This is a genomic window from Pseudoalteromonas sp. c7(2019) (assembly GCF_011378625.1).
Classification (GTDB): Bacteria; Pseudomonadota; Gammaproteobacteria; order Enterobacterales; family Alteromonadaceae; genus Pseudoalteromonas; species Pseudoalteromonas arctica.
The window spans coordinates 115,344-173,014 of record NZ_WTKS01000005.1 but is presented as its reverse complement, the minus strand read 5'-3'; the positions used below and the strand labels follow the sequence as shown (position 1 = coordinate 173,014).

The following is a 57,671-nucleotide window of genomic DNA, read 5'->3' as shown; positions in this document are numbered from 1 at the left end:
ACTGTGTCGCCTAATCCAGGTTTACCTTTAATTTTTTTGATGGCTTTTGAAAATAACCAAGGGTGTTTTCTTTTTAATGATTTATCGCGACCAGCTTGTAGGTAAACGGCAGATGACATAAGGCTTCTCAGTAGTAATAAATAAGCGCTGTATTTTAGTCAAGCAAGGAGCAACATACAATGAATGTTTTGCAAGGGGGGCATAAAGCACGGTAAAGTACGGATAATTTACCGATTCATTAGCTTTTGGAACCTAATAGTGCCTGACGCCGTTTTAAGCCCCGATTTAAAAATACTTAATTCACAATGTAGAGAATTTATAACTTCTTTAGTGCATGCCGATGTAGCTCACGATATTACCCACATAGAACGCGTGGTACGTGTTGCGATACAGCTATGTAATGCAGAGCAGGCAAACATGTCGGTGGTATTACCTGCAGCGTGGATGCACGATTGCGTGGCAGTTGCTAAAAATCACCCTGATCGCGCAAAAGCCTCTACTATGGCAGCCGATAAGGCATTGGAATTTTTAAAATCTATTAATTATGACGAGTCACTTTTTGATGAGATTCATCATGCCATTGCCGCTCATAGTTTCAGCGCAAATATAAAAATTAAAACAGTTGAAGCGCAAATAGTACAAGATGCTGACAGAATGGATGCATTGGGCGCTATTGGAGTGAGTCGATGCATGAAAGTAGGCGGATCAATTTCTCGGTTATTGTATAACCCAGAAGACCCTTTTTGTATTGAACGCGAGGCTGATGATAAAACATACACGCTTGATCACTTTTTTATAAAGTTATTACATATTGCCGATAGTATGAATACGCCATCTGCTAAAGCAGAAGCGAATAGACGTACAAGGTATATGCATGACTTTTTAGAGCAATTAAAGTCAGAAATAGGTGAGTAACGTGAATAATACAAGCATACCTAAATTATCTGGGATTGATCATTGCCATTTAAATGTTGATAACTTGGTTGATGCCGTTAAGTGGTATGAGCGTGTTTTAGGTTTTAGTGTAGTACCCGAGCTTGCCTTTTGGGATGAGGACGGACGCGGCCCTTTAACACTTGAAGATACTAGTTCAACAACTCGTTTAGCACTTTTTGAAGGTGAGGGGCGTAGTAAAGGGATTGCATTTTTGGCCTCAGGGGATCAATTTATTCAATGGCGTAATCATCTTGAGGGTTTAAATATAAAAGTAGTTTTAGCAGATCATGGTGTAACGTTTTCTATGTACTTTAAAGATGAAAGCGGTAATAGCCATGAAATTACGTCACATGACTATCGTTATATAAAGTCTTACTATCCAAATGTTGAGCTTGGCTCTCACAGCGCTAAAAAGAATTAGCTTTCTTGATTTGAATTTTTTATAGCAAGAATATCGTCTAATTTTTTCACAAATAGTTCGATTAGAGCGGGATCAAAATGAGCTCCTGCTTGCTCTTGCATATGCAAAACTGTTTTCTCTACACTCCATGCCTCTTTATAAGGGCGTTTTGAAGTCAGAGCATCAAAAACGTCAGCAACGGCAACAATTCTACCTTCAATTGATATTTCTTCGCCTTTGATCCCGTTAGGATAGCCTGAACCATCCCATTTTTCGTGGTGTTCAATAGCAAGTTTATGAGCGAGTTGTAATAATGGCGATGAAGAATTTGCTAATATTTGTGCACCAATTATGGCGTGTTTCTTCATATGTTCAAACTCTTCAGAAGTTAACTTTCCTGGCTTGAGTAATATAGCATCAGGGATACCTATTTTCCCAACATCGTGCATTGGGGCGGCTTGGCGTAAAAGCTCTGCACTTTGCTCATCCATACCTAGCGCTAATGCTAATACTTTGCTGTATTGGCTCATACGCACTATATGTTCGCCAGTGTCAGTATCTTTATATTCAGCAGCACGGCCTAGACGTTGTACTAAATCTACATGTGCTTGTTTTAATTGCTCAGCTTGCACTAGCGATAAGTGAGTTTTAACTCTAGCTCTTACAATAGCAGGGCTTATTGGCTTAGTAATATAATCTACGGCACCAAGTTCAAAACCTTTAAATTCATCATTTTCGTCCCCCAAAGCTGTCACAAAAATAATGGGGATATGAGACGTTTTAGGATTGTTTTTTACCCGCTGGCAGACTTCAAACCCATTCATATCTGGCATCATTATGTCGAGCAAAATTAGCTTTGGTAGTTCTTTTTCAAGTAGTGCCAATGCGGCATCACCCGATTTAGCAAACGACATACGATATTGATTACCTAACACTTCGCGCATTACTTTTAGATTTGCAGGCTCATCGTCAACAATTAATACTCGTGGCCTATCTGTTGTAAAATCCATTAATTAATACTCATTGTTTGTTAGTTTTTCAAGTAAGGTTTCTAGTATTACGTGTGCTTTATCAAAATCAAATTCATCAAAGGCCTCGGCTATAGCATCAACATCATCTTGACAGTTAGCAGGTGCGCCGCGTTGCAGCTTTGCTAATAGCTCATCATTTAGCTCTGCGTTTTGTGCATCTTGATAAAGCGTCTTACACAGTGACTTAATTTCATCAATTGATAGCGTGTCAGAACTATTATCTTCAGGCTTACTACTTGGCTTATCGCAAGTATTAGATGACAGCAGTTGTGAGATGACAAGTAGCTCGTTTTTTATATCGTCTAAAGTACTAATAACTTTAGCGTCACTTTGTTTTTGCTCTAAATCGGTTAATAACTTCATTAATGTTATTAGGCCTAAGTTACCAGCAACACCTTTAAGTGTGTGAATGGTGCTATCGACATCTTTTATATTTGATAATTTATCACTGAATAATGTTTCGAACCGTTTATTACTGTCACTAATAAATTTAGTAATCTCTGTAAGTTGCTTACATTTAGAACCCCAAAGGGCTAACCCTTTTTCAAAATCTATATGCTGCGCTTTAGGATCGCTTTGCGATATAACCATTTCTTTTGCAATACCAAGACCAAGCACTTGTGCTATTTCTTGGTTTAGCTGATTTATATCGACGGGTTTATTTGCAAAGCCATTCATGCCTGCTTTTTTAGCCGTAAGCTTATCTTGTTGTAATACACTGGCTGTGAGCGCGATAATTGGCGTGTATTTAATTTGTCTTTGATTTTCTATTGCTCTTATTTTTTGTGTTGCCTCTATGCCATCACACAATGGCATATGTATATCCATTAAAATGACATCAAAGTCTTGTTCTTCAAATACTTTAATCGCTTCAAGTCCGTTAGATGCCTTGGTAACTGCATGTTGATCGCGTGACAGGAGTAAAGAAAGTAGTTCTGTATTTTGCTCTATATCGTCAACTACTAACACCCTAAGTGCAGGCAGTTGTGTGTGTAGACCATCAAAATGATCTATTTTAGTTTCGTCACCTAAAGTAAGCGGCAATGAAAAGTAAAAGCAGGTGCCTTTACCTAGCTCACTTACTAAGTTTATTGTTCCGCCCATAAGCTCTACAAGTTGTTTGCTTATGGTAGTACCAAGACCTGTACCACCAAAACGGCGAGTAGTAGTACCATCGGCTTGTTCGAAAGGTTGAAACACTGCTTGAATACGATCTTTTGCAATACCAATACCGGTATCTTGCACTTCAAAAAACAGATGCTGATTTTGTGTTATAGCAACAGTTACGGTAACAGAGCCTTTTTCGGTAAACTTAATAGCATTACCAATTAAATTAGTAAGTACTTGCCTGAGTCGATCTGGGTCACCGTAATAAGTAGCACTTACTGATTCTTTAATATGAAGTTTAAGTTCTAAATCTTTCTTTTTAGCTTCTAACCAAAAAGTAGAAATAATACTGTCTATTACTGGCTTTAAACTAAAGTGTATTGGCTCAATAGTGAGCTTACCGCGCTCTAGTTTTGCGGAATCGAGAATTTCATTTAATAATCTAAGTAATGAACGCGCTGCATTATTTACGGTAACTAAATGCTTTTGTTGTTCTTGATCAAGTGGGGTATCCATTAATAGATCGCTAAAACCTATTATAGAATTCATTGGGGTGCGTATTTCATGGCTCATATTAGCCATAAAAGATTGCTTTGCATAAGCAGCTTCTTCAGCTTTGAATTTAGCTTGCTCTAGTTTTTCTTCATATTCTTTGCGTTCTGTAATATCAACTAAAACACCATCAATCCACTTTGCTTGGCCTTGGGTATCAAAGTCGATGCTGCCTTTATCTAAAAGCCATAAGATTTTACCGCTTCTGTGGCGAATTCTGTATTCGATTGAATACTGACGTTTCTCTTCTACGGCTTTTGTGACGGCATCTACAATAGGTTGCTGGTCTGATTTTAAAACTAGATCGTTAAATTCAATGCAATGTTCAGTAAATTCATTAGGGTTATAACCCGTTAACTCGTTGATGCTCGGGCTGATAAAAAGCATGGTCCAGTTATCATCAAATTTACACCTAAAAGCCACACCTGGCATGTTATCCATTAAAGAGCGATACTTTTGCTCTTTTTCTTCAAGGCTTTTTTGTAAAGCTCGTTGCTCTGATAAGTCTGTTATGAAGCCTACGTATAGAGGATTTTGCCCTGGCTGATTAACTTCTCCAATCCCCAAACGAATCGGGAATAAGTGGCCATTTTTATGCTTTGCAAAAATTTCACGGTTAACACCGATTACTTTACCTAAATCAATATTTTTAGCTTTAGAAAGGTAGCTATCGTGATGCATCGCGATAGCATCATCCATTAGCATTTTAATATTATGATTTTGTACTTCATTTTCGTGCCAGCCAAAAATTTTACTGGCTGATTCGTTAAAACTTAAAATAATGCCGGTGTGATCAATCGTTACGATTCCATCAATGGCTGTGCCTAAAATTGCGTTTAAGCGAGACTCGTCGGCTGACTTTTCTTCAAGTAACATTTTATATCTGACCATGCCATTAAGTACCGCTACTACGCTTGTAATAGCAATCGTTGCAGTTGCAACCGCGATGGCTACAAAAGTGAGCCCAGCAGAAGCATTTGCGTCGTCATATAAAAGAGGAGATGTTGCAACAAAGCGTGTAGATGCCATGCCCATATAATGCATAGCAGCAACAGCAAAGCCTAATATTATAGCGCTGATGGCTCTATTTTGTAGGTATGATAGTTTTGGAAAAAATTTTTCAAGATTAAAGCGGCTATATAACGCTATAAACGAAAGAGCGACGGCAACTAAAATTGAAAGGCCAAAGGTCAGTGGGTCATAGCGCAACATTGGGGAAAGCTCCATTGCAGCCATACCGCTATAATGCATTGTACCAATACCAGCCCCTAGTAAGATGGAGCAAATGCTGAGCACTCTAAAGTTTCCATCACTATTTACAAGTATTGATACCGCATACTGACATGCTAATAAAGCAGGAAGAAAAGAGAGTAGTGTGATTGTTGGATCGTAGCTTATATTAGTACATAGCGAAAAAGCTAACATACCTATAAAGTGCATACTCCAAATACCAGAAGAAAATACAGTTGCTGCGGTTATATTTGCTAAACGTTGATAACGAGGGAATTTAGTCTCTTTTGCTAAATCAATGAGCTTTGTAGTAAAAAAAGCAGCAAAAATAGCTATTAATACAGACATTGAGACTAGAAGAGGGTCGTAAACCCCATTAAGTATTAGACTTGGATCTTGGTCTGTAATGAAGAAAGCTGATAGCATAACGGCTCGAAATATAATCTTTATTTTACAAGTTTAATCTAATTTACTAATAAATGAACCGTTATTTCTAATCGCGCTATAAAGTGACGAATTTTAACCAAGTTTATTTATTTTTTGTTATTGAAGTAAATAAAATATTTTAACTTTCAATTCAAATAAAACAGACGGCTCAATCTATAGCTTATTATAATAAAGTGGATTAGGAGTTAGGTGCGACTGTATGCCTAAGAGTTTAAAATTGATGGTAATATGGATTATATAAACGGATGCTATATTTAGAGTTTAAGTCGTGTTTGAATATCAACTAAAAAAGAGTACTAGACGCAAAACAGTCGCAATAAAAGTGCATAGTCAAAAGGTAACTGTGTATGCGCCACATTTTGTCGCAAAAAAACACATTGATACTTGGTTATTTGACAAACAAGAGTGGGTTGCAGAACAATTAAAAAAACAATTGTCAATTGATGACACTAAACAGTACCCTTTTGAATCTAAAAAAATAAGTGTTTTTTCAGAAACTATTTATTTGAAACTAGACTCAGGCCAAGATTCCAAAGTAACCCCGTATGATGACCACTTACTTATTACAATATCTCCTCGAGTTAAAAACACTAATCAAAAGTATCGACAGCTATTAGAGACTTATTTAAAAGAGCAGCTTATTGCTTACATAGAAATGCGTTTAGCGTATTTCTGTACTCAAATGGGTGAAGAGTTGCCAAATGATTTAAAAATAGGTGTTTATAAACGAAAGTGGGGGAGTTGTAATAGCAAGCGAGAACTCACTTTTAATTTACATCTTATAGGTGCTCCTTACCACGCTATAGATTATGTGATTGTTCATGAGCTTGCCCATTTAAAGTATTTAAATCATAGCAAAGCTTTTTGGCAGCGAGTAGAGGCGTTTTTCCCCGATTACAAAACATCATCTAATTGGTTAAAACAAAATGGTATGAGTTTACAGTGGGTGTTTTGATGTTACTGAATATAGGAATATAGGAATATAGGAATATAGGAATATAGGAATATAGGAATATAGGAATATAGGAATATAGGAATATAGGAATATAGGAATATAGGAATATAGGAATATAGGAATATAGGAATATAGGAATATAGGAATATAGGAATATAGGAATATAGGAATATAGGAATATAGGAATATAGGAATATAGGAATATAGGAATATAGGAATATAGGAATATAGGAATAGTAGAGAAGTGGTGGAGGGAGCTGGATTCGAACCAGCGAAGGCTGAGCCGTCAGATTTACAGTCTGATCCCTTTGGCCGCTCGGGAACCCCTCCACACTAATTTTATTGCATTTGGCCCCACTTAACTTAGCGGTAAGAAAAGTGGTGGAGGGAGCTGGATTCGAACCAGCGAAGGCTGAGCCGTCAGATTTACAGTCTGATCCCTTTGGCCGCTCGGGAACCCCTCCACACTAATTTTATTGCATTTGGCCCCACTTAACTTAGCGGTAAGAAAAGTGGTGGAGGGAGCTGGATTCGAACCAGCGAAGGCTGAGCCGTCAGATTTACAGTCTGATCCCTTTGGCCGCTCGGGAACCCCTCCACACTAATTTTATTGCATTTGGCCCCACTTAACTTAGCGGTAAGAAAAGTGGTGGAGGGAGCTGGATTCGAACCAGCGAAGGCTGAGCCGTCAGATTTACAGTCTGATCCCTTTGGCCGCTCGGGAACCCCTCCAATGCAACGGCGCTGATAATAGCAAATTGCGTATTTAAGTAAAGAAAAAAGCTAAAGAAAATTGAAATAAAGCCGATAAATATCTATCAGTTACCACAATCGGCTAAAGACTATGCAAATAGATGATTTGTTAATCACAGAGAGTCAGTTAAACAGTAGACTCAATAATAGTGTGCATGAAAATCGCCGTGGCGAATTTGCACTATTATTAGCGATGCTGTCACATGACGCACTCGACTTTAGTCAATTTCATTTACCAAAAACTGAAATAGATAATTTAGTTATAGAAGAAGAGGCGTTAAGAAAGCAATTTGGCGCAGGTCCAAAGCAACTTTTAGCTCCTGATGAATATAATATGTTGGTTGGACAATTTAATGCATCATTAATATCTCAAGAAGGAGCGCGCTGTGGTATGACAAGTATTAAGTTAAGACAATGCTTAAGCCCTGAACCACTTGCGATTAGAAATGATGATAAGCATATTCCACTTAATATAATAGATAACTGTGAGCTTGCCGTCAGAAGAAGAATTAAAAGCGAACAAACCCAACTAGCCAATCCCCCTATAGATGCAGCTGCTTTTTACGACAGCCTTAATAATGATGCAATACATCAACCACTTCAGCTCATTGCGGTGTGATATATGATTGTAATAATCACCAGTTAATATATGCTTTATAACGGGTCTGCTTTATATATTTGCTAATAATTGATTTAATGAAAAAAAAGCATCCAAAAATTAAATGCAATTGCTATAATGGCGTCAAATGGTATGACATGAAATGCCATTATCATTAAACCAAGGTAATTAGGAACGTAATGAAGAAAACATTCACGCTAAATCACGAGAAAATCAAATACCCTCGTATGGTTGATGCTGCAAAGCACGAAGTGAAAAAATATTTGAAAAGAGAGCGTAATAAAACGCTACCTGAAGATGCTGACTATTGGGCATTTGACTGTAAGTTTGGTAACACAGCTGAAGATGCGCAAGTTGTGCACGTTGCTGAATTAAGTAACCAAATTGGCGAAATTGAAAAGCAAGGTTTGACCTCTTTCTATGTAGAGATTTTAGCTCGACCTGCTCAACGTCAACAGTTAGATTTAGATGATGACGAATAACACTTAATTTAATTAAGTGTTCGAAGTTTTAAAATGAGCCCAAGTGGCTCATTTTTTGTTTTTATGCATTAAAGATTCACCATAAATCATTTTTATTAGTAACTAATAAGTAGAATTTTAATTTATTAACATTTGCATAACAAAATATAGTGATATAGGGTGTGTTTAATTAAAAAAACAAAACAGTTGTACCATGCCTATAAATTACTCTGACCACCAATTGAAATTAAGCTTAAAGAGCTCTAAGGTACTTGTCGTTGACGATCAGCTATTAAGCTTAATTGTATTAAAAAAAATATTATCAGAGCATTTTAGTGTAACAACAACGAGCTGTGGTGAGGATGCGATTGAAATTTGTAAACATAATCCGCCAGATATAATACTACTCGATATTAATATGGAAGGAATGAGTGGTATTGAAACATGTCTAAAATTAAAAAATATATCTGAAACACAAGATATCCCCGTTATTTTTGTAACCTCATCTGAAAATCAAGAAGAAGAGTGCTGGGAAGCCGGAGCTGTAGATTTTATAAAGAAACCAACTAACTCGGAAACTTTATATAGAAGAGTGCGCGCCCATATTACGATGAAACTTCAACATGACTTACTCAATCAAAAAGTATTTCTAGATGATTTAACAAAGGTATTCAATCGTCGTTATTTTGATGCGCATTTTTCTAAAATGGAACGAAGCGCCTTACGAGAAAAAGTCGACTACGCACTATTACTCATCGATATAGACTACTTTAAGCAATACAACGATCTTTATGGTCATGTGCAAGGCGATACGGTTTTAAACCTTGTTGCACAAACTATTACTAATAGTTTGCAAAGGCCAACCGATTTTGTTGCGCGTTACGGCGGCGAAGAGTTTGTAGTTGTTCTACCGCATACAAGCACTGAAGGTGCAATTTGTGTTGCTGATAAAATTAAACAAAATGTGGTCGATTTAGGAATATTACACAGATATTCAGAATATGACTTTGTGACTATTAGTATTGGCGGTGCAACCCTACAACCGTACGTAAATAACAAAAACACCTTGCAGATCGCAGATGAAAAAATGTATGAGTCCAAAATGCAAGGTCGTAACCAAGTGTGTTTTTAAGTTTAGCTAGCTAATAAATCACTTTGCCACTTAAAAACACCTTGTAGGTGATAAATATTAAATAAGATTATTTATTACACGCTATGACATTTTTTGTACTTTTTATTGCTACCACATGGGCAGTCATCATTTCTGCCCACTTTAATATCTTCAACAGGATATATAGTGCCATCTAAATAACACCATTGAGTATTTTCTTTAATAAACTGCGATTTTTCGTGAAGCTCACAAAATAAGTTTTGATAAAAATATTGGGCTTTAAATTCTACAGTGCCGGTATCTCCATCATGGCTTGACCCAATTACATCAAGATTTATAAATCGACAGCTGTTAGCAAAATCATTGATTTCTTTAACCGGATTTTCAGCTTGTTTTTCTTTTGCGTAGGTTTGATAAACATATTCTGCATTTTTAATAACATAAGCACTGAATCGTGAGCGCATAAGTTGTTCAGGAGAATCAGCTTGCTTAACAGATAAGTGAAGCGGCTCACAGCAATCGGCATAATTGTGCCCACTGCTGCAAAAACATAATGTGGTATTGAGTGAAGTCATAATAATAATACAAAGTCTAAAACATTAGTTTAACAAGCTTATTGGGCGAGTGATATCTCTGTTGTTTGAGACTTTTTAGTAAAACAGTATAGTTTTGTATTCGTTTTACTTAAATCGAACGATAGATTCGTAAGTAGTTGGTTATTAACTATATCGGTCCAGGTAATTACCGCTGCAAAGTTTCCGTTATGTAATGCAGAATTTAATACATACTCTAAATTTACTAGGTGCTTTTGTCTAATAACAAGTAATTTACTTGTATCAATAGAGCATGAGTCAAGTAAAGCTTTGCTAGGTACATGATCTGGAGCAATTAGTAACGTCCATGCATTAGAGCTATTGTATTGGTGTAATACTTTTAAAAGCTCAAAGGTCGCTGAAATTTCATCTTCAATTTGAATCAAATTCACGCAATCGCTTTGCTCATCTTGTTGGTAACTTTTAACTGTTCTTACGGTAATAGGCTGTAACATAATTTCACTCACTGGGTTTTTATACAGTATTCATATACAGTAGTTTATACAGTGCTTTCGTGCAAGCCTTTTATGCTATTTATTTGTACAGTTATTCAGCTTTTGATCATTGTTTTTATTTTTTTAATTTATAATTCTTTATTAATCAGTTTGTTATAGGGTTGTTTTTGAGAAGGTATTCTAAAAATAAATTTTTGAGTAGTGTCTTCATTTTGGGGTTTTATACTGTATAGGATTATCTTTATAACCATATACAGTATTTTTTTACACTGCATACAGTACTTCTATCATAGTTAGCTTATGTGTTTTCACTCGTGCGAGGGATCATATGAGAAAACTGGAGTTGGTGGATTTGTTCGTACAAACTTGCCGCATAACATTGAGCATCTTTAAATCGCTTAGTTTCGATATGTTTGCGTATATCTGTAACCGCTGCAGTGGCAGGGGCGTACCCTTGGCTACTTGCTAAGCTTAACCAAGCTACAGCATGAAATACACTTTGTGGCACGCCTTCACCTTTCACAAAAAATAAACCTAAATAAAACTGTGCTCTATGGTTTCCCGCCATTGCAGCAAGTCGCATCCATTTTGCAGCCAATGGAGCTTGATTATTTTTTAAATAATATAGGGCTTTATTTAACGTACTTTGCTCATCTTTTTTATTATTAACGGGCACAGAGGTGTTTTCGGGTTGAGTAACAAAACCTAAAATATTATCTAGCTGTTGCTCTAAGTCTTGCTCACAAGGTGTTGTTTTAAGCATATTGGTTCATTTATTATTTTAACTACTTTAACAGTTTAGTATATAGCAAGGTAAAATGTCCTGTAAAAGATAATTTTTATGTTAAAATCTCGCCACTTTTTACTATCACAAGTTTATTATGTTCGAAGCCTTATTTAAACTGAGCGAAAATAATTCAACAGTTAAACGCGAATGCGTTGCTGGCCTAACTACCTTTATAACTATGGTATACATTGTATTTGTAAACCCGGCTATGCTCGCAGAGGCTGGGATGGATCAAGGGGCTGCATTTGTAGCGACATGTATAGCAGCTGCGATAGGCTGTTTTATAATGGGTTTATGGGCTAATTATCCATTAGCATTAGCGCCTGGTATGGGGCTAAATGCCTTTTTTACGTATGGTGTCGTATTAGGAATGGGTTATACCTGGCAAGCCGCCTTAGGGGCTGTATTTATGTCGGGTTGTATATTTTTGTTTTTAAGCTTATTTAAAGTCAGAGAGTGGATTATTAATGCCATACCTCTGGTGCTCAAGCGAGCAATCGCAACGGGTATAGGTGCTTTTTTAGCATTAATTGCCCTTAAAAATGCAGGCATTATTGTCTCAAGCCCGGCAACATTAGTGCAGTTGGGCGACATTACTTCTCCAGGACCGTTATTGGCTATATTAAGCTTTTTTGTAATTGCAGCGCTTTTATACCGCGATTTTAAAAGTGGCGTGCTTATTAGTATTTTATTAGTGACTGGCATTGCTTTAAGTTTGGGGCTTGTTGAATATCACGGTGTTATGGCTATGCCACCATCAATAATGCCTACTTTTATGCAGCTAGATTTTGCAGCCGCTTTTGATATATCAATGATGAGTGTTATTTTTGCTTTCTTGTTTGTCGATCTTTTTGATACTTCGGGTACATTAGTTGCGGTAACTCAAAAAGCAGGTTTAGCTGATGAAAAAGGTAACATGCCTCGTTTAGGGCGCGCATTAAGTGCTGACAGCTCAGCAACAATTGCAGGTGCGATGCTAGGTACGTCTACGACTACATCGTATATAGAATCGGTTGCTGGTGTATCTGTTGGCGGACGTACTGGCTTAACAGCTGTAGTTGTAGGTATTTGCTTTTTACTAATGATGTTTTTTGCACCGCTTGCACAAATGGTACCGGCTTATGCTACGGCAGGCGCTATTTTATATGTCGCTGTTCTGATGCTGCAAAATTTAAAGTTTGTAAACTGGGATGATATGACCGATGCAATTCCTGTTACTGTGGTATTACTAATGACACCATTAACGTTTTCGATTGCGCACGGTATTGCACTTGGTTTTATATCTTATACGGCGGTTAAAGTCTTGTGCGGTAAGCAAGACCAAGTCAGTATTAGTGTTTGGATATTAACAGCCTTGTTTGTTTTCAAGTTTGCATTTTTGTCTTAATAGCTAACAAAAAATACAAAAAAGCCTGCACAAATTTTAATTTGTGCAGGCTTTTTTAATGCTTTTATAAAAGCACTACCATTTCTTTTTAGGAGCAAACAGTATATCTAAGTCGTCTTGCTCTTCTTCTGTTTTCTTTTTAAGTGCGCTTGCATTAGAAGCTCTCAGTTCAACACTAATTGCCTCTAAGTAACCCTCAACTTCTAGCCGTTTTGTTGTTACATATTCATCAGAGTAGGTAACTGCGCTGAGTGTTGCCTGCGCTTTTTCAAAGTACTGTCTTGCAGAGCCAACCATACTGGCTGAGCGGGCAGACAAGCCACGTTTTATTTGGCTTTCAATATTAATACGCAGTTGTAGTTTTTCGAGACGTTTATCTTCTAAAACAAAAACTTGGCTATCAATACGACCTTTGCTGTGTTCAGAGCGTAAAATTGAGCGTAATTTTTTAATGCCCTGAATTAGGCCTACAAGTTGTTTGTCATTACTCGGTAGCGTTAAAGCTTCATTGCTATTATCTTGAACTGGATTAGATAAGTGCGTTTTTGCTTCACTTAAGCGGCTTTTAAGTGCTTTAGATGTTTGCGAGTTAGTAACCATTGTATTTAAGGCTTCGTAAATACGGCGCTGTAATGTACGAATTAGATTTTCAGAAAGGGGGATGTTAGCACTATTCATTAGTGCCTCTTCTGTTTCTTCTATTATAGCTTTTTGTTTTGTAAGCTCTTTACGGCGTTCTGCCTCTTGTTTTTCTTTGTGTTGTTGTACAGCACTTACCCAAAGTGCAATCACAATCAATGCAACTATAAGCACTATTATAATAGAAACGATCATGGTGTAATTCTCGGATATATAACCTAATTATTTAATCTTACATTAAATATACGTTAACAGGGTAGCTTTGCGCCGATTAACTTAAAAAATATACCAAAAAATTGATAGGTTGAGCTCTTTATAAACTGCAGTAAGCCTAAGGGCTTATAAACTAAAGCTGAATAATCATCGCTACCTGAAGCATATTTATTATGCTAGCCTTGAGCTCTAATCAGATAATTGCACACCTAAAGACCTAAAGTGCTATTTTACGTAAATAACACTTGGTTTTAAGCGGTATTGCCTTTATAAATAATATGAATAATAACGTTAAAATTTGCAGCCATGAAATTACAACAACTCAGATACATCGTAGAAGTACAAAATCATAAATTAAATGTTTCAGCGACTGCTGAGAGTTTATTTACCTCGCAGCCAGGAATTTCTAAACAAGTACGCATGTTAGAAGATGAGTTGGGTGTGCAAATTTTTGGTCGCAGTGGTAAGCATTTAACGCATGTAACCGGTGCCGGCGAAGATATTATTAATATTTCTCGTGAAATACTCTCTAAAGTAGAAGGTATTAAAGCCGTTGCTAATGAGCATACGCTACCTGATCAAGGTAAGTTAAATATTGCTACAACACATACCCAAGCTCGTTATGCTTTGCCTAACGTAATTCAAGGGTTTATGAAAAAATACCCTGCGGTATCGCTTCATATGCACCAAGGTACTCCACAGCAAATATCGGATGCTGCAGCACGCGGTGATGCCGATTTTGCTATTGCAACAGAAGCACTGCATTTGTATTCAGATTTAGTTATGCTGCCTTGCTACCATTGGAATCGCAGTATTGTTGTCGCTAAAGACCATCCGTTGGCTAAAAAGGCAAATAGTTTAACCGTTGCTGATATTGCTCAATATCCACTCATTACATATGTATTTGGTTTTACGGGCCGCTCAGAGTTAGATAAAGCGTTTAGCGCACACGGGCTTGAACCACACATTGTATTTACCGCAACCGATGCTGATGTTATAAAAACATACGTACGACTGGGTTTAGGAGTTGGTGTTGTTGCTTCAATGGCGATAGATCAAGTGAGCGATACCGATTTAGTGTGTATTGATGCAAGCCACTTATTTGAAGCTAGTACGACCAAAATTGGTTTTAGAAAGGGCAGCTTTTTACGTACTTATATGTATGATTTTATCGAACGTTTTGCACCGCACTTAACTAAAGAGCGAGTAGAGCGAGCAAGCTTATTACGTAACCAAGATGACGTAGATAAGTTATTTGCAGATATAGAGTTACCCGTTAAATAATGTCACTACATTAAATGAATAATAAAAAAGCCGCCTATTTTAAAAATAGGCGGCTTTTTCTTTTTATAGCGAGCTGATTAACATTCGATAATATTAACAGCCAATCCACCGCGAGCGGTTTCTTTATATTTAGTTTTCATATCGTTACCAGTTTCAAGCATGGTTTTAATCACTTTATCAAGCGATACCTTTTGCTCGCCACTGCCACGTATAGCTAAACGTGAAGCGTTAATTGCTTTAATAGCGCCCATTGCATTACGTTCAATACACGGTACTTGTACTAAGCCACCAACAGGGTCGCACGTTAGGCCTAAATTATGTTCCATACCAATTTCTGCTGCGTTTTCTACTTGCACAACATTGCCACCAACAATTTCTGTTAATGCGCCTGCAGCCATAGAGCACGCAACGCCGACTTCACCTTGGCAACCTACTTCGGCACCCGATATAGAGGCATTCTTTTTATATAAAATACCAATAGCAGCAGCGGTTAATAAATAACGCGTGGCTATATCGCGGTCTACTTCTTTCACAAATGTGTGATAGTACATAAGCACAGCCGGTAAAATACCCGCAGCACCATTAGTTGGTGCGGTAACTACACGGCCACCTGCAGCGTTTTCTTCGTTTACGGCAAGGGCAAATAAATCAACCCAGTCCATTGCACGAAGCGGGTCGTTACTGACCTCTATATTTAGTTTTAAGTATAAGCTGGGCGCACGGCGTTTTACTTTTAAGCCGCCAGGTAAAATACCTTCGGTGCGCATACCACGGTCAATACAAGCCATCATTACTTTCCAAATATGGAACAATGTGTCTTTTACTTCGTCTTCAGTGCGCAGTGTTTTTTCGTTTTTCATCATCAAGGTAGAAACACTAAACCCAGACTCTTTACACATCTCTAGTAGTTCTTTTGCGCTACCAAATGGGAAGGGGGCTGGATTTTCTTCTCTAATATCGAGGGCCGCCTGTTTTTCGTTTTCAAACTCTTCGTCGGTAACAATGAAGCCACCGCCAATAGAGTAATATACTTTGCTGTAAACTTTTTCGCCGTTGTTTGAGGCGATAATTTCCATTGCATTAGAATGCTTAGGCAGTGTTTTACGACGATGAAAAACAATAGCACCTTGTTTTGGAAACTTAGCTTTGTGTGTTTTGTTTAGATAAATAACCTGATCTTTTTCAATGGTTGCTAAAATGTCGTCGACTAAATCGGCATCAATTGTTTCAGGATCGTAACCGGCTAAACCAAGAATTACGGCTTTACCCGAGCCATGGCCAACACCTGTTTGACCAAGAGAGCCATAAAGCTCTACTTTAATATCGGTAACATTTGCTAATAATTGTTGTTCTTGTAGGTCATTAACAAATAAGCGTGATGCGCGCATTGGGCCAACGGTGTGTGATGACGAAGGGCCAATACCAATACTAAACATATCAAATGCACTGATCATAATGTGTGTGTCTCTACTTTGTTTTATCAGCACGAAGCTGCTCTTTGAACGGTCGAGCATGATAACGTGGAATTGTGATTGTGTAACTACTAATAACGAAGATTTAAACTGGTAAGGCGAGTTGTTTTGTAAAGTTTTTTATAATGCTTGCCGTCGCACCCCAAAGTAAACCATGCGGCGTTTTAAAACCTTGCAAAATAACCGTTTTCCCAAATCGTTGAAAAGGTAAGGGTTGCCAGTTAGCTTCGTTATTTAATTCAGTGACAGAGAGCAAAAAGCTCGCTTGTACTTCATTATAGTCATTTTCCCAGGTGGTGTTTTTTTTGAGTAAACCCACATAGGGGCTAATACTAAAACCCGTTAAGGTTGAATACTCAGGTAAGTGACCTAATACATTAACGTTGCTTTGGGCAATATTTAGCTCTTCTTTTAGTTCGCGAAGTGCTGTGGTGCGAAGGGTAATGTCGCTTACTTCAAACTTGCCTCCGGGCAAACAAATCTCCCCAGGGTGATGGTGTAAATAAGTAGGGCGTTTACACAGTAAAATATGTGCATGGTTATCTATATCAATAATGGGTAGCATAACAGCGCTAGCGCGTTTTTTACGTGTGTCTTTTAACTGATTTGGCGCAGCTGTAGGGCTTAACAGAAACCGCGCCATAATGTGTTCACTATTCAAAACGACCTACTGTTTTAATAAAGGGAGGATTTTATTTACTTTATCGTAAGTTTCTTGATATTCCAATTCGACTTTAGAATCAGCGACTATTCCGCCACCTGCCCAGCAGTAAATTTGCGCTTTGTGGCACACCAAGGTGCGAATAGTGATACTCGTATCCATATTTCCACATGCACTTAAATAACCAATTGAACCACAATAAATGCTGCGGCGATGCGGTTCTAATTCTTCAATTATTTCCATCGCTCTAATTTTGGGCGCACCGGTGATTGAGCCACCCGGGAAAGCCGCTTTTAGCTGATCGACCGCTGTTTTACCTTCATCAAGTTCTGAGGTTACCGTGCTTACTAAATGATGCACTGCCGGAAAGCTTTCAATAGCAAAAAGGGAAGGGACGTGAACGCTGCCAGGTTTTGCCACTTTGCCTAAGTCGTTACGCAGTAAATCAACAATCATTACATTTTCAGCGCGATCTTTAGCTGATGCTGCGAGTATTTTCGCTTGTTGTTGATCCTCTAGTGCATCTGCTTTTCGCGGCAGTGTGCCTTTAATTGGCTTGGTTTCTACAACGTTATTGTTTACAGATATAAAGCGCTCAGGAGAAATTGATAAAATAGCCCCTTGAGGGTGATTTATAAAGCTTGAAAACGGCGCTTTATTTGCCTCACGCAGTTTAATATAAGCTGCCCAAGGGGAGCCTTCAAACTGAGCGTTAAAGCGCTGCGCTAAATTAATTTGGTAACAATCGCCACTTTTTAAATACTCCTTAATTTGGGCAAACTTTGCAGCGTATTCCGTTTCGCTCATATTTGATTGCCAGTCGCTGTTTAGGGCAAAGGACTGCGTATTAACTTGGGAGTTAGGGTGTGTATTTAAGTATTGCTCATAAAGCGCTAATCGATCGGTGTTTGGCTGCGATACATAAAACCAGCTTTGTTGCTGCTTGTCGTAAATAAGGGCATCTAAGTAAAGGCCAATAGTCATTTGGGGAAGATTAATATCTTCGATAGCACGAGTGGGGATGTTTTCAATTGTACGGCCTAGGTCGTAGCCAAAGTAGCCAAGCCAGCCGCCGTTAAAGGGTAAATCGTAACCGGCTTTTGTTTTATCAAGATGCGAAAGCTCATTATTCATAATTTCAAAGCAGTTATCACTACTTTCTATATTATTTAAAAAGCTTTTATTATTTTTTACTTCAAGGGTACTTTGCGGCTCAATGGCAATAATATCAAAACGGCTGTTTATATGATTACTATTTGCAGAATCTAATAGAATTGCGTAATGCAAATGTGAAAAATGCGCAAAAACGTCAATGCAGTTTTGTGTTATGCCTAATTTAATACAATTTTTTTTATTGTTTAGCATTTACTGCCCCTTTAAGAACTGGCTCGAAACGGGCTGGGAGGGTATCATAAGTCAAATTTTTTGGCAGCACTAAGCTGTAAAAAACAGTGCAAACCACCGTCACCGGTTTGATTTAGATTACGCGACAACGCGTAACGGTAACTTAAGGAACCACTATGAGTACAATTTGTCAGCAAGACTTTATTGATAGCATTGAAGATGCATTGCAATATATTTCGTTCTATCACCCACTTGATTTTGTTCAAGCTCTCGAAAAAGCTTACAACAAAGAACAAAGTAAAGCGGCTAAAGACGCCATTGCACAAATTTTAATTAACTCACGCATGTCGGCTGAAGGCAAGCGTCCACTTTGCCAAGATACCGGTATTATTACCTGTTTTGTTAAAGTAGGTATGGATGTTAAGTGGGATAAAACAGATTTAACCGTTCAACAAATGGTTGATGAAGGTACTCGTCGTGCATATTTGAATCCAGATAACCCTTTACGTGCATCTATTGTTGCAGACCCTGCTGGCACGCGTAAAAACACGAAAGATAATACACCTTCGGTTGTACATATCGATTTAGTAGCGGGCGGTAAAGTAGAAGTAATGGTTGCGGCTAAAGGCGGCGGCTCTGAAAACAAAAGTAAAATGGTTATGTTAAACCCGTCAGATGATGTTGCTGAATGGGTAGAAAAAACACTACCAACAATGGGTGCTGGTTGGTGTCCGCCAGGCATGCTAGGAATAGGTATTGGTGGTACGGCTGAAAAAGCGGCAGTAATGGCTAAAGAGTCGTTAATGGACCCGGTTGATATCCATGAACTAATGGAACGTGGCGCAGAAACAACTGAAGAAAAACTGCGTTTAGAAATATTTGACCGCGCTAATAAATTAGGTATTGGCGCACAAGGCTTAGGCGGTTTAACAACGGTTGTTGATGTTAAAATTAAAACAGCACCAACGCATGCAGCTTCAAAACCTGTAGTAATGATCCCTAACTGTGCGGCAACTCGCCATGTACATTTTACACTTGACGGTTCTGGCCCTGCTAATTTAAAAGCACCTAAGCTAGAAGATTGGCCACAAGTAACATTTGAAGTGGGCGAAGGAACACGTCGTGTTGACTTAAATACACTGACTAAAAAAGATGTTCAAGAATGGAAAATGGGCGAAACCGTTTTACTTTCGGGCACTATTTTAACAGGTCGTGATGCAGCGCATAAACGTCTGCAAGATATGATCAATTCAGGTGAAGGTTTACCAAAAGGCGTAGACTTTGATAATAAATTTATTTATTACGTTGGACCAGTAGACGCGGTACGCGATGAAGCAGTAGGTCCAGCAGGCCCTACAACAGCTACTCGCATGGATAAATTTACCGATATGATGCTAGAAAAAACAGGCATTATAGGCATGATTGGTAAAGCTGAACGTGGACCTGCAACTGTTGAGTCTATTAAAGAGCATAAATCTGTTTATTTAATGGCTGTAGGCGGCGCAGCTTACTTAGTATCTAAAGCGATTAAAAAAGCACGCGTAGTTGCTTTTGAAGATTTAGGTATGGAAGCTATTTATGAATTTGAAGTAGAAGATATGCCAGTGACCGTTGCAGTAGACAGTGAAGGTGCTAATGCGCACACACAAGGCCCTGCAATCTGGAAAGCTAAAATTGAAGAGCTTGATAGCAAGCTAAAATAACGTACGTTATGTTTTTAAAAAGCGAGCCTAGTGCTCGCTTTTTTGTTTTTTTAAATAGAGTCATTACCAAGTTTACAGCTCTGACCAGTTTGCGAAAAAGCTCACTTTTTACTGGAAACCTATAGGCAGCAGTACGTGGCGGGCAAGCAGCACTTGTATATTAAACTTTACATGCAATAGTTGTATTACGTTCACGTAAACGTAAGTTGGTGTGGTTGTTCTATTTATAGTTTTTAAAACTTACAAATGACGATTTTGTGAATTTTTTATCCATATAAAGGTTTTAATTGGGTTATTTAATTTAAGCTTGATGTTTTCATTGGTTTTATCTTCTGTGAGTATAGCGAACACGAATATGAAGTGATAAAGTCTCGGCAATTTCCAGCGCGCATACCCTCTCACGGGTTAACTATTTCGGAGTATTTTAAGTGGCTGTGTTTAATCGAGTTGAATTTGATAACCATGAACAAGTGGTTTTTTGTTCTGATGAAGAATCGGGTTTAAAAGCAATTATTGCTGTACATAATACCAACCTAGGTCCTGCTGTTGGCGGATGTAGAATGTGGGATTATGCGAACGACGAAGATGCTGTTTACGACGTGCTACGTTTATCAAAAGGCATGACTTATAAAAATGCAGTTGCGCGCTTACCATTTGGTGGCGGTAAATCTGTAATTATAGGTAATGCGAAAGAAATTAAATCTGAGCAATTATTCCGTGCATTTGGCCGCCAATTAGAGCGATTAAATGGCAGTTATTACTCAGCAGAAGATGTAAACATCACATGTGCTGATGTAGCTATTATGAATAAAGAAACTAATTACGTACTGGGCCTTGAAGGTAAAAGTGGTAACCCATCGCCATTTACAGCATACGGTACGTTTTTAGGAATTAAAGCAGCGCTACAGCATCAACGTGGTCATCAAGATTTTGCAGGTGTGAAAGTGGCTGTTCAAGGTTTAGGTGCTGTTGCTTATGGTTTATGTAAGCATTTAGCTGATGCGGGCGCTGAGTTGTTTGTAACAGATATTAACCAAGTTGCAATTGATCGCGTAGTTAATGATTTTGGCGCGACTGCGGTTGGCATTGATGAAATTTACGACTTAGATGTTGATGTTTATGCACCGTGTGCATTAGGTGCAACTATTAACGATTTAACGATACCGCGTTTAAAAGCGACTATTATTGCAGGCTGTGCTAATAATCAGCTGGCAGAGTCTCGCCACGGTGAAGTTATTCGTGAAAAAGGCATTTTATATGCACCAGATTACGTAATTAACGCTGGTGGTATTATTAATGTTTATTACGAAACAGCGCCAGAAGGTTACAGTGCAGCAGCGTCTAATAAACATGTTGAAGGTATTTTTAATACGTTAACTGAAATCTTTGCCCGTAGCGAAAAAGAGCAAAAATCAACGCATTTAATTGCTGACGAATTAGCGCAAGAGATCATTAAAAACGGTCTGTGATCTAAGTTCTAATTTATATAAGGGTGTGCAATTGCACACCTTTTGTTTATCTGTAAGTTAAGGGGTGTTGATCTTTGCGGATTTAACCTTGAAAGATCAACAGACCCTGATGCAATTGTTACTGAACAGCGGTACACTTTATTTTTAATTTTGTGCGGCAAATTATGACTCCCTCAACTTCTCTCATGCAGCCTATCGATTTAGATAATTGGCCTAGAAAGCAACACTTTGAATTATTTAAACACTTTTCTCAGCCTTACTTTAATGTGTGTGTGCGTTTAGATGCTCAAGCACTTTACGACTATTGCAAAACCAATCAATTTTCTTTTTTTCAAGCGTATGTATATTGCACCTTAAAAGCGTGCCATAAGGTCGATTCAATAATGCTACGTATAATAGATAGTAAGCCATGGCTACTTAACAGTGTTCGCGCAAGTGTGGTTGAGTTGTCTGAAAACGATACGTTTGTTTTTAGTTATTTTAACAGCACAGGCGAGTTTAAAGAGTTTGCAAATCATGCAAGTGGCGTAAGCAAAAAAGCGAAATTACAGCCGTTATTTTCTGATGCATTTGCTCAAACAGAAGGGCAGGCTGATTTAATTCATATATCTGTTTTGCCGTGGCTGAATTTTAGTGCGTTTTCGCATGCATTTAGTGAAGGGCAGAGTTTAGGCATTCCTAAATTTGTATTTGGTCAGTTTGATAAACACACAGGCACAATGCCTTTAGCTATCGATGTACACCATTCATTAATGGATGGTTTGCACGTAGCGAAATTTATAAGCACATTGCAGGGTACATTTGATACCTTTTGCAAAAATTAACTTTAAACACATCAGTAACGGCAGTGCAAAGCAGTAAACAATTTATAAGTAATCTATAAGTAATCTATAAGCAATGCGATGTGAATTACTTTATATTCAAATACATAACCTTGTATGCTTGAAAAACACGTGTGCTGGACATATTTATATACCATACCTTAGCTCAGGAAATCCCCATGATAAATGGACTGTTAATTGTTGTTTTAATTCTTTTTGTGGTGATTTTCTGGCGTTGGCCATCAATTCAAAACCGATTATGGCGTAGTAAATATAAAGACTTTGCTTTAAATTCGCAGCAAAAAGATATTTTACTGCGTTGCATGCCCATCTATAAAAAAATGACCGACGCCGACAGAGAAAAATTAGAGCGACATATTACGTGGTTTTTAAACGAAAAACGCTTTGTCGGTTGTGATGGCTTAAGGCTAACGTCTGCAATGAAGTTAATTGTTGCCGCCGATGCGTGTGTATTAGTACTTAATAAACCGTGGCCGTTATATAGAAATGTAAAAGAAATTTTATTATATCCAAGTGCTTATTATGCTCCGCAATCAACTCGCGATAGTGCAGGACTTGTGAGTTACCATAATACGGTAAGACTAGGCGAGTCATGGCCTGGCGGCACACTAGTACTCAGTTGGCATGACGTGCTTGAAGGTAACCGCTTGCCAAGTGATGGACATAACTTGGTATTTCATGAGTTTGCGCATCAACTCGATCAAGAAACAGGTAAAACAACGGGCACGCCCATTTTAAAAAGCTCAGCAGATTACAAAGAGTGGGGCCGAGTATTTAGCCGTGCCTTCACCCAGTTAAAAAGCCATGTTGCCTATAGCATGCCGCATGTTATTCACAGCTATGGTGCGACTAACGAAGCTGAGTTTTTTGCTGTACTCACCGAAACCTTCCTCGAAAAACCTGCAGAGCTTCGCCGATACGATCCTGAAATTTACAGTATGCTAGTTAATTACTATCAATTTGACCCTATTGTTTGGCATTAAACCTACATAAACCGCGCTTTATCATATAACGCTGGCAAGTTGCGTTTGTTTTTGTTGCAATCATGTGAAATAGTTTTTACTGCAACAATAACAAGCGAGAAACGCATGAAAAAAATGCTTCATACAGTATTGGCGCTGTCGGTGTCATTAGCGATAGGGCAGGTAAATGCCGCTGAAAAAGACGAACAAAAATGGCAAGTAGATTCACCTAAGGGGCAATTTGTTGACGCTGCAATTAGCGTTGATCAGGGCACATGGATGAATATAGATATTAGCCCTGATGGTAAAACCGTGGTGTTTGACTTACTTGGCGATATTTATACTATGCCAATGAGTGGTGGTACAGCCACAAAGCTCACCTCTGATATTGCATGGCAAATGCAACCACGCTTTAGTCCTAACGGCAAAAGTATTGCGTTTACCTCCGATCAAGGTGGTGGCGATAACATTTGGATAATGGACTTAAATGGTGAAAATCAACACGCTGTTACCGATGAAACCTTTAGATTACTAAATAGTCCTGCATGGAGTCCTGATGGCGACTACTTAGTTGCGCGTAAACACTTTACAGCTAGCCGCTCATTGGGAGCAGGTGAAGTGTGGTTGTATCACAAAGCGGGTGGTAAGGGCGTACAGCTTACAAAACGCGAGAACGATCAAAAAGATTTAGGTGAGCCAATGTTTTCACCTGATGGTCGTTATGTATACTTTTCGCATGATGCAACACCCGGTAAAACCTTTCATTATTCAAAGGATTCTGTAGCGGGCATTTATAAAATTAAGCGCTACGACCGTGAAACGGGTGAAATTGAAACCATAATCGATACGATGGGCGGTGCTATTAGGCCTACACCATCATCAGATGGTAAAAAACTTGCTTATATAAAGCGTGATGACTTTCAAACTAGCTTGTATTTATATGACTTAACTAGCGGTGAGCACACTAAGCTTTACGATAAGCTTGAGCGAGATATGCAAGAAACATGGGCTATTCATGGTGTATACCCAACTATTGCATGGACACCCGATAACGAAGAGTTAGTATTTTGGGCTGGTGGTACAATTCACAAGCTAGATGTTGCAGACAAATCCGTTAAAACCATTCCTTTTAAAGTGCAAACTACTAAAAAAATTCAAAAAGCGGTGCGCTTTACACAAAACTTAGATACTGATGAGTTTGATGTAAAAATGCTGCGTAATGTGCAAGTAAGCCCCGATGGCGAAACGGCAATTTTTGAAGCGCTTGGGCATATTTATAAACGCGATTTAGAGTCGGGTAAAATTAAGCGTTTAACAAAGCAAACTGATCATTACGAATTATTTCCACAGTACTCTCGCGATGGTAAAAAAATAGTTTACACCACATGGGATGACAACAAACAAGGGTCTGTAAGGGTTGTGTCTGTGCGCAGTGGTCGTGGCGATACAATAACTAAAGAGCCTGGCAAGTACGTAGAGCCTACGTTTAGTCCAGATGGGAAAACGGTTGTTTATCGAAAAGCCACGGGGGGCAGTATTTTAAACCCTAAGTGGTCACTTAATCCGGGGGTTTATAGCGTAAGCGCAAAAGGCGGTAAAAGTGAGCTTATTTCAAAAAGTGGTTATCAACCACAATTTGGAGATGCAAACGATCGCGTTTTTATAATGAGTCCTTGGCCAAAACCAACGCTTAGTGTAGTTGAGCTTGAAAGTAAAAAAGTTCGCAAACTATACGAGTCAGAGCATGCGACTGAATTTAGAGTATCACCAGATGGGCAATATCTGGCTTTTGCTGAGCGATTTAAAGTATTTGTAACGCCGTTTGTTCAAAGTGGTAAAACAATTAATATTGGGCCTAAAGACAGTCAATTTCCAATAGAGCAGTTATCGGTACGTGCTGGTGAAAACATTAGCTGGAGTGCTAAGAGCAACAAACTTTATTGGACATTAGGGCCTGAGCTTTATCATGCAAGCCTTGAGGGGATGTTTGCCATTAACAAAGCCGAAGATGCCGACTTTAAAGTGAAAAGTGGCGATAATATCGGTTTCAGTAAAAAAATGGCAGAGCCTAAAGGTATGATTGCGCTCACTGGTGCAAAAATTATAACTATGGACGGCGAAAAGGTTATTGAAAATGGTGTAATTATCACTGATGGCAAGCATATTAAAGCAATTGGTACAGCCAGCGATATAAGCATTCCTAAAGGTGCTGAGGTTATTGATGTAACAGGTAAAACTATTATGCCTGGTATTGTTGATGCTCATGCACATGGCTCGCAAGCAAGTGACGAAATTATACCTCAGCAAAACTGGAAAAACTTTGCAGGTTTAGCGCTGGGTGTAACTACAATTCACGATCCATCAAACGATACCTCAGAAATATTTACCGCAAGCGAAATGCAAAAGGCAGGCATGATTGTTGGCCCGCGTATTTTCTCAACGGGTACTATTTTATATGGCGCAAATATGCCAGGTTATACGTCGCATATTGACTCGTTAGACGATGCTAAATTTCATTTAGAGCGCCTTAAAAAAGTAGGGGCGTTTAGTGTTAAATCGTATAACCAGCCACGCCGAGAGCAGCGCCAACAAGTTATTGAAGCAGGCCGGATGCTTGAAATGATGGTTGTCCCTGAAGGCGGCTCATTATTACAACATAACTTAAGTATGATTGTAGATGGACACACAGGTATTGAGCATTCAATCCCTGTAGAGCACATATATGACGATATAAAGCAGTTATGGTCGCAAAGTGATGTAGGTTACACACCAACACTTGTAGTGGCTTATGGTGGCATTTGGGGTGAGAACTACTGGTACAATAAAACTGATGTGTGGAATCACCCGCGTTTAAGTAAATTTGTGCCAAAAAATCAATTATTACCACGCTCTATGCGCCGCATTAAAGCGCCCGATCATCACTATAATCACTTTAATAACGCACGCGTTGCTGCTGAGCTACAAGACCTAGGTGTATTAGTTAACTTAGGTGCTCACGGTCAGCGTGAAGGCTTAGGTGCACACTGGGAGATGTGGATGTTTGCACAAGGCGGAATGACATCACTTGAAGCTATACGTGCATCGACAATTGATCCGGCTAAGTATTTAGGGCTTGATAAAAACGTAGGCTCGCTTGAAGTGGGCAAACTGGCAGATTTAATGGTTATAGATGGCGATCCGCTTAAAAATATTCGAGATTCGGATAAAGTAGATTACACCATGATCAATGGTCGATTATTCAATGCAGAGACAATGAGTGAAATGGGTAAAAAAGAGCGCGAACCACTTTACTTCGAAAAGTTATAATTTATTTTGATCTTTTGAAAGCGGCTACATAGCCGCTTTTTTTAGTCTTACTCAACTTATAAGGCTCTATTTTTTTGATTAAATGTGCAATTAAGGTTGGAAGACGATAATTAATATAATTTTTAGATATTTTTTAGCAAATCGCGCACATAAAAAAACCGCTTAACGCGGTTTCTTTTAAAAATCATAAATGTTGATTAAACAACACCGCGCGGTAAGCGACAGTCATGATCTTTACGAGCTAAAATTACAATCCAAAGTTCTTCCGCTGTGTAACCTTCTTCGTTTTCGGTAACAACAGTGAATGGCGCTTTTTTCTGTGCTTTAACAGGCGCAGCTGCTTTTGGTTTTTTCGTTTTAGTTGTTTTACCAGAGTTTAACTTTTTAGTAAGCTCTGCTACGTCAGCTAGGCGTAAATTTTTACCGCCATCAATGCTGTACCAACCAGGTTTAGTTGTGATTTCAGGTTTTTTACCATTGGCAGTTTCGTACGCTGCTTCAAAGGCAGATAACACTTCTGTTTTGTCTAGTTTGCTCATCAGAGACCCTATACGTTGTGAACACAGATAAAGAAGAGGTATTTATACCTATTTTAAAACAGTTTTTCAATTTTTTGCGATTTTCCTTCCATTTTAGGGCTATAAACGCCAAAATTTGCACAAAATTCAGTGCTAAGTAAGGTAAGTTATATGCAACGTAGAGAATTTAACCAACTCCTAAATGACATTTTAAAACCTCAATTAATTAAAGATTTTTGCCCAAATGGCTTACAAGTTGAAGGTAAAAACGAAATTAAAAAAATTGTGACGGGTGTAACCGCAAGTCAAGCATTAATAGATGCTGCCATTGAGCAGCAAGCAGATGCTATTTTAGTTCACCATGGATTTTTTTGGAAAGGGGAATCCCAACCAATAACGGGAATGAAAAAGCGTCGTATAGGTGCGTTATTAGCACACGATATTAATTTATTTGGCTATCACTTACCACTCGATATTCATCCAGCAGTTGGCAATAACGCGCAACTTGCAAAGTTATTGGATATTGAAATTGAAACAGGGCTAGAGCCAACTTCAAATAGCGTAGCAATGAAAGGGCGTTTAAAAACACCATTAAGTGGTGAGGATTTTGCAGATAAAATTGCAAAAGTGCTAAATCGAACCCCGCTCACAAGCTTAGTACGTTCAACAAAAATTGAAACCATTGCACTGTGCACCGGTGGTGGGCAAGGGTATATTGATTTAGCTGCAGAGCAAGGCATTGATGCTTATTTAACGGGTGAGGCATCGGAGCAAACAATTCATAGTTCTCGTGAGCAAAACATTGATTTTTTTGCCGCAGGGCATCATGCAACAGAGCGCTATGGTGTAAAAGCTCTGGGTGAGTTACTTGCTCAAGAGCATGGTTTTGATGTGACATTTATAGACATAGATAACCCAGTTTAACTAGGCTATCTATTAGTTAACCTGAACTCTACTTGAGATAGATTTATTATCTAGAGTTCAGGTTAGTTAGACGAAATGAGCTACAGTGCCTCTGGATCTATCCAGCGGCGCAAACTTATCCATGTGTTTCCTACTACTTCGTGACTGTATTGCGTAACCACAAGTAAGGCATGAGCATTGGGAATAAACTGTTTGCTCCACGGCAGCGCTGCAAAATTATGATAATCAGTGGCTGCGGTTATGACTTCAATACCTTGAGCATTAAATAAGTCTTTTGCGCGTGGCATGTGCAGTACAGATGTTACTAGTGCAACCTTAAAGTCGACTAATTTTGATGCCAGTAACTTAGCTTCTTCACCTGTATCCATTGCTTTTGGGTTTTGGAATATACGGCTCTTATTAACACCTAAACTAATTGCCGTTTGATACATAAGCCCGCTATTAGTGGTATTTTTATAACCCCCGCCTGACACTATAAGCTCTGCATTAGGGTAGTGCTTTGCCAGTTTTACACCTTCGACTAAGCGCGTTAGCGCACAATTACCTAATTGATTATTAGCACTGAGTGCTGGGTTTGGGTTTATATCGCAACCTAGTACAACTATTTTGTCTATTTTTGGATGCTTTAGGGTATTAAATGCAAGCGACGCAGGTTCATTATTTTGAATAATTAAATTGGCGATAAAGGGAGTGCTCAATGCAAGTAATACAATTAAGCTTAAAGTAGATGAGAAGAGAGCTGATTTGCGGCCTTTAAATGCGAGTAGGAGCATCAGGCACGCAAATAAACCAAATAGAGGCAGTGGCATAAGTAAGCCACCAATCATTTTTTTAATAACAAACATAAGAGTTAAACGCTGTAGAGTTAATTACAGCGATATTACTCATTATATTGATGATTATCGACCGTTATTTAGCTTACACGTATTTAAAAAGTGACGATAAACAGGGTTATCTTTCATGTCTTTTTTCATCGCTAAATACATAGGACGAGTAAGGCCAAGAGCGCCCAAAGGAATTGATTTAATTAAGCCTTGGCTTTCATAAGGTGTAACTAGCCAATCAGGTAAAGCGGCAACGCCCATGCCGGCACTTACTAGTTGAAAAATAAGTAATCCTTGATCAACCGTTTTTAACGTACCGTCAAAACGTGCATTTTGAATGAAATGCTTAAATATATCTTGGCGTTCACGCGGGATAGGGTATGAAATAATAGTTTCGTTTTTTAAATCAAGCGCTGTTACATACGCTTTTTTAGCAAGTTCATGATCCGGTGCCACAATAAGCTTCAATTTAAAATCAAATAAGTGCGCGTACTCTAATGTGTCGGGTTCACGTATGTCAGATGTTAAAACTAAATCGAGCTCATCGCTTAGTAAGTCAGGAATAGCGTCGTAACTAAAGCCGCGCTCGTAATCAATTTTTATATCAGGCCAAAAGTTATTAAATTCTTTAATAGTAGGCAATAACCAATGAAAACATGCATGGCATTCCACACTTAAACGCAGTTGAGAAATAGGCTGATTTAAGCTTTCTTTCAAACGGCATTTAGTCGCTTCCATTTTTGGTAATATTTCGTGAGCTAACTCAAGTAATAGCATTCCCTGAGGGGTAAAGCGGACTGGTTGAGTTTTACGCTCAAATAATTGGCAATCTAATTTATTCTCTAAATCTTTGATTTGATGAGATAAAGCAGACTGTGTCAAAAATAACTCTCGTGCTGTATTAACCAAAGATCCTGTTTCTTTTAGGGTTGCTATGGTTTTTAAATGTTTAATACCAATCATCTTTAAAAATTCTCATGGGAAAAGTGAGTTCAGCTCAGATTAACCACATACTACGCCTATACAAAAAACGTTTCAACGTCTAGATGGCTAAAAGTTTGCGATTTATTGTGGTTTATTGCAGTTTGTTGCTATGAATCGCGAAAATATTAGAATTAGTAACGATAAAAGTCATTCAAAAACTGGTTTGATGAGTTTTAGATGAGTTTGCTTCATGTTGTATTTTAAGTATATCGATTGCGGTGTGCTTCACCTCAGTGTGAATTTTGACTATATAAATAACTGTGTGGGGTGGGGAATGGTTACTTTAGGTTGTGGTTTAAAAACTAAAGTCATTTTGCTTTTTAGCTTTAGTTTAATGGATGAGTATATACGTAATACCTAAGCCAGCGACCAACTCGCTGGCTCTTTTTATAAAGGCTTATTAATAAGTAATATGGCTTCTTTGGCTGTGACCGGTTTTGACTTTAAAAAACCTTGGCCATAGTCGCACGCGGTGGATTGTAAAATGGCTAATTGTTCAAGTGTTTCTATCCCTTCAGCAACAACTTCAAGTTTTAATGATTGCGCAAGTGATAAAATGGCTTCAACAAGTGGGTTGGTGGAATCTTGTAGGTGGTCAATAAAGCTTTTATCTATTTTTAAAATATGAATAGGCAGTTGGTGCAAGTAGCCCAGTGCTGAATAACCCGTTCCAAAATCATCAAGGCACAATTTTACTTTTAAAGGTGAAAGACCTTCTATTATTTGAGTGGCGAGTTCTAGATTTTCTATTAAGCCTGATTCGGTAATTTCTAAACATAAAGAACCCAGAGGTAATTGGTATTTATTATAAATAGAATGTATTTGCGCTACAAAATCGAGGCTTGCAAAATGTCGTGACGATACATTAACCGTTACTTTCAAAAAGCGATGACCTTGCTGGTGCCAATTAGAAATCTGCTGAGCGGCTAAATCAAGTAAATGTAAATCAAGATTTATAATTTGCCCTGTAGTTTCAGCTATCGGTATAAAGTCATTAGGTGGTACAAATCCTTTTTTAGGATGATGCCAGCGCACAAGTGCTTCAAAACCAATAACCTCACTTGTGGTAATTGTAAAAATTGGCTGAAAATAGAGTTCAAATTCGTTGTGTTCTATACCGTGTTGCAAGTCGTTTTCGATATCCGCATGGGTTTTAAGTTTTTTACGCATCGTGTTATTAAAAAACTTAACCTGTCCACGCCCGGTGGATTTTGCTTCATACATAGCAGCATCAGCTTGTTGCAGTAATATATAAGCTTGATCGTTTATGTTGTCGGTATAGGCAATACCAATACTAGTAGAGGCTTGAAGTAAGTGGCTATCTACATTTAGAGGTTTTGCTAATGCGCTTTTAATTCTGTTTAAAGCTTCATTAACTTGGTTTTTATGTGTGATATTTTCCATGAAAATAGCAAATTCATCACCGCCTAAACGAGCAAATGTATCGGTGCTTCGTACTGTACTTTTAATTAAGCCGCATATTTTTATAAGAAAATGGTCTCCGACCTCATGCCCCAGCGAATCATTAATACTTTTAAAACGGTCAAAATCTAGATACAGCAGGGCATGGCTAGTACTTTTTTTAGCGCGCGTTAAACGTAAAATAGCATGCTTTATTCTCTCAATGAGTAATGAGCGGTTAGCAAGGCCGGTAAGCTCGTCATGCAATGCTTTATGCTCGAGCTCTTGTCGGGCTAGTTGTCTATCAATTGCCATACTTATTTGACGACTTACGTAAGTTAGAAGAGCGCTGTCGTGTTCGTTGTATTGCAGTGTTTTATCGTAGCTTTGTACAACAATAACACCGCTTATACGATCACTTGTTTTAAATGGAACACCCAACCAAGACTCTGATTGTCGACCTACCATTTTAAAATCACCGTTATCAATATGACTTTGAAAGGCATCTTTATTGAGTAATAAGGTTTGCTCTGTTTGCAGTAGGTAATATGAAGCAGTGTCTTTTAGCTGTTCTTTAGATATTTTTTGATGTGTTTTAGTGTTTATGCCTTCTTCGACTATATAAACAAGGTCAAGTATATCTACTTTTTTGTCATATAAAGCGATAAAAAAGTTATCAGCACGAAGTAAGTTATTGATAATTGAATGCAAGGCTTCAAAGAAGGTATCTAAGTCGTTAGCTTTGTAGGTTAGGTTAGCTATTTGTAATAAGCTATTTTCTAATTTTTGTGCGTTGTTAAGTTGCTCAACTGTTTTTTGTAAGTTATTTACCGTATTTACCTGGTTAATTTTAGCACTGAGTAAGTGGGCAACTGTTGTAAGAATTTCAAGGTGTGCGTTTGTAAAGTAGCCTTTAATAGGGTGCTCACAATCAATAACACCTAAAACTTGTTCTTTATATATAAGAGGGACGCATAGTTCTGATTGGGCAGGGCGCTCATCTGCGATATAACGGCTATCTTTTGTTACATCATCGATAACTACGGCTTTACCAGTAGTTGCAACAGCTCCAGTAATTCCTTCACTAAAACGTATTACTTTACGTTCGGCTTGATATTTGTCTCGGGCGTGAGCAATACCCATCGATGCAACTTGATTTAATGTATAAGCATTGTTATCGGCAAGGTAAATAACGCAATCAACAAATCCTAAACGGTTAACAACGTGCGTTGTAACATACTCAAATAGCTCGTCTAGTGTGTCTAGTTGCAATAAGCTTGATGAAAATTGATTAATTATACTCAGTTGATCAGTTTTTATCTCAAGTGCTCTTGAGGCATTATTTTTGTAAGACATAGGCAATTTATATTATTCTTTTTATTTTTAAATACGTAGCTAAGTTAACCTAATCTTGGATTTTGTACAAAATAAAGCGATGAGTGGTTTTAATTGGCTGTAAATTATTATGACGAATGACTTTAATTAATTGTAAGTAATAACAATAGCTAATCCCAATTGAATTGGAGTATTAAGCTTTAATTACACAACTCGGTAATGTCATCAACATATGCATTATTTTTAATAAAATCTTTACTCGAAAACATCATATGCCTATGATCGGATAAATTCAGCCTTGGAACAAAGTAATGACAAGCAATAATACAAACTCTGTAACAACCCTTACTATCACTCGCCCAGATGACTGGCATGTACATTTACGTGATGGCGACCAGCTAAAGGATACTGTACGAGACATTAGCAGATACATGGGTCGCGCTATTATTATGCCAAACCTTGTTCCGCCGGCAACATGTACTGATACCGCTCTTTCTTATCGAGAACGTATTATGGCAGCAGGCCCACAAGGTGCCTTTGAGCCATTAATGGTACTTTACCTTACTGATAAAACGACACCAGATGAAATAGAGAAAGCAAAAGCAACGGGCAAAATAGTAGCTGCAAAGCTTTATCCTGCTGGCGCTACAACCAATTCTGATTCGGGTGTTACATCAGTCAAAAATATTTACCCGGTTTTAAAAGCAATGCAAGAAGTAGGTATGTTGCTGTTAGTACACGGAGAAGTTACTGATTCATCAATTGATATTTTTGACCGTGAAAAAGTATTTTTAGAGACGATTTTAGGGGATGTGGTAAGTGACTTTCCTGAACTTAAAATTGTACTAGAGCATATTACAACTAAAGATGCAGTAGAGTTTGTAGTTAATGCACCTAGCAATGTAGCAGCAACAATTACAGCTCATCATTTACTTTATAATCGTAATCATATGTTAGCGGGTGGAATTCGCCCACATTATTACTGTTTGCCAATCCTCAAACGTAACATTCACCAGCAAGCATTAATGGCCGCAGCTATAAGTGGAAATAAAAAGTTTTTCTTAGGAACTGATTCTGCACCACATTATAAAGATAAAAAAGAAGCTGCTTGTGGTTGTGCTGGTGCATATACGGCCCATGCCGCTATTGAGTTATACGCTGAAGCATTCGAAGACGCAGGAGCTTTGGACATGCTTGAAGGATTTGCAAGCCACTTTGGTCCTGACTTTTATGAGTTGCCGCGTAATGCCGATACAATAACATTACAAAGAAAACCATGGGACGTACCTGCAAGTTATACCCTAGGCGACTCTGAAGTTGTGCCTATAAAAGCAGAAGATACTATTGATTGGTCTGTTAAATAGTTAATATTTTATATTTAAACCAAAAGCCGCTTAATTTTTAAAGCGGCTTTTTTGTTTGTATTTTTGATGTTATTGAAGCGTTATTTGACAGTATTGCTGTTGTAGAGGGCTTTTATACGCGTTTATAGCAATATATATTACAATAATACTTTATAGTTTTTGCTTAGAAATTAGTCAGTTAAAGGCGATTTAAAACAAATTTATATTTTTAATAAATAATTCCCAATTAATAGAGCGAAAAAAAATATAATGTGTTAATCTTACCTTGCTTTGAGTTTTTATGTATTGAATTTACGGATATTGTGCTGCGTTTAAGGTTACCGGTTAGGTTATTACTTGTTCCTGTACTGTACCTCCATATTTTTGAGCATTGACTCAGGGAGGATATTGCCATAATAATATGGCTGAATTTTAATTATTGACTTACAGGAAAATTTAGTATGTCGGTTACTGGTAAAGTAAAGTTTTTCAACGAAGCTAAAGGCTTTGGTTTCATTGAACAAGAAAATGGTCCTGACGTGTTTGTACATTTCAGCGCAATCACTGGTTCTGGTTTTCGCACTCTTAGCGAAGGTCAAGCAGTGACATTCAGCATCAAACAAGGTCAAAAAGGCCCTGAAGCTGAGAACGTAGAAGCAGCATAATTTATTATGTGAACTCTAGTTCATCTTGGTGAAGCAGGTCTCTGTTTCACCATAATTCCTCTCTATGTACATAATTAATAAAATCCTTCTTTTTAAATCCTTGAACACAAATTTCATATATTTTTAAATCTTCTATTTTAATACAAACCCAAAATTCAATTATCTGAATAACTTATACAATCGAACCACTTTCTATCGCATTTAAAACATCCCTTACAATTTATCCAACTGATCTGATACTTATATACATAAAAATGATGCCAAATAACAATCTGTGTAAATTTTAGTGTAAGTCTTGCTACTGCAATCAGGTTGAAGTTTTGTACTTTAACTATAAATGGGCAAGGGAACCTCTATAGGCCTCTGATAGCTTATTATGGAAGCGTTAGGCATCATTTATAGTCCATTATTATTAAAGTTGAGCAGCTTTTTGTGATTAACTTTGTTACTAAATAAATTTAACTGTTAAATAGTATTAATGAGCACTCTAAAGCGGTAAATGTAACTCGTCTAATTATCGAAAACTATTTGGCTATTTCAGGCCTTGCTAAAAGAAACTTATTATTACTATTTATGGGAAACACGTTTTATAAATGGCTTTAGGCATTGCGTGCATAAAGCAAGCTGGGCGGTATTAGAGATTATCCAGTGTTGTTTTTTTGTGCGACAAATGGTTTGTTTTTTCAGATGAAGTGTTATTGGGGAGATAAAATGTGCTGAAATCGTTTAAAAAATAACTTTTGTCATATCTATCTATATTTTTTTTTGTTTTTTTTCAGTGCGAATTCAGCTTTGGCTAAATGTTGCAATAATGTTGTTTTATGTCAGTACAATGCGAATAAATACACCCCTTCAAAAGGCTTTAATCGAAATATTAAGCAAAAGCTTAGTTGCAATAATGTTAACAGTTGTGTGCTAGTACTTTTGTTTAAGCATTAACTTAGCTATTTATTTGCAGAGATTAGTAAACATCAAGTTGACAGCGCTAATTGCATTTAGCATTATTGGAAGGTTGATATCTATTAAAAGATATCAGGGTTGTTCTCTTCGGAGGATAATTAAATTATAAAAGTAACATTACTTAATTGGTTGGGAACTATGTCTGTTAAAATCAGAAAGAGTCTTGTAGCAACTGCGTTGGTTGGCGCATTTGCATTTGCAAGCAGCAATGTGATTGCAGATCCTTTGAATGACGTGCAAAAAGCAGGTCAACAAATTCAAAAGGCTGCGGTTAAGTCTCAAACTAAAATTGACAATGTATATGGTCAAACTCAGGAGCTAATCGCTGAGTACCGTAGCGTTGTTGATGAGACTGAACTTATGAAAGTGTATAACGATCACGTGTCGCGCTTGGTTGATAGCCAAAACGCGTCTATTGAATCGTTTGATCGTCAAATCGCTACGATTGATAACACGAAACAAAACGTTGTGCCTTTGATGTATCGCATGATCGATACGCTTGAGCAATTCATCAAAGCGGACGTTCCATTTAATCTAGAGACGCGTTTAGGACGTGTTGAAAGACTACGTGAAATCATGGTTTCTGCGTCTGTAACGACGTCTGAAAAATTCCGTCAAGTACTTGAAGCTTACACTATTGAAACAGCATACAGCTCACTTGTATCTGCTTCACAAGGTACACTAGAAGTTGATGGCAAAAGTATTAACGTTGATATCGGTCAGTTAGGTCGTATTACTTACGTTGCTCAGTCTTTTGACTTGAAACATGCTTGGGTGTGGGATAACAACACTAAACAGTGGAAAGAATTAGGTGAAGAATACCTAAAACCTGTTAAAGAAGTTATTCGTATGGCGCGTAAGCAAGCGACATTAGAACTTGTTAAACTACCTATCTTTGGCGCGGAGTAATCAATAATGAAGAAACTATTTAAAGGTTTTGCTGTTGCCGCAGTACTAACTGTTTCTGCAGGTACCGCGTTAAATGCACATGCAAATACTGGAGCTCTAGATAAAATACTTGAGCAAGTAAAGCAAGAGCGTATCTCTGAAGGTAAAATCGATAAGAAACGTGAACAAGAGTTCTTATCAGATCGTGCTGACAAGCAATCTTTACTTAATAAAGCTAAAAGCCAACTTGCTTCTGAGAAGTCTCGTGGTGAAAGCTTAACTAAGCAATATGCACAAAATGAAAACACGTTAGCTGAAAAAGAAGCTGCTCTTCAAAGTGCTCAAGGTACTTTGGGTGAGATGTTTGGTGTTGTACGTCGTGCAGCTCAAGACGCTATCGGTTCTATCGAAGCATCACTAGTTAGTGCTGAGAAACCTGGCCGTGCAGAAATCTTACGTTCATTAGCTGCTGCTAAAGAACTTCCAACTGTTCGTGAACTTGAAGAGCTTTGGATTTCACTTCAAACAGAAATGACTGAATCAGCTAAAGTTTCAACTTTTGAAACTGAAGTTGCTGGTCTTGACGGTAACCCGTCAATGAAGAAAGTAACGCGTATCGGTAACTTTAACTTAGTTACAGACGATGGTTACTTAATTTATTCACCAGAAACAAAGTCTATTCAGCCTCTAGGTAAACAGCCTGATAGCTATATTTTAGACGGTATCACTGATCTTGAAAATACATCACCAGATAACTACGCTGGTGTTTATATCGATCCGACTCGTGGTGCTATCTTACGTATCAACACTCAAAAAGCGACACTTATGGAATACTTCCATCAAGGTGGCGTAGTTGGTTATATCATTACAGCTTTACTAGCTTTAGGTATGCTAATTACTCTAATTCGCTTTGTTGACCTTACACTTACTACTAGTAAGATTAAGAGCCAGCTTAAAAATGTTGCTACACCGAATACAAATAACCCACTGGGTCGTATTCTTAAAGTGTACCATGACAACAAGAACCAAGATGTTGAAAACCTTGAGCTTAAACTTGATGAAGCGATTCTACGTGAAACGCCACGCATCGAAGCTGGTATCAACATAATTAAGATTCTTGCTGCAATCGCACCATTACTAGGTCTACTAGGTACAGTAATCGGTATGATCTTAACGTTCCAAACAATCACATTGTTCGGTACGGGTGATCCGAAGATCATGGCAGGTAACATCTCTCTAGCACTTGTAACTACAGCGCTAGGTCTAATTGCTGCATTACCACTAATTCTACTTCATGCTCTTGTAGCTGGTCGTAGTAAGTCGGTATTACACATCCTTGATGAGCAAAGCGCGGGTATCGTTGCTACTCACGCGGAGAAGGAGAAAGCCTAATGCTAGTCCTGATGGAGATATGGGAATCTATCAGGGATTTTGTTGGCACAGGCGGCCAGGTTTTATACGTGGTCGCGATAGCACTCTTTCTGATGTGGGTTTTAATGATTGAGCGCTATTGGTTTCTACTTGCAGAGTTTCCTCGCACAGCGAAAGAAATTGTAGCAAAGTGGGATGCCCGCCAAGACACTACGTCTTGGTACGCACACAGAATCCGTGAAGCATGGATTTCTGAAGCGTCTGAAAAATTAGATCAGCGTATGTTGTTGATTAAGACATTAGTAGCTGTTTGTCCTTTAATAGGCTTACTTGGTACTGTTACTGGTATGATCTCGGTTTTTGAAACCATGGCCAACCAGGGTACGGGTAATGCACGCTTAATGGCATCAGGTATTTCAATGGCAACAATCCCAACAATGGCTGGAATGGTTGCGGCACTATCTGGAGTATTTTTTAGCTCACGTCTTGAGACAAAAGCTAAAATGGTGAAAGCCAAACTTATTGATAGTATGCCTCATCACTAGAGAGAGAATTAAATATGGCACGTAAACAACGTTTTCGTGAAGAAGAAGAAGCAGCGGTTGATATGACGCCAATGCTTGACATCGTATTTATCATGCTTATTTTCTTTATCGTAACTACATCGTTCGTTAAAGAGGCTGGTATCGAGGTCAATAAACCAAAAGCTGCCCAAGCTACTAAGCAAAAAAATGCTAACATTTTTATTGCTATTCGTAGTAACGGCGAAATCTGGGTTGATAAACAACAAATTGATGTTGAACGTATTTCAGCAAAAATCGAAAGTTTATTAGCAGAACAACCTACTGAAGTTGTGATTATACAAGCTGATAAAGAAGCTAAACACGGCACAGTGGTTAAAGTTATGGACCAGATTAAAGCGACGGGTGACAACCTTAGAATTTCAATAGCTGGAGATCAGTAATGATTCGTTTTCTGTTTTCACTGATTGCAGGTGGGGCAGTTACTTTCGGCTTGTTCTACTTCATGGCCTTCCTCATCTCTGGTGGGGCTGACCGTAATACGGAACAAAAAGAGCAGATCATAGTCGAAATAATGACGAATCCGCCTGAATCTAAGGTGCAGGAGAGGAAGCGTGTACCGCCTCCTCCTCCACCACCGCCAAAGCAGCCGCCTAAACCGCAGCCGCCACAGCCGGAAAATAATAATCCAAACCCTGGTGCTATGTCATTTAACATGGGTAGCATTGATGTTGGTAGTTCAGCTGGTGGACTAAGTGGTCCTGGTGCATTTGGACGAGATGGTGATGCGACACCTATCGTTCGTATAGAACCAAAATATCCAACGCAAGCAGCACGTGATGGCAAAGAAGGTTGGGTACAACTTTCATTCACAATTGATGAGTTAGGTGGAGTAACTGACGTTGAAGTAATTGACGCAGATCCAAAACGTATCTTTGACCGTGAAGCTAAACGCGCACTGCGTAAGTGGAAGTACCGTCCTAAGATCATTGACGGAAAACCACAGAAACAACCAGGTTTACAAGTTCAATTAGACTTTAAACTTAACCAAGGCAACTAAGGAGGCGAGTAATGAGAAATTTTTCTAAAGTAACTGCTCTTGCGATTCTTATGTCTGTGTCGGGTGCTACTTTAAGTGCATCTGTTTTAGCAGCGCCAGATTACGCAAAGATTGAAGAGCGTAAAAAAGCAAAAACTAAAATCATGGGCGAGCGTACTGGTAAAAAGGTAATTAAAGCATTTGACTTGTACAACGAAGAAAAAGTTGATGAAGCAATTGTTTTGCTTAGAGAGATTGAACCTTCGAATGACTTTGATAAAGCGACCGTAAATCGTTACTTAGGTAGCATGTACGCTCAAAAAGAAAAGTATGACGAAGCGATTAAGTACTCTAAGCAAGCAGTTGCCCCTGATGTTTTAAACTTTGCTGATCAAGAACAAACTCTAAAGCTGTTAGGTGATTTATACGCTGGCACAGAAAAGTATCAAGAAGCCAAAAAAGCTTATGTTACTTGGATGGATTTTACCGGTGAAGAAGATCCTACGGTTTACACGCGTATTGCCCAAGCTAACTATCAGTTAGAGCAATTTCGTGATGTTTTTGAACCAGCAGATAAGGCAATTAAACTTCAAAAAGAACCTAATAAAGGTCCTTACCAATTAAAACTGGGTGCATACTTTGAACTTAAAGATTATGCAAACATGGTTAAGATTGGCGAAGAGATTGTTCGTGTATGGCCTGATGATAAAAAAGCTTGGGTTAGCTTAGGTAAATATTACCTACAAACCGAAGACTATCAAAAAGGTTTAGCAACGATGGAAGTTGCTTACAAGAACGGTTACTTTGAAAATGAAGTTGAGTATAAAGTCTTATCTAACTTTTACTCTCTAAACGAGATCCCTTTTAGAGCAGCTGTAACGCTAGAAAAGGCCGTTAAGAGTGAAAAAGTAAAACGTACAAAGCAGAATGTTAGCGCGATTGCTAGTAACTATCATCGCTCTAAGGATCTAGAAAAAGCTGCTAAGTACTACGAAGAAGCTGCTAAATTTGATGACGACGCTGAACTTTACCGTAAAGCTGGTTCATTACTTTTACAATCTGAAAAATTCAGTGCTGCTGTTGTTCGTTTGAACAAAGCATTAGAGCTTGGCTCTGACAAAAAAGGTACTATTTATTCAGATTTAGCTGAAGCGTATTACTATCAAGGTAAGTATAAGCAAGCATATGCTGCAATTACTAAAGCTATGGATGACCCTCGCACACGTAAGTTTGCAAAAGGTTGGTCTACATATATTAAAGATAAAGCCGCTCGCAACGGTGTTAAAATTTAATTTTAATTAGCTAAAGCAACTTATAAAAAGCCCCTCTGGGGCTTTTTTTATTGGAACTACTATGTATAAAAAGCTCTCTTTTTCATTACTACTGTGCTTATTTTTAGCTGCATGTTCAAAGCAGCCTCAACCTTATGAGTCATTTGAAGACGCACAAGTTGCTTTAAAAACTTTAAACATGGCACTTGTACAACCAGACGCTAAAAAAATCGATAGGATTACTAAAGAGCAATTGGTCTTTTCTGATGCGTATTTAGTTAAACGTCATACTATTTATCAGAACCTAATGGGTATGGAGCTTAATCTCAATCAAATTGCACAAGTAAACTACTTGGTTATTGCAGAGCGCTTTCCTGAGCGCTATTTTAATTGGCCGGCTCAAGTAGACGTATTAAAAAACATGCTTGCTTTTGAGGGTTCAAAAAGTACGCCGGATAATATTATTACTTGGCTTAAGTTAACCCAAGATACGCTAGACAGTGCTAAACAAAGCAATTTAAAGCTGAATAAAATTGAGCTCACACTACTACAAAGCTATGTATTGAGTGCGATAGGTAGTAATGACGTTCAACCAGCGCTTAAGAGTCATATAAGAGCTTTTAGCGATTATTTAGCTAGTTACAAGCCTAGAGGTAGTGTTGGTCTGAGAGGCCTGCCAAATGGGTCACAGTGGTATCAGAGCAAACTAAATTACTTTAGTGGCGAAGTACATTCACCGCTAGAGTGGGTTACTATTTTAAATGAAAATATAAAAGTATTAGATCGTGTTGCATTCGACAGTAAATTGTCTATTTCTCATAAAAAATCGTTTTTAGTGCAGTATCTATCGAATGAAAAATTAATTGAAGGGCTTGATTGGCAGGCTGATTATCAAGACTTACCTGCAATGGCGAGCAATATGAACATGTCTGATAAAGATAAAACATTGATGCTTGCAATGATGGAATCAGATATTGGCATTCATTACCATGCGTGGACTTTGCCACAGGCAAAGGTGAATCTTATGAAACGCTTAGAAATCACCCAAGAAGAGGCTCAATATTTAGTTGAAGATATAATACTCTACCCAGGGCAATCATTTAGCTTTATACAACAAATTATATAATGATTTGAAAGTGCGCTTATTGTGCGCACTTTGTACACCGTTGGGTTGCGGGATCTAGTTCAAGTGATTTGGCTGGTATTTTTTCTTCACAGTCGCAGCAGTAGCCATATTGCCCAATTTCTATTTGGCTGACCGCTGCTTCTAATTTAGTCATGCGACTGATCAAAAACGCATACTCAGGACCTAGCTTCTCTGCTGCACAGTCTAACCATTCATTGTTTGCTGTATTATCTAAAATTTGTATTAAATGCTGATGTGTAGGGTAGGCTGATTTAGAAAGCATAGTTAATATATTTAATTTAATTTGTGCTATTTCATCGTTTAGTCTTTTTTGATGATGCATTATCAGTACAACCTTATTAAATTGGCTTCACGTTATACTGATATTATCTAGAGGCTTTAGGTTAGCCGTTATGATTTGAATCAAGTTGCGGTGCTTTGGCGTATTTATTTAATACGCTTGCCACATCTTCTTTACTTTTTAAACGCCTGATTTCATCAAATAAATCGATCGCTTGCGGGTATTGGCGTTTAAGGTAACCTAGCCATTGCTTTGTACGAGAAGCAAAATACTTTTCATCTTTTGCAGGGTCTTGATGAATAGCAGAGTGGATTAAGTGATAAATAATATGCTCCCATTGAAGGCCATCATATTGTTCATTATTTACATGAGCTTTAATTTTTGTTGCTAAATCAGGGTGCGAAAGGGCGCCACGACCGAGCATCAAATCAGTACATCCACTTCGTTTTTGGCAAAGCATTGCGTCCTCAACTTGCCAAATTTCACCATTGGCAACAACGGCAATATTTTTATCTTTTATTATTGGTGGAATTTTTTCCCAATAAGCTGGCGGGTTATAACCATCACGTTTGGTTCTGGCGTGTATAGCTACACTATTTGCGCCTGCGCTTACCACAGCATCAACAATTTCTTGGCTGTTACTGTCATCATCAAAGCCTAAGCGAATTTTTGCACTTACTTCATGTTTATCATCTACAGCATCTCGGACTGCTTTAATAATCGTATACATGTGGTCAGGATCTTTAAGCAGTACAGCACCCCCTCGACTACGATTAACGGTTTTTGCTGGGCAACCAAAGTTAAGGTCGACCCCATGAGATCCTAAAGCAATTGCTCTTACTGCATTTTCGGCTAACGGATTTGCTTCTTGGCCGAGTAATTGAACACGCACAGGAGTACCTGCTCGCGTAAATCCATTATTATGTAGTTCAGGGCAAAATCGATGAAAAACTTTATCAGGTAAGCATGTTTCAACCACTCTTACAAACTCGGTAACGCACAAATCGAACCCACCAATGTCTGTGAGTAATTGGCGCATTTTAAAATCAACGACACCTTCCATAGGTGCTAAAACAAGTTTCATAAAGTGATTAATTTTGATAAAAAACTGGACGCATAGTTTACCTGTAAATCACACATTGATAAATCTGTAATTACCAACCATATTTAATGTAGAAACCGCAAAAGTAAATATTATGAAAATAAATGAAAGTTTTTATTCTTGTACAGGTCTACTTAAGCATACAAGCAATTTAAAATACATTTTTATTGCTGAGATTTACAATACTTGATTAAAGAGAGTCACAAAATGAATACAGTTAAAAAAAATACAATCGCGTTAACTTTAGGTGCAGTAGTTGTTGGCTCTGCAAGCTTTGTATCTGCAGATGTACAAGCCAACCCATTTGAGTTTCAACAATTAGTGACAGGTTACCAACTAGACGCTAAAGAAGGTAAGTGTGGTGAAGGTAAATGTGGCGGCGATGCTAAAGATGCAAAAGCTAAAACAGAAGGTAAGTGCGGCGAAGGTAAATGTGGCGGCGATGCAAAAGATGCAAAAGCTAAAACAGAAGGCAAATGTGGTGAAGGTAAATGTGGCGGCGATGCAAAAGATGCAAAAGCTAAAACAGAAGGCAAGTGTGGTGAAGGTAAATGTGGCGGCGATGCAAAAGATGCAAAAGCTAAAACAGAAGGCAAGTGTGGTGAAGGTAAATGTGGCGGCGATGCAAAAGATGCAAAAGCTAAAACAGAAGGCAAGTGTGGTGAAGGTAAATGTGGCGGCGATGCAAAAGATGCAAAAGCTAAAACAGAAGGCAAGTGTGGTGAAGGTAAATGTGGCGGCGATGCAAAAGATGCAAAAGCTAAAACAGAAGGCAAGTGTGGTGAAGGTAAATGTGGCGGCGATGCAAAAGATGCAAAAGCTAAAACAGAAGGCAAGTGTGGTGAAGGTAAATGTGGCGGCGATGCAAAAGATGCAAAAGCTAAAACAGAAGGCAAGTGTGGTGAAGGTAAATGTGGCGGCGACGCAAAAGATGCAAAAGCTAAAACAGAAGGCAAGTGTGGTGAAGGTAAATGTGGTGGCGATGCAAAAGATGCAAAAGCTAAAACAGAAGGCAAATGTGGTGAAGGTAAATGCGGCGGCGATGCTAAAAAAACTAAAAAAGAAGGTAAGTGCGGCGAAGGTAAATGTGGCGGTCGTTAATATCTTATTCTAAATAAGTTATGCTAAAAGGGCCTTAAGGCCCTTTTTTGATAAGTTAGAGGTAGTTATGACACAAATCCAGAGTACAGATTTCGGGATGGTGGGCCTTGGCCTACGACGAGAAATGCTTGATGAACTGCTTGAACACGTACCTAATCAAGTAGATTTTTTGGAAGTTGCGCCAGAGAACTGGTTAAAACTAGGTGGGCGCTTTAAAAAGCAATTTAGAACATTAACAGATGCAAACAATTTTGTGTGTCATGGATTATCACTGTCTATCGGTTCACCCGAACCACTGGATGTTGAATTTGTTAAGTCTTTAAAAGTTTTTTTTGAAGAGCACAATATAAAAATTTACAGTGAGCACTTAAGTTACTGCTCCGGTACAGGCCATATGTATGACTTAATGCCTATTCCGTTTACACAAGATGCTATAGCACATGTTGTCCCTCGTATTAAACAAGTACAAGACATACTTGAGCAGCAAATTGCGATAGAAAATGTTTCCTATTATGGCGCTCCTGGACAGCAATTGTCAGAGCTGGAATTTACAAATACCATTTTAGAGCAAGCAGACTGCAAGCTTTTACTGGATGTGAATAACATTTATGTGAATTCGATTAATCATGGCTATAACGCACAATCGTTTTTAACTGGGCTGCCTTCTAATCGTATTGCCTATGGGCACGTTGCTGGCCATTATAATGAGGCTGATGACTTAATAGTTGATACACATGGTGCTGATGTCATTGATCCTGTGTGGGAGCTACTGGATAAAGCATATGAAGTGCATGGCGTATTTCCAACCTTGCTTGAGCGCGATTTTAATATTCCTACCATGAATATTTTAACCAAAGAGTTAGATATAATTCATGAGCTACAAGCTAAACACATTACTTCAACGGTTTCAAAACAACGAGCTTAATATAAGTCTTTATAAATATTAAAAGAGTGCCTGGTTATGAGCTTTATTGAAATACAAAACGAATTTATGGCGCATATTCGCGAGCCTAAAAAAAATAAAAAGCCCAGCGGTATCGAAGACAGACGTATGGCCATTTATCGCGACCTATTTTTTAATAACATTGAAGGTTTTATATCATCAGGTTTTCCGGTATTAAAAACCTTATATACAGACAAGCAATGGCTGGTCCTTGTACGCAAATTTTTTAGCGAATATGATTGTCATTCGCCGTACTTTTTAGATATAGCAGGGGAGTTTATTAATTACTTATCAAGTGATTATAAAATGAAAAGATACGATCCCGTGTTTATGCTAGAACTTGCACATTATGAATGGGTAGAGCTAGATGTATCGATTGCACACGAAGATGAGCAAGAGCAAAAATTACAAACAACAGCGCTTACTAGTTCTGCTTTGTATTTATCGAAAACGGCAAGAAATTTAAGTTATCAATTTCCGGTTCAAAATATTAGCAATCGCTTTAAACCAAAAGAGCCATCACCTCAGCCTAATTATTTTGTTGTATATAGAGATGAAGATGATGACGTTCAATTTCTGGCTACGAATGCGATGACTGCTTTATTACTATCAATTATTGAGGCAAGTGATGGAGCGACATTTGACGACGTTTGCCAACAGGTATTTGCTCATGCACCACAATTTAATGCAGAGCAAATTGCTCAAGGCGCATTGGTTACCCTCAATGCAATGGTTGAACGCGGTGTAATTGTGACAAAAAATCAAGATTAAGGTCTTTATTGATGATTTTACATCGTCTATTATGGCAGCCTTATTTGTCGTGCTTAATAAAAGGTTGTACCAATGTCAGATGATAAAGACTTTAAAGATCCGTTCAACGCTACTTATTTTCTTGCTTTCTTAGCTGTATTTGCAGGAATTGGTTGTTTAAATGCAATATTAGGCTGGATCACTAGCTTAACTTAAAATGCATAGCGTTTATTAAGGCTGTTGCTTACTTCAGCCTTGAACCACTTTATTTTAATTACCCCCCATAGTTAATACTTCTTTTATAGTAACGCCAAACTCGCAATTAAAGGTTAGTTAAGGTTATAATCACCTGCTTTGTAATATAAACAATTGAGCAGTTAAAATTATGACTCAAGTAACACCAGCAATTATCAAAAACAGCATAACTACAATTGCTGATTATCCAAAGCCGGGCATCATGTTTCGCGATGTAACCACTTTAATGGCAAATCCAGAAGCCTTTAAAGCAACTATTGACGCGTTTATCGCAGAATATAAAGATCAGGGTTTTACTAAAATAATTGGCACAGAATCACGTGGCTTTATTTTTGGTGCACCACTGTCTTACGCATTAGGCATCCCGTTTATTCCAGTTCGTAAACCAGGTAAGTTACCACGCGAAGTTATTCGTCAAGATTACTTACTTGAGTACGGTGAAGACACGCTAGAGCTGCATGTTGATGCAATTGTACCTGGCGATAAAGTATTATTAGTTGATGACTTATTAGCAACTGGCGGCACAATTGAAGCCACCGCTAAATTAGTTCAAAAACTAGGTGGCGAAGCCACAGATGCTGCATTTGTTGTATCACTACCAGAACTTGGTGGCGAGCAGCGCATCAAAAAAATGGGTATTAAAATCCTAAAATTGGTTGAATTCGAAGGCGAGTAATCGATGAGTTATCAGGTTCTAGCGAGAAAATGGCGTCCTCAAACCTTTCATGAATTGGTTGGGCAGTCTCATGTTAAGCAAGCGCTTGTAAATGCGCTTACACAAAATAGACTGCATCACGCTTATTTATTCACTGGAACCCGCGGTGTAGGTAAAACTACTATTGCGCGTATTTTTGCTAAAAGCTTAAATTGCGACGAAGGTATATCTGCAAATCCGTGTGGCCAATGTAGCAGCTGTTTAGATATAGAAGCAGGGCGCTACATTGACTTACTCGAAATAGATGCGGCTTCTCGTACAAAAGTAGAAGACACCCGCGAAATACTCGATAACGTTCAATATGCACCAACACGTGGACGTTATAAAGTATACCTAATCGATGAAGTTCACATGCTTTCTAAGCACAGCTTTAATGCGCTTTTAAAAACGCTTGAAGAGCCACCAGAGCATGTGAAATTTTTATTGGCGACGACCGATCCTCAAAAACTACCCGTTACTATTTTATCTCGTTGTTTACAATTCAACTTAAATGCCTTGTCGCAAAGTGAGATTAAAACACAGCTTGAACACGTACTTACTCAAGAGCAGCTTAGCTTTGATACCGATGCACTTAGCATTATTTCAAAAGCAGCTGATGGCAGTATGCGTGATGCGCTTAGCTTAACCGACCAAGCTATCGCACAAACAAATGGTGATATTAATAATCAAGCAGTACAAACAATGCTTGGTTTAATGGATACTCATTATAGCCAAAGCTTGCTTGCAGCATTACTTGCACAAGATGGCGCTGCGCTAATGGATGAGATTGCGCAGGTGGCAAGTCGTAATCCTAATTATGTGGCATTGCTTGATGATTTAATTGCACTTACGCATTTGACCCAACTAACCCAGTTAGTGCCAGAAGCGGCAGGGCTAGATGAAAAAAATGTAGATTATATTGCTCATGTTGCACAACATACGAGCCCACAACAAATTCAAATTTATTATCAGTTACTGTTAAATGGTAAAAAAGATTTACAATGGGCACCAGAGCCTCGCTTAGGTTTTGAAATGATAATGCTAAGATTATTAGCATTTAAGCCTACAGACGCTCAACAAACTGTACACACAGTAAACGAAGAGCCGGCCCCAAATAAACAAGGCCGCGCAAATGCACTGCGAGATATATTAAATAAAAATAAAACATCGCAAAACACTGTAGCTAGCCAAAGTAGTGTCCCTGTAAATAATACTAAGCCAGTTAGCAATACAGAGCAGACTAAATCCCTTGAGATAGAGCCTTTACCAAATGTTGCTGCTCAGACATCGAATAATGACGTCGTACAAAGTAATAATGAGCCTGCCCAAGTTGCAGTAGAGCAACCGGTTCAACAAAGTGAAAACGCTTTTGAACAACAGGCTTCAGCTAATGAACAACCACAAACCAATGTTGTTTCGGATGCTCAAGCCCAGCGCCAAAGTGAAGATGAAGCTTACATGCAACATAGTGATGCTGAGCAAACGTTAGCTTCGCAGTTTGACGATATAATGAGTAGCGCTGTAGATCAGGGTTTTAAGCCTGCACCTACTGCAAACTCAGAGTCTTCACCAGAGCCCTTAACAAATCACAATGCAAGTACGCCAATAGCTGAACAAGAAGCGCAGGCGCAATCTGCCATTGCTCGTATTTTACGTGACAGAAACATATCGGGTGCGGGTAGGTTATCAGGCAAGAGTACAAGTACATCTGCAAATAATGTAGCAGTGCAGCCAAGCCAAGCGCCTGCTAAAAAGCCAGAACAGCATCCAAGAATGCCTCAAGCCCAAAGTGTTCATCCAGGTAGTGCAGATACAAGTGCAAGTAAGCTTAATAGCCCTTCAAGTACTGCGTCTGGCGATATCCCTCCTTGGGCGACTGATAGCGAAGGTGAGAGTGAAAAAAAGCATGAGCTCCCAGTAACAGGGGGCCAAACTCAGGCACATAATCACTCCAACATAAAGCCAACTAGTAAGATTGATTTTAAAGCAAAGCACCAAACAATTACTGAAAATCTTGCGCCAGAATTACTTGAGCAAATAAACCCTCAAAAAGCGCCTGAAATAGTGCCAGAGGAAGTAAGTATTCCTGCCCCTGATGATTTTCAAAGCCCAATTAGTGAAATTAGATTTGCACACCAACAAGATGAATGGGCTTATTTAATTAAACGTATGGGACTGGGTGGTCGTATGCGCCAATTTGCATTGCATTCAATATTTACCAAGCAAGGCAACAGTTTACATATAGACGTTGATGAATCACAAAAGCATTTAGATACACCGATGCTTCGCCAAAGATTAGATGCCGCATTGTCGAGTATTTATGAGCATAACGTGTCGTTAAGTATTAATTTTGCTAAGGGAGTTATTGACTCTCCTTATCTTATTCAGCAAAAAATTGATGCAGGTCGTCATCAACAAGCAATCGATGTGATCACATCTGATGAAAACATAGTACAATTTCAGCAAGTATTTAGCGCCGAAATTGACGAAAACAGTATTCAGGCATTGTAATTACTTACAATCGCCCTTATGTTCATGTTAATTAATGTATTAAAAGAAAGAGAGAAAGTTATGTTTAAAGGTGGAATGGGCAACATGATGAAGCAAGCGCAGCAAATGCAAGATCGCATGCAAAAAGCCCAAGACGAAATCGCAACATTAGAAGTTGTTGGCGAAGCCGGTGCCGGTTTAGTGAAAGTAACCATGCTTGGTAACCACAATGTACGTCGTGTTCAGCTTGATGAAAGCCTTATGGAAGACGACAAAGACATGATTGAAGACTTACTTGCAGCAGCATGTAACGATGCTGTACGCCGTGTTGCTGAAGAAACACAAGAGCGCATGGGTAAAGTAACTGGCGGTATGCAATTACCACCAGGTATGAAAATGCCGTTTTAAGTAAATAATGCAACTTTCAGATAGTTTAAATCAGCTTATAGAAGCACTGCGCTGTCAACCGGGCATTGGTCCAAAGTCAGCGCAACGTATTGCTTTTCACTTGCTTGAGCGCGACCGAAAGGGAGGCACTCAGCTGGGCAATGCATTGACTAAAGCAATGACAGCCATAGGGCATTGTCAGTCTTGTCGTACTTTTTGCGAACAAGCTCAGTGCGATATTTGTTTAAGTACAAAACGCCAAGACAGCGGCATATTATGTGTTGTTGAATCGCCTACTGACGTACTTGCCATTGAGCAAACGGGTCAGTACTTAGGGCTATACTTTGTTTTAATGGGTCATTTATCGCCAATTGACGGTATCGGCCCTAAAGAAATTGGCTTAGACGTTTTAGAGCAAAAACTTGCTCAAGGCGGTATTAATGAAGTTATTTTAGCGACTAACCCTACCGTTGAAGGCGATACTACAGCTCATTATATTGCTCAGCTTTGTCATAAATATAAAGTAGGTGCTTCGCGTATCGCTCACGGTATTCCTGTGGGGGGCGAGCTTGATTTAGTAGATGGTAGAACGCTTATGCATGCTTTTAGCGGCAGGCGTTTAGTTACACAAGACTAACTCTAAGTCACTATTTGAAAAGATATTATAAAAGCCTACATGATTAAATTATGTAGGCTTTTTTGTTTTTAAGGTAAGCTTAGAAGCAATCTAATACCAATCCGCAATAATACTTAATCATTTTGCGGGGCTAAACGTGTCGCTACCTGCGTTAAAAAATTCTCATTTAGAACAACTAAATAGCGAATTTTTTGCCTAGCTATCAACACGTTTTTCCGCCCTCAAAATAGATCATTTAATTAAAAAAATTGGTATAATATATTTTTGGGCTATGTCTCTAATTAGTAAGGAATACAATGAAAGATAATCAACCCTACCAAGGTACATTACTGGGTAGTAAGCGTTTTTTACCGCTTTTTATTACGCAGTTTTTCTCAGCGATAAACGATAACGTGTATAAGCAATCAGTGCTTATTCTATTGATATTCCAGGCTGCAACGCTTGCTGATGGCGCACTTTATTCAAATATTGCTGCTGGGTTATTTATCCTACCTTTCTTTTTATTTTCAGGGATGGCGGGGCAGCTAGCTGAAAAAACAGAAAAATCCAAACTAATCAGAATCGTAAAGCTATGTGAAATCCCTATTATGGTTGTAGGGGCAGTCTCGATTTTAACGCAGTATGTTTGGCTGATGCTAGCCACCGTATTTTTAATGGGCGTACAAAGTACGTTTTTTGGTCCATTAAAATACTCTATTTTACCGCAGCACGTAGCCCCTAACGAATTAACAAAAGCGAATGGTTTGGTTGAATCAGGCACGTTTGTAGCAATATTAATTGGTACAATTTTTGGCACCTATTATATTACTCAATCAGTAGGGCCTACGCTTATAAGTATTGCCGTATTAGTACTGGCTGTTATGGGTTATGTGAGCAGTCGCTTTATACCCATTAGTGAGGCAAACGAGCCTAACTTAAAATTTACCTATAATATATTTTCATCCACAAAAAACGTATTTTCAGCACTTAATTCGCAAACAGAATCTGTTGGTAAATCAGTACTTGGGATTAGTTGGTTTTGGTTAATTGGCGCAATTATTTTAACGTCCCTACCAAATTATGTAAAACACACAATGGGCGGCGATGAACTGGTTGTAACTAGCGCGCTTGTTGTGTTTTCACTAAGTATTGCTATTGGTTCGTTATTGTGTGAAAAGCTTTCTCGCTCTCGAATAGAATTAGGAATTGTGCCTTTTGGCGCTATTTTAATTACCTTGTTTTTATACTTACTGAGCCAAGAGAGCGCTATTAGCTCTTATTTACCTCAAAACCTTGAATTATTAACGCTTGAGCAGTTATTAAAAACTGGCGACATGGTGTGGCATTTTGTATGGATGGCGGGCATTGGTATTGGCTCTGGTTTTTACACTGTACCGCTGTATGCGCTTATTCAACAGCGTACTGAAGAGTCGAGTCGCTCACGAGTTATAGCGGCTAACAATGTATTAAATGCACTGTTTATGGTGGGCAGTGCTGTTTTAAGTATTGTTACGCTGTCTGTTTTTCAGTGGAGTATTTCAGAGTTGCTACTGTTACTAGCTGGGCTAAACTTGCTTATATCTGTTTATATTTATACCAAAGTACCAGAGTTCTTTTTACGATTTATTATATATATTTTAGCTATTTGTATGTACAGAGTGCGTACAAAAGGTGAAAGTAATATTCCAGATGAAGGCGCTGCGGTTGTAGTGTGTAATCACGTGAGCTTTGTTGATTGGATGTTTATTTTAGCAGCATCACCAAGGCCTATCCGATTTATGGTATTTGCCCCTATTTATTATTCGCCAGCCCTACATTGGTTATTTAAAATGGCCAAAGCTATTCCCATTAACAGTGAAAAAACCAATCCGGAAGCGTTTAAAAAAGCGTTTGACGAAGTAGCTGCTGCGCTTAATAAAGGCGAACTTGTTGGTATTTTCCCTGAAGGGAAACTAACCAGTGACGGCTCAGTGGATATTTTTCGCCGTGGAATCGAGCGCATTATTGAGCGCTCACCTGTGCCCGTTATTCCTGTGCATTTAGGGGGCTTGTGGGGAAGCATGTTTAGCCGAAAAGCTAAGTGGCAACTACCACGATTAAAATGGTCTTTGGTGTCGGTTGCAGTAGGTACCCCGATTGTCGCTGACAAAGTAGTAGCAGACGGTTTACGTGAGCAAGTATTGGCTTTAAAAGCACTTCATTCAAAAGATATTGATTAATTTAATGGCTAACTCAATATTGGATACACCAGTAGAGTCACAAATGATTGTTGATGACTTTGTAGCGCCTAAGTGCGACGGGTTTATTGAAATATTATATCAAGATGATGATATTTTACTGATCAATAAACCCAGTGGGTTATTAAGTTTGTCTGGTAAGAATCCGCTTAACTGGGACTCAGTACATTACCGTTTAGTAAATGGTCAAAAAGAGTTAACAGCCGCATTTGCTGAGGCTAAGTTACCGCATCGGTTAGATTTGGGTACATCGGGCATTATGATTGTTGGATTAAACGCCAAAGCATCAAAGCATCTTAATAAACAGTTTCAGGCGCGTACTATCCAAAAGCGTTATGTAGCCATGTTAGAGGGTAGCTTAGCTGTTGATGAGGGGGAAATTACTGCACCAATAGCAAAAGATAAACTGCTTTTTCCGCGAGTTAAAATTTGCCAAACGACGGGCAAAGTAGCGGTGAGTGAATACAGTGTGCTTGAGCGGCTTAAACAACCGTGCAGAACCTTAGTGCAATTTACGCCCGTTACCGGACGTACCCATCAATTACGAATACACAGCCAGTTTATAGGGCACCCAATTTTAGGCTGTGATTTATATAAAAGTGCGCAAAGTGAGTACATGGCAGGACGCTTACAATTACATGCCAGCGATTTATATTTTGAACATCCAACAACAGGTGAAAAGATTCATATTAATTGTCCGCACCCATTTTAGATAAACGAGATATTCTATTTTTTCGTTTCACCTTTTTTTGATTTTTCCCTTGAAGTTCTAACACCTCACCCCATATTAAGTGCATAACGCAGACACTTTGCAAATTGGAGATATATAAATGACTGCAGCACAAAAAGAAACATTAGGCTTTCAAACAGAAGTAAAACAATTATTAAACTTAATGATTCATTCTCTTTATTCTAATAAAGAAATATTTTTACGCGAACTTGTGTCAAACGCATCAGATGCGGCAGACAAGTTACGCTTTTTAGCGCTATCTCAAGGCGACCTTTACCAAGGTGATGCCGATTTACGTGTTCGTATTAGCGCAGATAAAGAAGCAAATACAATTACCATTTCTGATAATGGTATTGGTATGACACGTGATGAAGTAATAAGCTCATTGGGTACTATTGCAAAGTCGGGTACTGCTGAGTTTTTCAAAAACTTAACGGGTGATCAAAGTAAAGATTCACAATTAATTGGTCAATTTGGTGTTGGTTTTTACTCAGCATTTATTGTTGCTGATTTAGTAACTGTTCGTACACGTAAAGCCGGTGAAACAACCGCTTACGAGTGGGAATCTCAAGGTGAAGGCGAATACACGCTTCAAGAAATTGAAAAAGAAGGTCGTGGTACCGACATTATTTTACATCTTCGTGATGAAGAAAAAGAATTTGCTGACGATTACCGCTTACGTGGCATTGTTACTAAATACTCAGACCATATTTCTACACCAGTACAAATGTTTAAAGCAGAAGTACCAGAGTCTGAAGGCGAAGACGGCGAAAAAATTCCAGCAGTACCAGGTGAGTGGGAAAGCATTAACCGTGCAACTGCATTATGGACGCGTGATAAGTCAGAGCTTTCTGATGAAGAATACAAAGAGTTTTACAAGCACGTAAGCCACGACTGGGAAGATCCACTTAGCTGGGCACATAATAAGGTTGAAGGTAAAACTGAATACACGAGCCTTTTATACATCCCTAAAAAAGCACCTTTTGATTTATGGAACCGTGAACGTCAAAGTGGCTTAAAGCTTTACGTACAACGTGTATTTGTAATGGATGATGCTGAGCAGTTCATGCCAAGCTACCTTCGTTTTGTGAAAGGTTTACTAGATTCAAACGATTTACCTCTAAACGTATCTCGTGAAATTCTACAAGACAACAAAGTAACGCAAGCTATTCGTAAAGGGTGTACATCGCGCATTATTAAAATGCTTGAGCGTATGGCTAAAAACAAAGCTGACGATTACCAAGTATTTTGGAATGAGTTTGGCCAAGTAATGAAAGAAGGCCCAGCTGAAGATGCGGCAAATAAAGAAGCCGTATGTAAGCTACTACGTTTTTCGTCTACTCATACTGATTCAGAAACGCAAGATGTGTCGCTTGAGCAATATGTTGAGCGTATGAACGAAGGCCAAGACAAAATTTACTATGTAGTAGCTGATACATTTACTTCTGCGAAAAATTCTCCTCATTTAGAGATTTTCCGCAAAAAAGGGATTGAAGTATTGTTACTAAGTGACCGTGTTGACGAGTGGATGATGAGCCACTTAACTGAATTTGCTGATAAGCAACTACAGTCAATCACACGTGGTGATTTAGATTTAGGTAAGCTGGACGACGAAGAGACTAAAAAAGCGCAAGAAGAGTCTGAAAAAGAGATGGCTGGCCTTGTTGAGCGTATTAAAACAGCACTAGGTGATGACGTTAAAGAAGTACGCTTTACGCACCGCTTAACAGATTCTCCAGCATGTGTTGTAAGCGACGACAACGACATGAGCTCACAAATGCAAAAGCTAATGGAATCTGTTGGTCAAGCAGCCCCAGAAGCAAAACCTGTGTTTGAGCTAAACCCAGAGCATCAACTTGTTAAGCATTTGAATGACGAACAAGATGAAGATAAATTTTCACAGTGGTCACATGTTTTATTAGACCAAGCATTACTTGCAGAGCGCGGTACACTTAAAGATCCAACAGGATTTGTTACTCGCCTAAACAAACTAATGCTTGAACTAAGCAAGTAGTCAGTTAACTATTTAGTTAATAAAAGTGTAAATTATATACTTTAAATAAAAGGGAACGTATGCTCCCTTTTTTAATGCGCTGTAAATACATCAACAACTCATCAATTAGTATAAGTTGCTTGAGTATCGGCGGCGCTTGTGGAAGAATTCAGGCTTTAAAATAAATATCCATACTAGGGGACAATAATATGCGCATTATTCTTTTGGGCGCGCCGGGTGCAGGTAAAGGTACTCAAGCTCAGTTTTTAATGGACAAATACGGTATTCCACAAATTTCTACTGGCGACATGTTACGTGCAGCAATTAAAGAGGGCACGCCATTAGGCTTAGAAGCAAAAAAAGTAATGGATGCTGGTCAACTAATTTCTGACGATATTATTATTGGTTTAGTAAAAGAGCGTATTACTAAAGCTGATTGTGAGAAAGGTTTTTTACTTGATGGCTTCCCACGCACAATTCCTCAAGCTGATGCGATGAAAGAAAATGGCGTAGTGGTTGATCACGTTATTGAATTTGACGTGGCTGACGAAGTGATTGTTGAACGTATGGGCGGACGTCGCGTTCATCCTGGTTCTGGTCGTGTTTACCATATTGTATATAATCCACCAAAAGTGGAAGGTAAAGACAACGAAACTGGAGATGACTTAATTGTTCGCGCTGACGATACTGAAGAAACAGTACGTAAACGTTTAGGTATTTATCACGAGCAAACTATGCCATTAGTTGATTACTACCAAGCAGAAGCTGCTGCTGGTAATACTCAATACCACAAACTAGATGGTACACAAGCTGTTGAAGCTGTTAGTTCACAACTTGGTGAGCTTTTAGGTTAATTATAAAAGCACATTAAAAAACCGCCAATTGGCGGTTTTTTGTTTTAAGGCTGTTTAGCATTGCTTAATCAATGCTATTTAATCGGCTTTACAGCGTTTCAAGTTTCTCAATTACGCTGTTGTATTCTGGTTCAGTTGAAAGGCTACTAACTAATTGTTTATAAATGACGTTATGGCTTTCATCTAAAATAAATACAGTTCGCGTTAATAAGCCCATATCTTTAATAATCAATCCGTATTTTTGGCCAAAATCGCGCCAAACAGAATCTGATAACGTAGTGATTTTATCGATATTTTCAGCTTTGCAAAAACGCTTTTGAGCAAATGGTAAATCAGCACTAATTGTTAGCATTACAACACTTGGAAATTGCGAGGCTACTTTTTCATTGAAATGCTTAGTTTGCAGGCTACAAATACCTGTATCAAGACTTGGCACTACACTTATCAATACAGCTTGGCCTTTGTAATCCTCAAGCGTTACAGGGATGAAGTTGTCATCAACTACTTTGAAATTTGGCGCGCTATCTCCAACAGAGATCCCTTTGCCTAATAAAGTGACTGGTTTGCCTTGTGCAGATACTTTTCCTATGTCTAGCGTGTTTTCTGGGTAATCGGCTGCAATAGCCACAGAGCAAAATGCGCTCAAAGCAAAGGTAAGTGAACGTAACATAAGGTATTTCCTTTTAAATTAACGCAATGGGCGTCAGTGTATTATACTGCGCTATAGTAACCAAGAGATTATACCGCTCTGATGAAGTTGGGATTAGTTCTGCAATATAAAAATTGTAACTGTGCTAAACTTTGATTAACATGAAGTTACAAAATATATCTTCAATAATAAAAATAAAAACCATCATAAAATGATTTTAATGCTCATTACTGGTTTAGAAACAGAGAGATAATATGTCAACATCGGTACTAATATGTGATGACTCAAAATTAGCTAGGCGTCAGCTAGCTCGTTCATTACCTGAAGATTGGGATATTAAAGTTGAATTTGCACTCGACGGCGTTGATTGCATAAAGCAAATAAAGTTAATTGAACCAGAAATACTTTTTCTCGATTTAAACATGCCTGAAATGGATGGGTATGAAGTATTAATCGCTATGAAAGAACAGGGGCTAAACATACTCACTGTTGTTGTCTCTGGTGATATACAGCCAAGTGCACATCAAAGAGTGCTTGAACTGGGTGCTATCGATTTTATTCAAAAACCATGCTCCCCCGAAAAACTAGCCAATATAATCGAACATCATGGAATAAAAGATAAAGCCATGCGTGAGCGTCTCTCTCATTCGCTTGGAGAGCAAGTCGACCCTGATGTTCGG

Annotated in this window: 52 protein-coding genes, 4 tRNA genes and 1 pseudogene (2 of these 57 cut by a window edge); 36 read left to right on the top strand and 21 right to left on the bottom strand. The window is 38.4% G+C overall.

Annotated features, from left to right (window positions below):
• Nucleotides 1–119 carry the 5' end (the start) of a class I SAM-dependent methyltransferase gene (locus tag GQR38_RS07815; RefSeq protein WP_007581068.1) on the bottom strand. It extends 1,072 nt beyond the left edge of the window, so only the first 119 of its 1,191 coding nucleotides appear in the window; the start codon lies at nucleotides 117–119; its stop codon lies off the left edge, out of view.
• A 139-nt stretch (nucleotides 120–258) separates the two neighbouring features.
• Here GQR38_RS07815 and GQR38_RS07810 point away from each other — a divergent pair, with 139 nt between their 5' ends.
• Both GQR38_RS07810 and GQR38_RS07805 read left to right on the top strand, forming a co-directional pair.
• Entirely contained in the window at nucleotides 259–915 is a 657-nt protein-coding gene (locus GQR38_RS07810) for an HD domain-containing protein (RefSeq protein ID WP_010555081.1), read from the top strand.
• A gap of 1 nt (nucleotide 916) precedes the next feature.
• Nucleotides 917–1,357 carry a VOC family protein gene (locus GQR38_RS07805; protein WP_101163309.1) on the top strand — a complete coding sequence of 147 codons (441 nt, stop codon included), beginning with the start codon at nucleotides 917–919 and terminating at the stop codon, nucleotides 1,355–1,357.
• Here the strand turns inward: GQR38_RS07805 and GQR38_RS07800 are convergent.
• Both GQR38_RS07800 and GQR38_RS07795 read right to left on the bottom strand, forming a co-directional pair.
• Nucleotides 1,354–2,346, bottom strand: a complete 993-nt coding sequence (locus GQR38_RS07800) for a two-component system response regulator (RefSeq protein WP_007581075.1) — start codon at nucleotides 2,344–2,346, stop codon at nucleotides 1,354–1,356. The genes GQR38_RS07805 and GQR38_RS07800 overlap by 4 nt on opposite strands.
• A 3-nt stretch (nucleotides 2,347–2,349) precedes the next feature.
• A complete protein-coding gene (locus GQR38_RS07795; protein WP_033012540.1) occupies nucleotides 2,350–5,682 on the bottom strand; it encodes an MHYT domain-containing protein in 3,333 nt (1,110 codons plus the stop codon).
• 337 nt (nucleotides 5,683–6,019) lie between these two features.
• Here GQR38_RS07795 and GQR38_RS07790 point away from each other — a divergent pair, with 337 nt between their 5' ends.
• Nucleotides 6,020–6,658, top strand: coding sequence for a SprT family zinc-dependent metalloprotease (locus GQR38_RS07790; RefSeq protein WP_165721443.1), 639 nt, complete (start codon nucleotides 6,020–6,022; stop codon nucleotides 6,656–6,658).
• A 245-nt stretch (nucleotides 6,659–6,903) separates the two neighbouring features.
• Here GQR38_RS07790 and GQR38_RS07785 read toward each other — a convergent pair.
• The 4 genes from GQR38_RS07785 to GQR38_RS07770 form a co-directional block, all read right to left on the bottom strand.
• Nucleotides 6,904–6,988, bottom strand: a tRNA-Tyr gene (locus GQR38_RS07785).
• Nucleotides 6,989–7,037: 49 nt separating this feature from the next.
• Nucleotides 7,038–7,122, bottom strand: a tRNA-Tyr gene (locus GQR38_RS07780).
• A 49-nt stretch (nucleotides 7,123–7,171) separates the two neighbouring features.
• Nucleotides 7,172–7,256 (bottom strand) — tRNA-Tyr (locus tag GQR38_RS07775).
• Nucleotides 7,257–7,305: 49 nt separating this feature from the next.
• Nucleotides 7,306–7,390, bottom strand: a tRNA-Tyr gene (locus tag GQR38_RS07770).
• A gap of 112 nt (nucleotides 7,391–7,502) precedes the next feature.
• On the opposite strand from GQR38_RS07770, the gene GQR38_RS07765 reads away from it, so the two are divergent.
• The 3 genes from GQR38_RS07765 to GQR38_RS07755 all read left to right on the top strand — a co-directional run bounded on the left by GQR38_RS07765 (nucleotide 7,503) and on the right by GQR38_RS07755 (nucleotide 9,623).
• Nucleotides 7,503–8,030 carry a VC2046/SO_2500 family protein gene (locus GQR38_RS07765; RefSeq protein ID WP_007583698.1) on the top strand — a complete coding sequence of 176 codons (528 nt, stop codon included), beginning with the start codon at nucleotides 7,503–7,505 and terminating at the stop codon, nucleotides 8,028–8,030.
• 179 nt (nucleotides 8,031–8,209) lie between these two features.
• The gene (locus GQR38_RS07760) at nucleotides 8,210–8,512 is read left to right on the top strand and encodes a DUF6172 family protein (protein ID WP_002961433.1); all 303 of its coding nucleotides are present in this window, start codon (nucleotides 8,210–8,212) and stop codon (nucleotides 8,510–8,512) included.
• Nucleotides 8,513–8,705: 193 nt separating this feature from the next.
• On the top strand, nucleotides 8,706–9,623 hold the full coding sequence (locus tag GQR38_RS07755; protein ID WP_024598317.1) for a diguanylate cyclase: 918 nt from the start codon (nucleotides 8,706–8,708) through the stop codon (nucleotides 9,621–9,623).
• Nucleotides 9,624–9,697: 74 nt separating this feature from the next.
• Here GQR38_RS07755 and GQR38_RS07750 read toward each other — a convergent pair whose 3' ends face one another.
• The 3 genes from GQR38_RS07750 to GQR38_RS07740 form a co-directional block, all read right to left on the bottom strand.
• Nucleotides 9,698–10,177, bottom strand: a complete 480-nt coding sequence (locus GQR38_RS07750; protein WP_165722458.1) for a YchJ family protein — start codon at nucleotides 10,175–10,177, stop codon at nucleotides 9,698–9,700.
• Nucleotides 10,178–10,215: 38 nt separating this feature from the next.
• Nucleotides 10,216–10,650 (bottom strand): SulA-like leucine-rich domain-containing protein, encoded by a 435-nt coding sequence (locus GQR38_RS07745; RefSeq protein WP_007583705.1) that lies wholly within the window; start codon nucleotides 10,648–10,650, stop codon nucleotides 10,216–10,218.
• 298 nt (nucleotides 10,651–10,948) lie between these two features.
• A complete protein-coding gene (locus GQR38_RS07740) occupies nucleotides 10,949–11,413 on the bottom strand; it encodes an SEL1-like repeat protein (protein ID WP_165722460.1) in 465 nt (154 codons plus the stop codon).
• Nucleotides 11,414–11,531: 118 nt separating this feature from the next.
• Between GQR38_RS07740 and GQR38_RS07735 the strand changes: the two genes are divergently transcribed.
• Nucleotides 11,532–12,824, top strand: coding sequence for an NCS2 family permease (locus tag GQR38_RS07735; protein WP_010555089.1), 1,293 nt, complete (start codon nucleotides 11,532–11,534; stop codon nucleotides 12,822–12,824).
• Between the two features lie 75 nt (nucleotides 12,825–12,899).
• Here the strand turns inward: GQR38_RS07735 and GQR38_RS07730 are convergent, their stop codons facing one another.
• Nucleotides 12,900–13,658: a hypothetical protein gene (locus tag GQR38_RS07730; RefSeq protein WP_024590993.1), complete on the bottom strand. Its 759-nt coding sequence runs from the start codon at nucleotides 13,656–13,658 to the stop codon at nucleotides 12,900–12,902.
• Nucleotides 13,659–13,982: 324 nt separating this feature from the next.
• On the opposite strand from GQR38_RS07730, the gene cysB reads away from it, so the two are divergent.
• Complete coding sequence (cysB, locus tag GQR38_RS07725) at nucleotides 13,983–14,960, top strand: HTH-type transcriptional regulator CysB (RefSeq protein WP_002961670.1); 978 nt, start codon at nucleotides 13,983–13,985, stop codon at nucleotides 14,958–14,960.
• 77 nt (nucleotides 14,961–15,037) lie between these two features.
• On the opposite strand, the gene GQR38_RS07720 is transcribed toward cysB, so the two are convergent.
• From GQR38_RS07720 to pabB, 3 genes are all read right to left on the bottom strand, one after another.
• The gene (locus tag GQR38_RS07720) at nucleotides 15,038–16,414 is read right to left on the bottom strand and encodes an L-serine ammonia-lyase (RefSeq protein WP_010555091.1); all 1,377 of its coding nucleotides are present in this window, start codon (nucleotides 16,412–16,414) and stop codon (nucleotides 15,038–15,040) included.
• A 103-nt stretch (nucleotides 16,415–16,517) separates the two neighbouring features.
• Nucleotides 16,518–17,093, bottom strand: a complete 576-nt coding sequence (locus GQR38_RS07715; protein ID WP_024590991.1) for a CoA pyrophosphatase — start codon at nucleotides 17,091–17,093, stop codon at nucleotides 16,518–16,520.
• Nucleotides 17,094–17,099: 6 nt separating this feature from the next.
• Nucleotides 17,100–18,458, bottom strand: coding sequence for an aminodeoxychorismate synthase component I (pabB, locus tag GQR38_RS07710; RefSeq protein ID WP_165722462.1), 1,359 nt, complete (start codon nucleotides 18,456–18,458; stop codon nucleotides 17,100–17,102).
• 155 nt (nucleotides 18,459–18,613) lie between these two features.
• Here pabB and GQR38_RS07705 point away from each other — a divergent pair, with 155 nt between their 5' ends.
• From GQR38_RS07705 to GQR38_RS07685, 5 genes are all read left to right on the top strand, one after another.
• On the top strand, nucleotides 18,614–20,140 hold the full coding sequence (locus GQR38_RS07705; protein ID WP_165722464.1) for a fumarate hydratase: 1,527 nt from the start codon (nucleotides 18,614–18,616) through the stop codon (nucleotides 20,138–20,140).
• Nucleotides 20,141–20,568: 428 nt separating this feature from the next.
• Nucleotides 20,569–21,609, top strand: coding sequence for a Glu/Leu/Phe/Val dehydrogenase (locus GQR38_RS07700; protein WP_024598321.1), 1,041 nt, complete (start codon nucleotides 20,569–20,571; stop codon nucleotides 21,607–21,609).
• A gap of 185 nt (nucleotides 21,610–21,794) precedes the next feature.
• A complete protein-coding gene (locus tag GQR38_RS07695; RefSeq protein ID WP_165722556.1) occupies nucleotides 21,795–22,433 on the top strand; it encodes a CatA-like O-acetyltransferase in 639 nt (212 codons plus the stop codon).
• A gap of 176 nt (nucleotides 22,434–22,609) precedes the next feature.
• On the top strand, nucleotides 22,610–23,434 hold the full coding sequence (locus GQR38_RS07690) for a M90 family metallopeptidase (protein ID WP_002961680.1): 825 nt from the start codon (nucleotides 22,610–22,612) through the stop codon (nucleotides 23,432–23,434).
• A 105-nt stretch (nucleotides 23,435–23,539) separates the two neighbouring features.
• Nucleotides 23,540–26,719 carry an amidohydrolase family protein gene (locus GQR38_RS07685; RefSeq protein WP_165722472.1) on the top strand — a complete coding sequence of 1,060 codons (3,180 nt, stop codon included), beginning with the start codon at nucleotides 23,540–23,542 and terminating at the stop codon, nucleotides 26,717–26,719.
• A 197-nt stretch (nucleotides 26,720–26,916) separates the two neighbouring features.
• Here GQR38_RS07685 and GQR38_RS07680 read toward each other — a convergent pair whose 3' ends face one another.
• Nucleotides 26,917–27,258, bottom strand: coding sequence for a hypothetical protein (locus GQR38_RS07680; protein WP_002961684.1), 342 nt, complete (start codon nucleotides 27,256–27,258; stop codon nucleotides 26,917–26,919).
• A 150-nt stretch (nucleotides 27,259–27,408) separates the two neighbouring features.
• On the opposite strand from GQR38_RS07680, the gene GQR38_RS07675 reads away from it, so the two are divergent.
• Nucleotides 27,409–28,161, top strand: a complete 753-nt coding sequence (locus tag GQR38_RS07675; RefSeq protein WP_010555099.1) for a Nif3-like dinuclear metal center hexameric protein — start codon at nucleotides 27,409–27,411, stop codon at nucleotides 28,159–28,161.
• Between the two features lie 80 nt (nucleotides 28,162–28,241).
• Here GQR38_RS07675 and GQR38_RS07670 read toward each other — a convergent pair whose 3' ends face one another.
• The 3 genes from GQR38_RS07670 to GQR38_RS07660 all read right to left on the bottom strand — a co-directional run bounded on the left by GQR38_RS07670 (nucleotide 28,242) and on the right by GQR38_RS07660 (nucleotide 32,726).
• Nucleotides 28,242–29,006, bottom strand: coding sequence for an ElyC/SanA/YdcF family protein (locus GQR38_RS07670; RefSeq protein ID WP_024598326.1), 765 nt, complete (start codon nucleotides 29,004–29,006; stop codon nucleotides 28,242–28,244).
• Nucleotides 29,007–29,060: 54 nt separating this feature from the next.
• On the bottom strand, nucleotides 29,061–29,948 hold the full coding sequence (locus tag GQR38_RS07665) for a LysR family transcriptional regulator (protein WP_002961689.1): 888 nt from the start codon (nucleotides 29,946–29,948) through the stop codon (nucleotides 29,061–29,063).
• Nucleotides 29,949–30,356: 408 nt separating this feature from the next.
• Nucleotides 30,357–32,726, bottom strand: coding sequence for an EAL domain-containing protein (locus GQR38_RS07660; RefSeq protein WP_024590810.1), 2,370 nt, complete (start codon nucleotides 32,724–32,726; stop codon nucleotides 30,357–30,359).
• Between the two features lie 290 nt (nucleotides 32,727–33,016).
• On the opposite strand from GQR38_RS07660, the gene pyrC reads away from it, so the two are divergent.
• From pyrC to GQR38_RS07615, 9 genes are all read left to right on the top strand, one after another.
• Complete coding sequence (pyrC, locus tag GQR38_RS07655; RefSeq protein WP_024590811.1) at nucleotides 33,017–34,069, top strand: dihydroorotase; 1,053 nt, start codon at nucleotides 33,017–33,019, stop codon at nucleotides 34,067–34,069.
• A gap of 440 nt (nucleotides 34,070–34,509) precedes the next feature.
• Entirely contained in the window at nucleotides 34,510–34,713 is a 204-nt protein-coding gene (locus GQR38_RS07650; RefSeq protein WP_002961702.1) for a cold-shock protein, read from the top strand.
• A 1,098-nt stretch (nucleotides 34,714–35,811) separates the two neighbouring features.
• Complete coding sequence (locus GQR38_RS07645) at nucleotides 35,812–36,582, top strand: DUF3450 domain-containing protein (RefSeq protein WP_024590812.1); 771 nt, start codon at nucleotides 35,812–35,814, stop codon at nucleotides 36,580–36,582.
• A gap of 6 nt (nucleotides 36,583–36,588) precedes the next feature.
• Complete coding sequence (locus tag GQR38_RS07640; protein ID WP_007583865.1) at nucleotides 36,589–37,953, top strand: MotA/TolQ/ExbB proton channel family protein; 1,365 nt, start codon at nucleotides 36,589–36,591, stop codon at nucleotides 37,951–37,953.
• Nucleotides 37,953–38,477: a MotA/TolQ/ExbB proton channel family protein gene (locus GQR38_RS07635; RefSeq protein ID WP_002961709.1), complete on the top strand. Its 525-nt coding sequence runs from the start codon at nucleotides 37,953–37,955 to the stop codon at nucleotides 38,475–38,477. The genes GQR38_RS07640 and GQR38_RS07635 overlap by 1 nt, the downstream gene beginning before the upstream one ends.
• Nucleotides 38,478–38,491: 14 nt before the next feature.
• Nucleotides 38,492–38,896 (top strand): biopolymer transporter ExbD, encoded by a 405-nt coding sequence (locus GQR38_RS07630; RefSeq protein WP_007583867.1) that lies wholly within the window; start codon nucleotides 38,492–38,494, stop codon nucleotides 38,894–38,896.
• Entirely contained in the window at nucleotides 38,896–39,513 is a 618-nt protein-coding gene (locus GQR38_RS07625; RefSeq protein WP_007583869.1) for an energy transducer TonB, read from the top strand. Before GQR38_RS07630 ends, GQR38_RS07625 begins: the two co-directional genes overlap by 1 nt.
• An 11-nt stretch (nucleotides 39,514–39,524) precedes the next feature.
• Nucleotides 39,525–40,784 carry a tetratricopeptide repeat protein gene (locus GQR38_RS07620; protein ID WP_010553387.1) on the top strand — a complete coding sequence of 420 codons (1,260 nt, stop codon included), beginning with the start codon at nucleotides 39,525–39,527 and terminating at the stop codon, nucleotides 40,782–40,784.
• Between the two features lie 61 nt (nucleotides 40,785–40,845).
• Entirely contained in the window at nucleotides 40,846–41,889 is a 1,044-nt protein-coding gene (locus GQR38_RS07615) for a hypothetical protein (RefSeq protein ID WP_024607675.1), read from the top strand.
• Between the two features lie 16 nt (nucleotides 41,890–41,905).
• On the opposite strand, the gene GQR38_RS07610 is transcribed toward GQR38_RS07615, so the two are convergent.
• Nucleotides 41,906–42,232, bottom strand: a complete 327-nt coding sequence (locus GQR38_RS07610; RefSeq protein ID WP_024590816.1) for a TraR/DksA C4-type zinc finger protein — start codon at nucleotides 42,230–42,232, stop codon at nucleotides 41,906–41,908.
• Between the two features lie 61 nt (nucleotides 42,233–42,293).
• Entirely contained in the window at nucleotides 42,294–43,274 is a 981-nt protein-coding gene (locus GQR38_RS07605; protein WP_165722474.1) for a tRNA-dihydrouridine synthase, read from the bottom strand.
• A 225-nt stretch (nucleotides 43,275–43,499) separates the two neighbouring features.
• Between GQR38_RS07605 and GQR38_RS20685 the strand changes: the two are divergent.
• The 12 genes and pseudogenes from GQR38_RS20685 to adk all read left to right on the top strand — a co-directional run.
• A pseudogene (locus tag GQR38_RS20685) lies at nucleotides 43,500–44,033 on the top strand (hypothetical protein); the annotation flags it as partial.
• Nucleotides 44,034–44,460: 427 nt separating this feature from the next.
• Nucleotides 44,461–45,318, top strand: coding sequence for a DUF692 domain-containing protein (locus GQR38_RS07595; RefSeq protein WP_165722477.1), 858 nt, complete (start codon nucleotides 44,461–44,463; stop codon nucleotides 45,316–45,318).
• Nucleotides 45,319–45,354: 36 nt separating this feature from the next.
• Nucleotides 45,355–46,107, top strand: a complete 753-nt coding sequence (locus GQR38_RS07590) for a putative DNA-binding domain-containing protein (RefSeq protein ID WP_165722479.1) — start codon at nucleotides 45,355–45,357, stop codon at nucleotides 46,105–46,107.
• Between the two features lie 72 nt (nucleotides 46,108–46,179).
• Entirely contained in the window at nucleotides 46,180–46,302 is a 123-nt protein-coding gene (locus tag GQR38_RS20640) for a hypothetical protein (protein WP_002962301.1), read from the top strand.
• 169 nt (nucleotides 46,303–46,471) lie between these two features.
• Nucleotides 46,472–47,017: an adenine phosphoribosyltransferase gene (apt, locus tag GQR38_RS07585; protein WP_165722481.1), complete on the top strand. Its 546-nt coding sequence runs from the start codon at nucleotides 46,472–46,474 to the stop codon at nucleotides 47,015–47,017.
• 3 nt (nucleotides 47,018–47,020) lie between these two features.
• Entirely contained in the window at nucleotides 47,021–49,546 is a 2,526-nt protein-coding gene (gene dnaX, locus GQR38_RS07580) for a DNA polymerase III subunit gamma/tau (protein WP_165722483.1), read from the top strand.
• Nucleotides 49,547–49,606: 60 nt separating this feature from the next.
• Complete coding sequence (locus tag GQR38_RS07575; protein ID WP_002962306.1) at nucleotides 49,607–49,933, top strand: YbaB/EbfC family nucleoid-associated protein; 327 nt, start codon at nucleotides 49,607–49,609, stop codon at nucleotides 49,931–49,933.
• A gap of 7 nt (nucleotides 49,934–49,940) precedes the next feature.
• The gene (recR, locus tag GQR38_RS07570) at nucleotides 49,941–50,549 is read left to right on the top strand and encodes a recombination mediator RecR (protein WP_008165968.1); all 609 of its coding nucleotides are present in this window, start codon (nucleotides 49,941–49,943) and stop codon (nucleotides 50,547–50,549) included.
• A gap of 296 nt (nucleotides 50,550–50,845) precedes the next feature.
• Nucleotides 50,846–52,747, top strand: coding sequence for an MFS transporter (locus GQR38_RS07565; RefSeq protein ID WP_165722485.1), 1,902 nt, complete (start codon nucleotides 50,846–50,848; stop codon nucleotides 52,745–52,747).
• 4 nt (nucleotides 52,748–52,751) lie between these two features.
• Nucleotides 52,752–53,477 (top strand): RluA family pseudouridine synthase, encoded by a 726-nt coding sequence (locus GQR38_RS07560; protein ID WP_165722487.1) that lies wholly within the window; start codon nucleotides 52,752–52,754, stop codon nucleotides 53,475–53,477.
• Nucleotides 53,478–53,595: 118 nt separating this feature from the next.
• Nucleotides 53,596–55,509 carry a molecular chaperone HtpG gene (gene htpG / locus GQR38_RS07555; protein WP_007584077.1) on the top strand — a complete coding sequence of 638 codons (1,914 nt, stop codon included), beginning with the start codon at nucleotides 53,596–53,598 and terminating at the stop codon, nucleotides 55,507–55,509.
• A gap of 188 nt (nucleotides 55,510–55,697) precedes the next feature.
• Nucleotides 55,698–56,342, top strand: a complete 645-nt coding sequence (gene adk / locus GQR38_RS07550; RefSeq protein ID WP_007584076.1) for an adenylate kinase — start codon at nucleotides 55,698–55,700, stop codon at nucleotides 56,340–56,342.
• Between the two features lie 88 nt (nucleotides 56,343–56,430).
• Here the strand turns inward: adk and tpx are convergent, their stop codons facing one another.
• Nucleotides 56,431–57,012: a thiol peroxidase gene (gene tpx / locus GQR38_RS07545; protein ID WP_101216785.1), complete on the bottom strand. Its 582-nt coding sequence runs from the start codon at nucleotides 57,010–57,012 to the stop codon at nucleotides 56,431–56,433.
• 233 nt (nucleotides 57,013–57,245) lie between these two features.
• Between tpx and GQR38_RS07540 the strand changes: the two genes are divergently transcribed.
• Nucleotides 57,246–57,671, top strand: partial view of a response regulator gene (locus GQR38_RS07540; RefSeq protein WP_101163959.1) — the 5' end (the start) only. The gene runs 579 nt beyond the window's last position; the window shows 426 of its 1,005 coding nt (coding positions 1–426); the start codon lies at nucleotides 57,246–57,248; its stop codon lies beyond the right edge, outside the window.

What these genes read in the sequence shown, in the direction of transcription:
- GQR38_RS07800 (WP_007581075.1), bottom strand. Translation starts at nt 2,346, where the DNA reads ATGGATTTTACAACAGATAGGCCACGAGTATTAATTGTTGACGATGAG.
- GQR38_RS07795 (WP_033012540.1), bottom strand. Translation starts at nt 5,682, where the DNA reads ATGCTATCAGCTTTCTTCATTACAGACCAAGATCCAAGTCTAATACTT.
- GQR38_RS07765 (WP_007583698.1), top strand. Translation starts at nt 7,503, where the DNA reads ATGCAAATAGATGATTTGTTAATCACAGAGAGTCAGTTAAACAGTAGA.
- GQR38_RS07760 (WP_002961433.1), top strand. Translation starts at nt 8,210, where the DNA reads ATGAAGAAAACATTCACGCTAAATCACGAGAAAATCAAATACCCTCGT.
- GQR38_RS07755 (WP_024598317.1), top strand. Translation starts at nt 8,706, where the DNA reads ATGCCTATAAATTACTCTGACCACCAATTGAAATTAAGCTTAAAGAGC.
- GQR38_RS07750 (WP_165722458.1), bottom strand. Translation starts at nt 10,177, where the DNA reads ATGACTTCACTCAATACCACATTATGTTTTTGCAGCAGTGGGCACAAT.
- GQR38_RS07745 (WP_007583705.1), bottom strand. Translation starts at nt 10,650, where the DNA reads ATGTTACAGCCTATTACCGTAAGAACAGTTAAAAGTTACCAACAAGAT.
- GQR38_RS07740 (WP_165722460.1), bottom strand. Translation starts at nt 11,413, where the DNA reads ATGCTTAAAACAACACCTTGTGAGCAAGACTTAGAGCAACAGCTAGAT.
- GQR38_RS07735 (WP_010555089.1), top strand. Translation starts at nt 11,532, where the DNA reads ATGTTCGAAGCCTTATTTAAACTGAGCGAAAATAATTCAACAGTTAAA.
- GQR38_RS07730 (WP_024590993.1), bottom strand. Translation starts at nt 13,658, where the DNA reads ATGATCGTTTCTATTATAATAGTGCTTATAGTTGCATTGATTGTGATT.
- cysB (WP_002961670.1), top strand. Translation starts at nt 13,983, where the DNA reads ATGAAATTACAACAACTCAGATACATCGTAGAAGTACAAAATCATAAA.
- GQR38_RS07720 (WP_010555091.1), bottom strand. Translation starts at nt 16,414, where the DNA reads ATGATCAGTGCATTTGATATGTTTAGTATTGGTATTGGCCCTTCGTCA.
- pabB (WP_165722462.1), bottom strand. Translation starts at nt 18,458, where the DNA reads ATGCTAAACAATAAAAAAAATTGTATTAAATTAGGCATAACACAAAAC.
- GQR38_RS07705 (WP_165722464.1), top strand. Translation starts at nt 18,614, where the DNA reads ATGAGTACAATTTGTCAGCAAGACTTTATTGATAGCATTGAAGATGCA.
- GQR38_RS07695 (WP_165722556.1), top strand. Translation starts at nt 21,795, where the DNA reads ATGCAGCCTATCGATTTAGATAATTGGCCTAGAAAGCAACACTTTGAA.
- GQR38_RS07690 (WP_002961680.1), top strand. Translation starts at nt 22,610, where the DNA reads ATGATAAATGGACTGTTAATTGTTGTTTTAATTCTTTTTGTGGTGATT.
- GQR38_RS07685 (WP_165722472.1), top strand. Translation starts at nt 23,540, where the DNA reads ATGAAAAAAATGCTTCATACAGTATTGGCGCTGTCGGTGTCATTAGCG.
- GQR38_RS07680 (WP_002961684.1), bottom strand. Translation starts at nt 27,258, where the DNA reads ATGAGCAAACTAGACAAAACAGAAGTGTTATCTGCCTTTGAAGCAGCG.
- GQR38_RS07675 (WP_010555099.1), top strand. Translation starts at nt 27,409, where the DNA reads ATGCAACGTAGAGAATTTAACCAACTCCTAAATGACATTTTAAAACCT.
- GQR38_RS07670 (WP_024598326.1), bottom strand. Translation starts at nt 29,006, where the DNA reads ATGTTTGTTATTAAAAAAATGATTGGTGGCTTACTTATGCCACTGCCT.
- GQR38_RS07665 (WP_002961689.1), bottom strand. Translation starts at nt 29,948, where the DNA reads ATGATTGGTATTAAACATTTAAAAACCATAGCAACCCTAAAAGAAACA.
- GQR38_RS07660 (WP_024590810.1), bottom strand. Translation starts at nt 32,726, where the DNA reads ATGTCTTACAAAAATAATGCCTCAAGAGCACTTGAGATAAAAACTGAT.
- pyrC (WP_024590811.1), top strand. Translation starts at nt 33,017, where the DNA reads ATGACAAGCAATAATACAAACTCTGTAACAACCCTTACTATCACTCGC.
- GQR38_RS07650 (WP_002961702.1), top strand. Translation starts at nt 34,510, where the DNA reads ATGTCGGTTACTGGTAAAGTAAAGTTTTTCAACGAAGCTAAAGGCTTT.
- GQR38_RS07645 (WP_024590812.1), top strand. Translation starts at nt 35,812, where the DNA reads ATGTCTGTTAAAATCAGAAAGAGTCTTGTAGCAACTGCGTTGGTTGGC.
- GQR38_RS07640 (WP_007583865.1), top strand. Translation starts at nt 36,589, where the DNA reads ATGAAGAAACTATTTAAAGGTTTTGCTGTTGCCGCAGTACTAACTGTT.
- GQR38_RS07635 (WP_002961709.1), top strand. Translation starts at nt 37,953, where the DNA reads ATGCTAGTCCTGATGGAGATATGGGAATCTATCAGGGATTTTGTTGGC.
- GQR38_RS07630 (WP_007583867.1), top strand. Translation starts at nt 38,492, where the DNA reads ATGGCACGTAAACAACGTTTTCGTGAAGAAGAAGAAGCAGCGGTTGAT.
- GQR38_RS07625 (WP_007583869.1), top strand. Translation starts at nt 38,896, where the DNA reads ATGATTCGTTTTCTGTTTTCACTGATTGCAGGTGGGGCAGTTACTTTC.
- GQR38_RS07620 (WP_010553387.1), top strand. Translation starts at nt 39,525, where the DNA reads ATGAGAAATTTTTCTAAAGTAACTGCTCTTGCGATTCTTATGTCTGTG.
- GQR38_RS07615 (WP_024607675.1), top strand. Translation starts at nt 40,846, where the DNA reads ATGTATAAAAAGCTCTCTTTTTCATTACTACTGTGCTTATTTTTAGCT.
- GQR38_RS07610 (WP_024590816.1), bottom strand. Translation starts at nt 42,232, where the DNA reads ATGCATCATCAAAAAAGACTAAACGATGAAATAGCACAAATTAAATTA.
- GQR38_RS07605 (WP_165722474.1), bottom strand. Translation starts at nt 43,274, where the DNA reads ATGAAACTTGTTTTAGCACCTATGGAAGGTGTCGTTGATTTTAAAATG.
- GQR38_RS07595 (WP_165722477.1), top strand. Translation starts at nt 44,461, where the DNA reads ATGACACAAATCCAGAGTACAGATTTCGGGATGGTGGGCCTTGGCCTA.
- GQR38_RS07590 (WP_165722479.1), top strand. Translation starts at nt 45,355, where the DNA reads ATGAGCTTTATTGAAATACAAAACGAATTTATGGCGCATATTCGCGAG.
- GQR38_RS20640 (WP_002962301.1), top strand. Translation starts at nt 46,180, where the DNA reads ATGTCAGATGATAAAGACTTTAAAGATCCGTTCAACGCTACTTATTTT.
- apt (WP_165722481.1), top strand. Translation starts at nt 46,472, where the DNA reads ATGACTCAAGTAACACCAGCAATTATCAAAAACAGCATAACTACAATT.
- dnaX (WP_165722483.1), top strand. Translation starts at nt 47,021, where the DNA reads ATGAGTTATCAGGTTCTAGCGAGAAAATGGCGTCCTCAAACCTTTCAT.
- GQR38_RS07575 (WP_002962306.1), top strand. Translation starts at nt 49,607, where the DNA reads ATGTTTAAAGGTGGAATGGGCAACATGATGAAGCAAGCGCAGCAAATG.
- recR (WP_008165968.1), top strand. Translation starts at nt 49,941, where the DNA reads ATGCAACTTTCAGATAGTTTAAATCAGCTTATAGAAGCACTGCGCTGT.
- GQR38_RS07565 (WP_165722485.1), top strand. Translation starts at nt 50,846, where the DNA reads ATGAAAGATAATCAACCCTACCAAGGTACATTACTGGGTAGTAAGCGT.
- GQR38_RS07560 (WP_165722487.1), top strand. Translation starts at nt 52,752, where the DNA reads ATGGCTAACTCAATATTGGATACACCAGTAGAGTCACAAATGATTGTT.
- htpG (WP_007584077.1), top strand. Translation starts at nt 53,596, where the DNA reads ATGACTGCAGCACAAAAAGAAACATTAGGCTTTCAAACAGAAGTAAAA.
- adk (WP_007584076.1), top strand. Translation starts at nt 55,698, where the DNA reads ATGCGCATTATTCTTTTGGGCGCGCCGGGTGCAGGTAAAGGTACTCAA.
- tpx (WP_101216785.1), bottom strand. Translation starts at nt 57,012, where the DNA reads ATGTTACGTTCACTTACCTTTGCTTTGAGCGCATTTTGCTCTGTGGCT.